Raw genomic sequence first — 43,871 nt, forward strand, 5'->3', positions numbered from 1 at the left:
CCTCGCTCAACGCACCGCTGCGCGGTACCGAAGGCGAAGGCCAGTGGCAGGACTGGCTGTCCGACGATCAGGCCGAGACGCAGGAAGAGGAACTGGTCCAGTCCGACGAGTTCGATACGCGAATGGAATTGCTGCAGATGTCGATGGGCGAGCTCAATGAGCGCGAACAACACATCCTGCAGGAGCGCCGCCTGTCAGAAGACCCCAAGACCCTGGAAGAGCTGGCTGATCACTACGGTGTCAGCCGCGAACGTATCCGCCAGATCGAAGTGCGCGCGTTCGAGAAACTGCAGAAGGCCATGAAGGCCATGGCCCGCGAGAGCGGCCTGCTCAACTAGCCCCTCTCGCCAGGCCTGTCGCGATCAGGAACTGGGCGCTGAAATAGGTGGTCCAGACCACCCAGTCGGCGCCCGGCCAGAGGTCTGTGAACAGCCGGACCGCCAGGACACTGTCGGACACCACGAAGATCAGTGCGCCGGCCACGGCCAGTGCCGGTGTCCGCGCCGTTACCGCCAGCACTGCCATGGTCAGGATGATGACCAGATAGGCCGATGCCGGCCCCCTGAGATCTGCGAAATACGGCTGCAGCCAGACCAGCATGACGATCCCGTAGGCGACCAGCCCGGCCGCTGCCAGCCAGCCCCATACACCGCGACTTCCCAGCGCGTGCCGCCAGCGCCACAACAGGGCGATATAGAGCCCGTGGCCGACGGCGAACGCCGCCATTCCGGCCAGGAGCAGGGGCGGCTCCAGAGCCAGCGCCACATCTCCTGCCGCACCCGCCAGAAGCGCCCATGCCAGCACCGGGTGGCGACGTCCCCAGGCATAGGCGGCCAGCAGGACGATGCCGGCCGCCTTGATGGCCACATCTGCGGGGTAGGGGGCCGAAATACCGAAACTGTCCAACAGATAGGCCAGCCCCAGACCGACGGAGCCAAGCAGAAGAGCGGCTTCGAGCCGGGTCTTGCAGATGGATGTGATGGTGATCATCGCGGCTTCCCCAAACCTCGTCTGCCACGCTAGCCTGTCACCGCAACGGCACAAGGGGGCAGGCAGGTTGAAAGCGGGATTGGTCATCATCGGCGCGCTGGTCGTCGCGTGCCTTGTCGCCACCGGTGCCAGGGCCGCACCGCCCCTTTCCTCGGTGGCCGATCTCGAACAGGAATTGCGCGCACGCCCCCATGCCGAGGATGAGGTGTGGCGCCGCATCACGGCCCGGGGGCTGCCCTTGCTGGACCGTCATCCCGACGATACCGACCTGTCCCGCATCACCTTTCTCTTTCGCGCCCCGCCCGGCACCCGGTCGGTGCGACTCGACAGTGTCGTCAATGCTGTCGAGCGACCCGGCCCGGTGACGGATTATGTCGCCGACTTCACCCTGCCCATGCGGCCCGTCGCGAACAGCTCGATCTTCGCCCTCACGCTCGACGCTCCGCGTGACCTTCAGGCAGCCTATTCCTTCCTGGTCGATGCCGGAGATGGCTGGCAGCGCCATACCGACCCGGCCAATCCCCGGCGCCTCGGCGGCATCGGCTCTGAGGCCGTCCTGGTGCTGGACGCGGCCGAGCCCGACCGGGCCCTGCGGCCGCGTCGGGACAGCGTGGAAAGGCGCGACCTGACGATTGACAGCCAGTCGCTGAAGCGACCTGTCCGGGTCAGGCTTCACCGGGCCGCAGGCGGCCATGAGCACTCTCCCGTCCTGATCCTCTATGACGATTTTCTCTGGGGCGTGCGGGCACCGGCATGGCAGATCGTGGCCAATCTGGCCGAGGCCGGCCGTATTCCGCCAACCCATGTGGTGTTGATCGATCAGCTCGACAGCGCCAGCGCCGGACAGCGTTATGCAGACCAGGCCGCCTTCATCGCCACGGAACTCCTGCCGGGGCTTCGGAGGGAAGCTGGGCTGGAGCCGCCGCGCCGGGCTGTCGTTGTCGGTGGGGCGTCGCGGCGGGGGCTGGCCGGCAGCATCGCGGCGCTCGCTCACCCCGACCGGATCGGCGGCGTGCTGTCGATGTCGGGGTCATTCTACTGGGCACCCGAGGGCGAAGCGCCGGAGTGGCTGCTGCGGGAGCTGGCGTCGCGACCGGCTGCGGACGCAGCCGCGCGGCCGCGTTTCCACCTCGCGGTCGGATCGCTGGAGACGGTCGTGACTGCCACCAATGCCGGCCATGTCATGATGGACGCCAATCGGCGCATGGAGGCGGGCCTGACCGAAGCGGGCTATGAGGCGGCTCTGGCGGTATATGGCGGCGGCCACGACGTCGCCGGATGGCGCCAGGCCCTGGTCGGCGGCCTGGTCGCCCTCATCGGCGACGCCGAATAATCCCTATTTCGGCGGTTTCCCGGGACCGCGCGGGCGCGGGCTCGAATTGCCGATCCGTCCGGCCTGGAAGTCTTCCAGATACGGCAGCCAGCCTTCCGAGCGGGCGGCGATGTAGATCATCGGGCCGCCCGGGTTGGAGCGGAAGTTGGAATCCGTGGCGACCACGAAATACTGGTCGCCTTCGCGGACCATGAAGGGCGAGCCGCTGTCGCCGCGCGTGGTGTCGCAATTATGGGCCATGGTGTTGTCGTCAAAGATCTCGACCATGGTGCAGCCCAGGTTTCCGGACAGGTGGGCGCCGGTATCCCAGCTATAGCCGCCCTGGAACAACTCGGCGGACAGGGCGGCCTCGGGGCCGCCCTCGGCGACCAGTCCGCGCACCCCGACATGCCCGAGCTCGGCGCCGAGGGGCTGGTCGATGCGCAACAGGGCCCAGTCGGTCCCGTCATGGTCGTCGGTCGAGGAGAACAGGTTCTCATCCCATTCCGGAGCGATGAAGAAGTCGATGACGCGGGCTTCCAGCGCGCCGCCGGGACGGTCGAAAGCGGTGCGGAACACGCCTCGCGCATCCGTGCGGCCCTCGTCATTGATGCAGTGCGAGGCCGTGACCAGGACATCCTCGCCGATCAGGGTCGCCGTACAGGCGCCGCCGGCGTCGAAGTCGACCTGTCCGATCACGCTCCACGGGAAGACTGCGGTGTCCATGAAGACCCGGTCGTCGCGGCCGAAATAATGGTCATTGATGCCGAGCGGCCGGTCACGACCGAAACAGTCGGCCCGGTCGGAGCGCTCTTCGCATGTGCCGTCACCCACGCCCGGTTCATTGCACACGCCGTCAAAGGCGGTTTCGCAGCTGTCATTGCGGAAGCGCAGATGAATCACGTCGCCGCAGTCCGACAGGTCGGTGGCCTGGGTGCAGGCGCCGGTGCCGAAACCCGGCTCGTCGCATTCGCCGTCATTGGCCCACTGGCAGGAATCATCTTCCACGCCGGTGACCAGGCGCCAGCAATCGGAATAGTCGGTGCCGGTCTCGCAAGCGCCGGTCCCGATGCCCGGGTCGTCACACTCGCCGTCATTGGCCCACTGGCAGGTGTCGTTGCCGGTATATCCGGCCGCCAGCCCGTCGCCACCACCCGGCTTGGGGGGCTTGGCTCCGGTCTGATGCAGGTAGCGACCAATCTCGCGGCTGCTCAGGCGGTCCTCGAGGGGAGCGCCGGCCAGCCCCGTGGTGTCGGCTTGCGCCCATACGGCACCGCTTGCGGCCAGGCTCGCCGCGATGGCGAGGGTCGCTGTGATCAACTGTCGATGCATGGCGGTCTCCTGTCCCCTGAAGCCCTTGTGCCACGCCCGCGGGCGATCCGCCAAGCGGCCATACAGATAAAGGGTGCGCAAGATGACTGGCGGATGAACACGGTATTCAACGCGGTCTCATGCGCGACCCGCTAGAACCTCGAGCAGATGGCAGGGTCCCCCGACCTGCCCGAGTTGAAGGAAAGAGCCATGATGCCCCTCAAATCTGTTGTGAGCGCGGCGGCCTTGGCGGTAGCCGGCACATTCGTTGTTGCGGGCCCGGCCAGCGCCGGTACCTGGTATGTAGATGCTTCGACCTGCCCCGATCTGCGCGAGGATCTGCGCGATCAGCGTCGCGGCTACGGACGTCAAAGCCTGCACGACCGCCGCGATCGGGCCCAGATCAACTGCCCGACCCGCTCGTGGAGCTATGAGCCGTCGCGCTGGGACGACCGCAGGGATTACCTGCGCGACGGTGCCCATAACGGATCGCCCGGCGTCATTCGGGTTGGTCGCGACGGTCGCTATTACCGCACCGGTCATTACGGCGAGCAGATCGCCGTTGATGTGCGCGTCTACACCTCACGCCCGCATGACCGCTACCGCTATCATCCCCGCGATCGCTATGATCGCTACAGCCGCTACGACCGCTACGATCCGTACGGCCACCACCGCTATCGCAATGGCAGCGGCGCCAGCATCACCTTTACCTTTGGAAACTGATGGGTGCGGGTTATCCGACCTGGAAAGAGCGCGGCTGCCGGCCGCGCTCTTTTCATATCCGGATATGGCCATCCAGATAGCTTCGGGCCAGACCCTTGAGGGTGACCGCGGTATCGTTGCTCTCTACCGAGAGGGCCCCGGGACGCGGGCCGATCTGCCGCGCCCGCAGCGTCGACTTTGCCAGGCGTTCGCTCCAGTACGGCCCGAGTGTGCAATGCGCCGACCCCGTCACCGGGTCCTCATCGACACCGGATGCCGGGGCAAAAAAGCGTGACACGAAATCACTTTCATCCCCGCGTGCGGTCAGTATGACATTGCAGCCAATGCGCCGCAGGGCACTGAAATCCGGCTGCGCCTGACGCACCGTCTTTTCGCCATCGACCACCCACATCTGGTAGTCCGCCCCGTGCAGCCGGTTGACCGTGAAGACGCTTTCCGGGTCGCCCGCGAAGCCCAGCGCTGCCCGCAACTCATCTGAGGGCTGACAGGGTTCATACCCGTTTTTCGGCAATTGCATGGCCAGCCCGTCATGCTCCCGTGTCACCCGCAATTCGCCCGACCGGGTCAGGAAGCGCGCTGTGGCGGAGTCCACTTTCTCCCCTTCGAACAGCACGGCTCCTGCCGCGAATGTCGCATGACCGCACAGGTCGACTTCGACGGACGGGGTGAACCAGCGCAAGTCCCAGCAATCCCCGCCGCGCGCCACGAGAAAGGCCGTTTCCGACAGGTTGTTGGCTTGGGCGATGCCAGCCAGCACAGCGTCTTCCGGAAACGCTTCCAGCAGGCACACGCCGGCGGGATTGCCGGAAAACGGCCGGTCGGGATCCGCAAATGCGTGAATCTCGAAATATGGAATACGGGTCATCGGCGCTTACCAGTGCTCGCTCGTGTGCGGCGTGTATTCGAGGAACAGGTCGGGGTCGCCCGCATCGAGCTCGGCGACCGTTTCGGCACTGATCGGCTCGCCACCGGCGATACTCGCGAGTTCGGCAGCGACGAGGCGGCGGGCCTCGGACTGCAGGCTGGCAATCTCTCGCGGCAGGGCGCGCCGCCAGATCTCGACCTCTGCCTCACGGGCGCCGAAGTCGTCGGGTCGCTCTTCGGCAGGCAGACCCTGCCAGGTGGCGATGTCGCGATAAGCGCGCGCCAGCCGCGTTGCCTCAGCCTCTTCGTAGATCTCGATCTCGACCAGCATGGCCTGATAGACCAGCGAGCTTTCCAGCAGGCCGATGCGCGGCGGGCCGCTCACCGCCCAGCGATCGAACCAGGCCCGCGCTTCCTCGACCGGCCGGGAGGCCGCGGTCGTCCAGTCACTGCGTTCATCCCGGTTGAGCAGGGTTTCCTCGCGCGCATCGATGACCAGCACCGTGGGCGTGGCATAGACTGCCGGCACACCGAAGCGCCGGGCCACGTCCTGGTTCTGGTCGCGCCAGCCGACATCGACATACCGGGTGACAAAATGCTGCTCCAGCGTCGCCGCCAAATGCGGATCGCTGAAGTGGTGCGCCAGGCCCCGGCTGTCATGACACCAGTTGGAGCCGAGGATGAGCAGCAGCCGCTTTTCCTCCGCCCGGGCTTCCTCAAGCGCCTGGTCCACCTCGGCCATGGCGCTGAAATTGCCGTCGAACGGGCGCGGATGCGCGTCATCAGCGAAGGCGGCTGGAGCGAACAGGGCCAGGCAGGCCAGGAGTGTGGTCAGGAAACGCATCAAATCGTCTTTCCGCTAAGCGTCGACAACAAAGCACGCACCTCTCATCGGCGCCACACCCTAGGCGGTGGCGAGTTCAGCCAGCCGCGCATACAGGCCCTGGTCAAGTGCCGAGAGTTCATCGTGTGTGCCCTGTTCGACCAGTCGGCCATTCTCGAACACCAGGATGCGGTCGGCATTGCGGATGGTCGACAGGCGGTGCGCGATCAGGATCGTGGTCCGCCCCGCCATCACTGCTTCCATCGCCGCCTGCACGTCGCGCTCGGTCTCGTTGTCGAGACTCGACGTGGCTTCGTCGAGCACCAGGATGGGTGCGTCGGCGAGAATGGCCCGGGCGATGGCTACGCGCTGCCGCTCGCCGCCCGACAACTTGACGCCCCGCTCGCCCACCAGCGTGTCATAGCCGGCAGGCAGGCGTTCGATGAAGCGATCCGCATGCGCCGCCCGGGCCGCGGCGCGGACATCGTCGAGTGTCGCCTCCGGACTGCCATAGGCGATATTGTCGGCAATCGAGCGGTGGAACAGGGCCGGGTCCTGCGGCACCAGGGCGATATGCCGGCGCAGTGAGGACTGGCTCACCGAGCGCACGTCCTGGCCGTCGATGCGCACAGCGCCGCCGCTCACATCGTACAGCCGTTGCAGCAGTTTCACGAAGGTCGACTTGCCCGAGCCTGTCGGGCCCACGAGGGCGACCTTCTCGCCCGGTTCGATGGCCAGCGAGAACTTGCTGTACAGTGGCCTCGTCTGCCCGGCATAGGTGAAATCGACCTTGTCGAAGCTGATCGCGCCCTCGCCAGGCTGGAAATCCGGTGCCCCCGGGCGGTCCGGCACATTGCGTTCCATCAGGTCGAACACGGCCAGGTCCTGGATCTCGTCCATGCTCTTCTGGACCTGCTGCACCTGTTCGCCGAAGCGTCGCATGTATCCCGACACGATCATGTAGGCGGTCAGTGCCGCCACCACGTCGCCGGCACTGGCGGCGCCGCGCGACCATTGCCAGACCAGCAGGCCGACCAGCGCCGCCTGCATCGACAGGTCGGTGACGATGTTGACCAGCCAGGAATTGACGAAGCGCAGCCAGGTCTTCTTGGCTTCCGCGCGCCAGCGCCAGGCCAGATCGGTGAAACGCTTGTCCTCGCGGGCCTCCGCACCGAAGCTCTTGACCGTGGCGATGCCGCCAATGGCATCCGCCAGGGCGCCACCGATCTCCGAGTCGAGCCGGTTGGAGCGCAGGTTCTGCGGCCGGATGTAGTACCGGCTCAGCGCGAGGCTGGAGGCGATGAAGGCGAACATGATCATCAGCACGACCCCACCGACCAGGGGCCAGCGCACCGCCATCAGGCTGGAGATGCCGAGCATCACTGCCACCGACGGCGCGATGCCGAAGAGCAGATTTATGGTCAACACGTCATAGGCCCACATGCCGCGGGTGATCTTGCGCACGACGGACCCGGCAAAGGTGTTGGCATGCCAGTCCAGCGAGAAGCGCTGGACCTTGGCGAAGGCCTCGCTGGTCAGGTCGGCCATGTTGGCCGAGGAGAACGGCACCTCGCAGCGCGACGCCAACTGGCGCAGGGCGTAATAGCCAATGGCCACGCCCATGTAGAGCGCAAAACTGCCCCACGGACTGCTCTCGGCCGGACCGGCGGCGAGGGCATCGATCAGCCGGCCGGCGGCGAGCGGGATCATCAGCTCGACCGCGGTTGCGGCGGCCATGAAGAAAATCATGCCGGTCAAAAGGGCAGGGCGGCGGCGCCATTGCCGCGCCAGATAGCGCAGAACCTGCCAATTGCTCAGCTCGCGACGGCGCGCCGCCTGTTCATCGGAAATTGCTGTGTCGTTCATGTCGGGCCAAGGATCCCGGTATCGGGATCCATCCTCATGGCGAGTTTCATCGGGGACGGGTCGGCAGTGCGTCGACGGGTCCGTGGGCCGGCCTCGCAGGCGAGGATGGCGGTCACGGCAACGGGTGGCGCACCGGCCACGCGTCTAGATGAAAGTGCTCACAGGTCAGCCCTCCGATGTTTCGGACCGCCCAGCCCTAGTCCTGCGAGCCGCCCGAGGCAAGCAGGCAGGTGCGGGGCCCGGCCGATTGGACCGCGCATCGTGTCCTTCAGGGCACAGCCCGAACAGGCGGTCAGCTCACGAGGTCATGCCCCGCCGCCTGCCAGGCGCCGGTCGATCCGAGATAAACATCGACCTCGTCCAGGCCGGCGCGCTGCAGGGCCGAGGCCGCCAGCGTGGCCCGGGCGCCGCTGGCGCACAGCACGGTGACGGGACCGTCCACTCCGACACTGCCGGGCGACTTGAGAACCTCGCCGACATAGCAGTGCCGGGCCCCCTCGATGTGGCCGCTCTCGAATTCGTCGATCGCGCGCACATCGAGCAGCATCCAGCCGCCCGGCTCGTTGAGCCGCCTGCGGACGCACTCGGTATCCACGGCGGGAAGCGTTGAGAACTCGGCCCCGCTGGCGACCGGGCCGACCACTTCGGTGGCCGCCCCGACGACATGCTCGAACCCGAGGCGGCACAATTGCCGGGCCGCCTGTTCCGCCTCCTGTCCGCTTCCGGCGACCAGCCCGATGCGCGTGTCCTGCTCGAGCATCCACCCCGCGAAGGAGGCGATCATCGGCAGGGGAAGGGACTGGCAGCCGGTCAGATGGCCGCCCTGGAACGCATTGACCGAGCGCAGGTCGAGGATGATGTCCGGCTCGCAGTCCCTGAGCTTGGGCCACGGCATGATCGTCGGCGCCGCGGGATGGGCACAGCGTCCCGGCGGGTCGAGATTGAGATCCTCCATCAGCCGGAAATAGGGTGGCTGGTAGTGGTGCTCGGCCAGCTTGGCCTCGATGAAGGCGTCACGATCACATTGCAGCCGAGGATTGTTGCGGCGCTCGTGCCCGAGCGTCGAGAACTCGCGGTCGGCCATGTCGCCGCCACAGGTCGATCCCGCCCCGTGGGCCGGGCACAGGATGACCTGGTCGCCCAGGGCAAGGATTCTCTGCAAACTGTCCCACAGCTTGCCGGCCACTTCGCGGGCCCGGTCCGGATAGAAGTCCGTGCGTCCGACATCGCCGACAAACAGGGCATCGCCGGTGAACACGGCCACCGCGCCGTCCGCGTAATCACAATCGGTCACGGCGATGGAGATGCTGTCCTCGGTATGGCCCGGCGTCTCCAGCACGCGCAGGACGAGACTGCCGACCTCGCGGCTCTCGCCGTCCTTGATGGTGCGCGCGTGGTGGACCGGTCCGTCGGCATTGGGGCCGTGCCACACCGGAGCACCGGTCGCCTCGGCCAATGCTGCCGCCCCGGTGACGAAGTCCTCATTGCGGTGGGTTTCGAAGATGTGGGTGATACGGGCACCCTTGTCCCGGGCCATCTCCAGGTAGCGTTCGATATCGCGCTGGGGATCGATCACGGCGCATTCGCCGCCGGCGCCAATCATCCAGGAGAAATGCGCCAGTCCGTCGGTCCGGATGCGTTCGAGAAACATGGGGTCCTCCTCTTGATCAGGGATTTGCGTTCACGGCCTCGAGCTGGGCCTTGGTGATGGATTGGCGAACCGCTGCATACTCGGCCCACGGATCGGCCTTGAGCTGGCTCAGGCGACGATCGATGGTGTCGACGGCATAGGCATTGCCACCAGTCATCCGCCCCAGCTCCTCCCAGCCGACCGGAGTGGCCACCGGCGCGCCTTCGCGGGCCCGCGGAGAGAATGGCGCGATCGCGGTGGCACCGTCCTGGTTGCGCAGCCAGTCGATGAAGATCTTGCCCTTGCGTTTGCTTTTGGCCGCCGTGGCGACGAAGCGGTCCGGGTCGGCCTCGGCAAGTTGCCGTGCGACGCCGCGGGCAAAGGCGCGCACATCCTGCCACGGGCGTCGACGTTCCAGCGGCGCCACCACATGGATTCCCTTGCCGCCGGTGAGCAGCGGGAAGGTCTGCAGGCCCAGCGTGTCGAGCACGTCGCGCACATCGCGGGCGGCGGCGCGCACCTCGTCGAAGCCCAGCCCCTCGTCCGGGTCGAGATCGATCACCAGCCGGTCGGGCCGGTCAAGCCGGTCCGCCCGTGCGCCCCAGACATGGAATTCCAGGGCTCCGAACTGGGCCGCCGCGATCAGGCCGGCCCGGTCCTCGATGCACATGAATGGGGCTGTTTTGCCGTCCGACAGCGTGACCTCGACGGACTTGATCGCCTCGGGCATGCCGTCGGTGCGGCGCTTCTGAAAGAAGCACTCGCCGGTGCGCCCTTCCGGACATCTCAGCAGGCTGACCGGTCGCCCCGCCAGATGCTCGAGCAGCCGGTCCGCGTGCGCATCCAGGTAGTCCGCAACCTCGGCCTTGCTCAGCTTGGCATCGGGGAACACGATCCGGTCCGGGTGCGAGATCGCGATGCCGGCAATCACCGGCGTGTCGGAGGGCGAGCTTTCGTCCGCCTCGGCCGCCGGCTCCGGTGTGCGCACTTCGTCCGCCGGCTTGTCGTCGCGCAGGCCGAGAAAGCTGGGATGCCGCAGCACGCCGTCATCGGTGCGCTCGGTATAGGCGATCTGGGCTACCAGTTTCGGGGTCAGCCAAGCCGCATCGGACGCCACCGAGCGCGGCACGTCGGCGAACGGTGCCGTCTTCCTCGCCAGCCGCCGCATGCGCGCCATCAGGCTGTCCAGCATGTCGTCGTCAAACCCGGTGCCGACGCGGCCGCGATAGACCAGTTCACCATCGATGTACTCGCCAAGCAGGAGCGAGGAGAACGGCCGCCCGGCCTTGTCCGAGGGCCGGTAGCCGCCGATGACGAACTCGTCATTGCCGACGCATTTCGACTTGATCCAGTCGCGCCCGCGGCCAGAACGATAGGGAGCGTCGGCGCGTTTCGAGATCACGCCCTCCAGCTGCATCTGGCAGGCATTCTCGATCACCGACTGGCCCTTGCCACGGATATGGTCGGAATAGCGGATACACGCACCGGTCGGCTTGAGGACGCGGGCCAGCGCCCGCTTGCGGCGGGTCAGCGGCTTGGCCCGGAAATCCTCGTCATCTTCCTGCAGCAGGTCGAACGCGAAATAGGCCAGCACCGCCTTGCCGCCCTTGCCGATGCCCTGCAGGGCTCCGAACCGGCTGCGGCCTTCGGAATCCAGCGCCGCCAATTCGCCGTCGATGATGGCCCGGCGCGCCTTGATCGCCTTCAGGCCCTGCGCGATGACCGGAAACCGGTGCGTCCAGTCCTTGCCATTGCGCGTCATGAGGCGAACCGTGCCGTCCTCAATCAGGGCCTGCATGCGATAGCCGTCATACTTGACCTCGTGCAGCCATTCCCGGCCTTGCGGAGGCGCATCCGCCAGCGTCGCCAGTTGCGGTTTGACGAAGCCGAGCTTGGTCCGGGCCATGCTTTCATCCTTCTCGATCGCCTCGAATCCGCGTCCGCTCACCACGCTCTCCGTCCAGGTCTCGATCGGATCAGTGGCCGGGTCGGCGGTGTCGTCCTTCTGCTTGACCAGCAGCCAGTTCTCGCGCTTGCCCGACTGCTTCTTCAAGCGGATGAGCGCGAAGCCGCCCCTCAGGCGTTCGCCGTCCAGGCTGAACTTCAGGTGCCCCTTGTCGAGCCCTTCCTTGGCATCGCCATCGGGCGACCAGGTGCCGCGGTCCCACACCATGACCGTGCCCGCGCCATAGCCCTTGGGAATGACACCCTCGAACGCGTTGTAATCGACCGGGTGGTCCTCGGTCCGCACCGCCAGGCGCTTCTCGGCGGGATCGAGGCTCGGCCCCTTGGTCACCGCCCAGCTCTTCATCACGCCGTCGACCTCCAGGCGCAGGTCATAGTGCAGCCGCGTCGCGTCATGTTTCTGGATGACGAAAGCCTGTCCGGTCGTGCGCGCGCGGCGTCCGCGCGGTTCCGGCGTCTCGTCGAAATTGCGCATTTCATTGTAGCGCTCGAGCAGGTCGCGCTTCTTGGCCAATACTGTCTCCTAGCTGGCTTTCTTCTTGGCAGGCGCGGACCTCGAGCGCGACTTCGCCTTGCCCTTCGAGGACTTCTCGACGCTCTTCTTGAGCGCGGCCATGAGGTCGACGACCTGTCCGCCGCCCGATCCCGCCGGGCGACTGTCGTCGGAGCTGACGCGTCCGGCCTCCCGCTTCTCGTCGATCAGGTCTTTGAGGGCGCTGAAATACTGCGACTGGAAGGCCTCCGGCTCGAACGGCGCGGTCTTGCGGTCGATCAGTTCGGTGGCCAGGCCCAACATGTCCTTGTCCGCCTTGAGCTCGGGGATCTGGGCAAAGATCTGGTCGCTCTCGCGGATTTCGTCGGCATAGCGCAGGGTTTCCAGCAACAGCCCGTCGCCGCAGGGCTTCACGGCGATGATGTGGTCGCGGCCGCGTACCGCCATCTGCCCGAGGCCGACCTTGCCGGCCTTGCGCAAGGCTTCGCGGATGACCGTAAAGCCTTCCGCCGCCACCTCGTCGTCTGCAGGCACCACATAATAGGGCTTGGCGAAATAGCGCGGGTCGATCTCGTGATGTTCGACAAACTGCACGAGCTCGATCGACGACCGGCTCTCCAGCTTGAGGTCGTCCAGCTCGTCAGGCTCGATCAGGACATACTCGTCCTTGTCGATCTCGTAGCCCTTGACGATGTCGTCGCTGTCGATCGGCCCGATACCGGGCGCGGTTTTCTGGTAGCGCACGCGCTTGCCGGACGGTTTGTGAATCTGGTGCAGGCTGAGCCGGCTGGAACTCTGGGTCGCCGAATAGAGCTCGATCCCGATCGCCACCAGGGACAGCCGGAGATACCCCTTCCAGTATGCGCGTGCCATGTCGTGTCCCGCTCTGCTAGCTGGGAGAAAAACCCGCAGCCGGTGCAGAAGGTTCCGAAACTCGCGCTCAGGCGGAGAGGTCGGGGATGCAGCGCGCTTCCAGTTCGGCCCGCAGTTCGTCGCCGACCGGGGCAATGCGGCGGTTGTCCAGATCAAGCGGGGCGGCGACGCCCTCCATGGTCCACCACGGATGGCCTGAGGCCGGGTCGAGCACCCAGTGGACGATATTGCGGACCTTCGGGCCGATCGATTTCAGGCCGGAGCGGACCATGAAGCTGTCGCCCGCACGGGGCCAGCGCGCGGGCCGGATGTGACACTCCAGCAGGGCCGATGCGATGTTGGCCGGGCGACCTTCCCGGTGAGCGCTGAAATCCTCGGGGAAAGCGGCCTCGAAATTGGTCACGCTGTCGGAGATGCGGCCGAGCAGGAACTCGCTGCACAGGACACCGAACCCGTCCATCTCCGCTTGGCTGAAATGGCCCCGTCCGATACGGCTCAGGCCGAGGTCGTCGGCCCGCGCCCGGCTGGCGGTGATCTCTGAATTCGCGAGGCTCAGGCCGCGCGGCCCCGCGTCGGGAAACGCCTCGATCTTCAGCCGCTCGGCCTGGGCGGCAAACCGGTTCGGCCAGGCGAAATCGACGCCCTCATTGGGCTCGGCATGCCCGACGACGATGCGGTACAGGGCCGCGATCCTGTCAGAACCGGAATGACGCATGACCAACTGGATGGTGGCCTGGTCCTCGGCAATGTCGAGGAAGCCGCCGGTGATGTAGAGCGGGGCGCCGGGTCGGGCCTCGGCGACGAACCGGATGTGGATGTCGCGCGGGATGAGGGTCGCCGTGGCGCTGGGGTGGTAGACCCGGCCCAGTCCGGCCTCAGCCGCCAGCCATCCGATCGCCTCGCTGGCCTTGGCCAGGTAGAAGCGCACATTCATGTGGCCCAGCTCGTCGCATTCCCAGGCGTTCACCGATCCGCGCCACAATTCGATCATTGCTCTTCCTCGTTGGAGTCCGGGCCGCCAAGGCCCTCGGGATCGTCAGGTGCTGCAGGCCGCGCACAGGCCGAAATGCTCGACGACCGAGCGCTCGACGGCAAACCCTTCCGGCGGCCGGGTCGACAGGCCGCCGCCATGGCGCTCATGCACATTTCCGCACTGGGTGCAGATGAACAGCTCGGCGGCCCCGGCATCGTGCGTGTGGGCACAGCCGACGAAGGCGCTGAGCGCTTCGACCTTGTGCACCAGGCCAGCCGCGACCAGGAAATCGAGTGCCCTGTAGACCGTGGGCGGCTTGGCCGCTCCCGGGCCGGGCTTGAGCGCCTCCAGCAGGTCATAGGCCTTCACCGGGCCATCCGAACTGAGCACAAGCTCCAACACGCGGCGCCGTACCGGCGTGAGTTTCTCGCCCCGCTTGAGGCAGTGGGTCTCGGCAGCCTCAAGGGCGTGGTTCAGAGAATCAGTCGTCATCTTGCAGATATTTAATCGCTCCCGGCGGCAATTCACACCCGTCACGCATTGCATGGGCCGAAACGTTATAATATTACGGCGTCAAATCGAGGCTATCCTAGGCGATGTGATGACCAATCAATTCCTGCGAGCAACAGCCCTGACAGGCTCCCTGCTGGTCCTTGCCGGCGCGGGTGCGGCCCAGGCGCAGACTGTGGATGCCCAGCCGGAGCGCGACATCGACGTGGTCACGGTGACTTCTTCGGCGCTCCAGGTTGACGCCGACGAGGTCGCGGGTGCCGTGGAAGTCGTCGACCGGCGCCATATCGAGGACAATCTGTCCGGGTCGCTGGCCGACACCATTGCCCATGAACCCGGCGTGTCCACCAGCTTCTTCGGGCCCGCATCCTCCCGGCCGGTCATTCGCGGCCTCGGGTCCGACCGGGTCCGGGTCGTCGTCAATGGCGTCGGCCTGATCGATGCCTCGACCAATTCCCCCGACCATGCCGTGGCCTCCGAAGCGCTGGAAGCGGAAAGCGTCGAGATCCTGCGCGGTCCCGCGGCCATCGCCTACGGCGGCGGAGCCATTGGCGGTGTGGTCAATGTGATCGACGGCCGTATCCCCTCGGAGCGAGCCAATGAGGGCGGTGAGCGTCCGCTGGAAGGCCGCGCCATGGTGCAGGGCACGACAGTCGATGAGGGGCGCACCGCTGCCGGCCGTATCCGCTTCAATGCCGGCTCACTGGTGTTCAACATCGAGGCCCTGACACGGAGTGCTCAGCCCTACGACATTCCCGGTTATGCCGAGTCCGAGGCGTTTCGCCTGCGCGAGGAAGCCGAGGAGGGCGGCCATGACGACGACCATGGGGAGGGCGACGACCATCCCTTCGGCATGGTGGAGAATTCGCAACTCGATTTCGATGCTGCCTCGTTCGGTGTGTCCTGGGTCGGCGAGAGCGGCTTCATCGGCGTTGCCGTCAAGCGCTCGAACGCGCTCTACGGCATTCCCGGTGGCCATGCTCACGGTGAGGAGCACGAAGACCACGGCCACGCCGGCGACGACCACGCTGGCGACGAGCACGCAGAAGACGAGCACGGCGAGGACAGTGTCCGTATCGACCTGGAGCAGACCCGCTATGATCTGCGGGGCGAGTGGCGTGACCTCGGTGACCATGTCGAGCGGGTGAAATTCTCCTTCGGGACGGGCGACTACCGGCATGTCGAGCTGGAAGGCGCGGAAACCGGGACCATCTTCAACAATGAGGGCTGGGAAGGCCGGCTCGAGGTCCGCCATCGCGACGTCGAACTGGGTAACGGTATCTGGGAAGGGGCAGGCGGACTGCAGGCCTTCTCGCGCGATTTTGCCGCCATCGGCGAGGAAGCTTTCGTGCCGGCCTCGCAGACCCGTGACTGGGGCGCCTTCCTCGTCGAGCGCTGGGACACCGGCGTGTGGGGTGTCGAGGGCGGCCTGCGTGTCGAGACGCGGGAAATCGACACCGCCTCCCAGGGCCGCGATTTCGATACCCAGAGCCTGTCCGGCTCGGTCTTCTACCGCCCGGTCGATGGCACTTTCCTCGCGCTGACCGCCTCCCGCTCCGAGCGGGCACCAACCGATGTCGAGCTGTTCGCGGACGGGCCCCACCTGGCGACCCGGTCGTATGAGCGCGGCGCCGCCGATCTGAGCGTCGAAGCCGCGACCTCGTTCGAACTGACGCTGCGGACACAGCTGGACGCCTGGGATCTGGAAGCCGCGGTCTTCCGGGCCGATTATGACGGCTTCATCACCCAGTTTGCCACCGGCACCGAGGAGGACGGGCTGCCCGTCTTCGTCTATCGTCAGGAAGATGCCAACCTGACCGGCTTCGAGACCCGGCTGACCGGTCCGCTCGGTCGCTGGCAGGGCTGGGACCTGTCCGGCGAAGTGGTCGCGGAATATGTCAGCGGCGAGCTCGATTCCGGTGCCAACCTGCCGCGCATCCCGCCGCTCTCGGCGACCATTGGAGTGACGGCCGAAACGGCGCGTCAGACCCTGCACGTGGAAGCGGAATGGGCCGACGTCCAGGACGAGATCGCCGACTACGAGCTGAAGACCGGCGGCTACATCCTGGTCAATGCCCGCTGGTCGGTTGAGCCGTTCGAGGATCGCGGGCTTCGTCTGCTGTTCGAGGGACGCAATCTCGGCGACGAAGAGGCCCGGTTGCACACCTCATTCCTCAAGGACCAGCTGCCGCTGCCGGGCCGCAATTTCCGCGCCGCCCTGATCCTCGACTTCTAGCCCGCGGCATTGCGGGCCGGCCGACGGCACCCACGGTTTACCATGTCCCTGCGTGCCCGCGTTGCTGCCCCCGGGCTTATCCGCTATCTAGCCAGTCGAAGAATTGAAGGGGTAATTCACCATGGCTGACACCGCCGCCACCGAGCCGCGCCTGACCGGTTCCGTTCCGCTCTACCGGGATGTCGAACCGCTCAATCGCCAAAAGCACAAGACCTATGGCGTCAACACCATCGACTCGCCGTTCAACTTCCTGAAGGAATGGCACTTTGTTCCGGCGATCAGCCCGGAATTCGCGTTTGCCTGCGGCAGCTATCCGATCATCTTCTTGGGTGACAAGAAGATGCCGGTCCTGGTCATGGGCCTGCGCCAGGGCAGCAACCTCTTCGTCAATGACGAAGGCCAGTTCGACCACGAGCACTACATTCCGGCCTATGTGCGCCGCTATCCGTTCGTCAGCGCCACCAGCGGCACCGACCAGAACTCCACCGTCTGCATCGACATGGCGGCCGAATTCGTCGTCTCTGAGAACCCGGAGCGTCCCTTCTTCGACGCCAATGGCGAGCCGACCGAATACACCCAGCAGGCCATCGACTTCGTGTCGGCCTTCGAGAACGACGCCAAGTCGACCGAAGCCTTCGTCGAGCGCCTGACCGCGCTGGACCTGCTGGAAAAGAAAGACGTCAAGGTCGCCAATCCGCAGGATCCGGAAAACCCGGTCACCGTGGCGGAATACTGGGGCGTGTCGAACGAGAAGTTCACCAACCTTTCCGCCGACCAGCTCAAGAAGCTGCACGACAGCGGCGACCTGGTGGCGATCACCGCTCACCTGATCTCGCTGCAGCGCTGGGATCGCATCCTGCGTCGCACCTCGCTGCAGGCGGCCCCGAAACAGGGCTGATTGTCGGCGAGGATCACTGCAACGGCCGTACCCCAGGGTGCGGCCGTTTTGCATTTCGGGATCACCTTTCCGGGAGGACGCTTTCGACAGCGGGCGAATTCCGCCTATATCCCCGGTGTGCCGTACCGGTCCCGCCACTGACATGAGGTTCTTGATGCGTTCAGTCCTTGCCTTTCTGGTTGCGCTTATTGCGGTGACCGGCCCCGTCCAGGCCATGCAGGTGCCGGGGAGCTGGTCGCCGAGCGACCAGATCATTGATGCCCAGCTGGTGGCGGATCGCGATGTCGTGGCTCCGGGCGAGGACTTTCTCATCGGCCTGCACCAGGTGATGCCTGACGGCTGGCACACCTATTGGCGCAATCCGGGCGATAACGGCCTGCCCGTCGAGATCGACTGGACCGTGCCCGACGGGGTCACTGTCGGCGACATCCTGTGGCCAACCCCGGTCGAATTGCCGCTCAGCGACATCATCATGGATTACGGCTATCGCGGCGAGGTGGTGTTGCCCATGCCGGTCACGGTCGATGCCGGGTATGCCGGCACCCGTATCGACATCCGGGCCGACGCCGTGTGGCTGGTCTGCGAAGAGATCTGCGTGCCCGAGGAGCGGACACTGAGCCTCAGCCTGCCGGTCGGTCCGGAACCGGTTCAGAGCGAAGCGGGCTACTGGTACATCCGCGGCGCGCTCGACGCCTTGCCGACCCCGCGCGACGACATAGACGCCTCGTTCAGCCTTTCGGACGGCTATCTCGTTCTGGCCCTGGCCGGCGGCCCGTTCACCGGTGGCGAGACCGAAATCCGCGATCTCAAGCTCTTCCCGGCCGAGTCTGGCCTGATCGAGCATGCCCGGCCCCAGACCATCGAGCAGCGGCCCGACGAGACCCTGGTCATCGCCCATCCCGGCTACCAGCTGGAAAACGGGCTCGACGGCGACTACCTGGCGGTCCTGACCTATGACGTGCAGGTCGGCGACAGCTGGCAGAGCCAGTCGATCGAGATCACCGTGCCTGCGGCTGACCGTGAGTTCGGCCTGGCATCCGAAGCCGCGGCGGACCCTGCCGTCAGCATCAATCTCCTCGTCATGTTCATCGCCGCCCTGGCCGGCGGACTGATCCTCAACCTGATGCCGTGCGTCTTCCCCATCCTGTCGATCAAGGTGCTCAAATTCGTCCAGTCGGCGCACGGGCACCCGGAAGTCGTGCGGATCCAGGGTCTCGTCTTCCTGGCCGGCGTCCTGGTCAGCTTTGTGGGCCTGGCCGGGCTGCTCGTCATCCTGCGCGAGATCGGCATGCCCGTCGGCTGGGGATTCCAGCTGCAGGTGCCGCTGGTGGTCGCCATCCTCTCCCTGCTGCTGTTCGCCATCGGCCTCAACCTGATGGGCGCGTTCGAGGTCGGCTCGCGACTGATGGGCGTGGGCGCCGGACTGGCCGACAAGCCGGGCAAGCGCGGGGCCTTCTTCACCGGCGTTCTGGCCGTGGTCGTCGCCGCGCCCTGTGTTGGCCCGCTGGCCGCCGGAGCGCTCGGACTCGCCCTGACCCAGCCGGCCCCGGTGGTGCTGCTGATCGCCGCCGCTCTGGGCCTCGGTCTGGCCGCGCCCTTCGTCCTGCTTAGCTTCTTCCCGGCCTTGCTCGAGCGCCTGCCTCGTCCCGGGCCATGGATGGTGACCTTCCGCCAGGTGCTCGCCTTCCCGATGTTCGGCTCGGCCCTGTGGCTGATGTGGGTGCTCGCCATCCAGACCGGCGCCAATGGCGTGCTGCTGCTCGGCATCGCCATGCTCGCCCTGGCCTTTGCCGTCTGGGCCCATGGCCAGCGCGGACTGGTGTGGCGGCTGATGACCGTGCTCGGCCTGGTGCTGATCGTGGTCTCCACCGCCTTCGTGGCGCGCCTGCCGGACACGTCGGCGACCATTGCGGCCTCGAGCACCACCGAGCCGTGGTCCCGCGAGCGCGTCTCGGCACTGCGCAGCGAGGGGCGGGCGGTGTTTGTCGACGTCACCGCGGCCTGGTGCGTGACCTGCCAGGTCAACAAGATGCGCGTGCTCAACGATGCCGATGTCCGTACCGCGTTCGCCGAATTCGACGTGGCCTTCCTGCAGGCCGACTGGACCAATCGCAACGAGGACATCGCGGCGCTGATCTCCGAGCACGACCAGGCCGGCGTGCCGCTTTACCTGTTATATCCCGCCGATGGCGGCCCGGCCCGCGTGCTGCCGACCGTGCTCAGCCGTGACGGCGTGATCTCGGCGCTTCAGGGGGCGGTCGGCCGCTGACCCTGCGGCGCATCCCGTTCAGTCCAGGCCGGCCTCGTGGTCGGCGGCAGGGGCGAGCTGTACGGCCTGTCCCATCAGCGTGACGATCGCGTCGTAGGCGCGTGCCTCGGCGGCTCCGTCCTCGGCGTCGGACACGGCCCGGAGGCGGGCATCGGCGTCCGCTGCCATGCCGCGGAAGATGCAGCCCAAGTCCTCGGGGCCGCCGGCATCGTCGACGGCGCGTCCGAGCAGGACCGCTTGCACCGTGAACTGCTCCAGCTGCGCCACCAGCGGGTCACCCGGCGCCATCTCCGGTGCCGGGGCTGCAGGGCGGGCCCGGGCCTGCGCGGCGCGTCCCTGGGCCTCCTGTTCGATGTCGGCCGCAAGATCGGCCAGCTCTTGGCCGGGTCCGGCCAGGGCTGGCGCGGTCAGGGCAGCGGCCAGGGCGAGGCTTGTCAGTAGTCTGGACATCGGAGACTCCGCGACGGTTTCGTTTGCGCCCAGCTTGCAACTAAGGCCTTGATTTCCGGTGAATGGCGGGCATTACGGGCGCAGCGGGTGCCAAAGCGGGTTCACAGATGCCCCGCGCCCGTGGAAAACACCGACTTCGCGAGCCGTCCCGCCCGCCGCCGACACAGCCGGAGAAACCGATGAGCGCCAAGAAGCCCTTCCGACCCAAGGCCCGCCGCCCGCGCGGTTTCGAGGACCGCAGCGGATCCGTGCTGCGCGTCGAGCGCCATCTCGTCGATACCGCCAGCCGCATCTACGACAAATGGGGGTTCGAGCCGCTGCAGACTCCGGCCTTCGAGTTCGCCGACGCCCTCGGCAAGTTCCTGCCGGATGAGGAGCGGCCCAATGAAGGCGTGTTCGCGCTCGAGGATGATGACGGCCAGTGGCTGTCCATGCGCTACGATCACACGGCTCCGCTGGCGCGCTATGTGGCCGAGAACTTCCAGGATCTCAACAAGCCCTACCGGCGCTACCAGGCCGGTGACGTGTGGCGCAACGAGAAGCCCGGTCCGGGCCGTTTTCGCCAGTTCGTGCAGTGCGACGCCGACACGGTCGGTGCAGCCGGCGCGGCCGCCGACGCCGAGATGATCGCCCTGGCGGCCGACGTCATGCGTGCGGTGGGCCTGGCCGACGGCGATTATGTGGTGCGGGTCAATGACCGGCGGGTCTTGGACGGCGTGCTGGAAAGCATCGGTGCCGCCGAGCCGGAACGCCGCATGCGCGTGCTGCGCGCCGCCGACAAGCTGGACCGGCTGGGACGCGACGGCGTCGCCGCGCTCTTGGGCGAAGGCCGCAAGGACGACAGCGGTGATTTCACCGAGGGTGCCGGGCTCGACAGCAAAGGGGTTGATACCGTTCTCGCCTTCCTCGACGCCGGTGGGGGCAGCCGTGACGACGTCATCGGGCGCCTCGAGCCGCTGATCGGTGCGTCCGAAAAGGGCCAGGCCGGTCTCAAGGCGCTGGCGGAGATCCACGCTGTTCTCAAGGCCATCAAGGTCGATGAGAGCCGCGCCGTGTTCGATCCGTCCGTGGTCCGTGGCCTGGGCTATTATACCGGCCCGGTGTTCGAGGCCGAGCTGCTGGCCGAGGCCACCTACGAGGACGGCAGCCCGATCCAGTTCGGTTCGGTCGGCGGTGGCGGGCGCTATGACGACCTCGTGGCGCGCTTCACCGGCCAGGCCGTTCCGGCCACCGGCTTTTCCTTTGGTGTCAGCCGCTTTGCTGCGGCACTGCGGGCCCTCGACCTGACCGGAGGCAGCACGGGCGACGACCTCGTCATCGTGGTCGCCGCCGACAAGTCGGCCTCGGCCGAATACCTCGCCATGGCCGCCGAATTGCGCGCCGCGGGTTTCCGCGCCGAGGCTTTCGTCGGCAGCGGCAATATGGGCAAGCAGATGAAGTATGCCGACCGCCGCGACGCTCTGGCCGCCATCATTGTCGGTTCCAACGAGCGCGAGGCCGGTGAGGTGACGATCAAGGATCTGCGCCTCGGTCGCGAACTGGCCGCCGGAATCACCGACAACCGCCAGTGGCGCGAAGAGCAGCCGGCCCAGCAGACCGTCAGTCGGACCAATTGGGTCGCCGCGGTCCACGAGCTCGCGGCCCGCTACAAGGATCAGGATTAATTTAAGCGCTTGGCCACCTTATCCGCGAAACTTCGCTGGAGCGGGCTTGACGCAGGCAGGGCGGTGCGTCAACGTCGGGACATGGATCGGGCCTGACCGTCCGTCCTTTCGGCGTTTCGGGGAGGAGACGCCTTCTATCGACCAACCGTTATCTAGGGGCTGGCCTTTGCCAGCCCTTTTTTTTTGGCGTTCCGCCCTGCCGGAACTTTCACTCCTGGCTCCGGCAAGGCCGAGTGCGGAATCAATTCGGCTCGTCGAGGGCGTCGCCGTCGCGGTCCTCGATGTGGATGCGGGTGACGCCGTCCTCGCTGTCCTGCTGGCGCAGCTGAACGACCCTGCGCCCGCGAGTGTCATTGCCGCCGAGCAGGCGGGATGATTCAAGGCGATTGAGCCACTCGACCATCTCGTCTCCGGTCTTTTCCTCGCCATCGACCCAGATGCGCTGGCGGCCATCCTCGTCGCGTTCCAGGCGCAGGTCTTCTGCAGGTCCCAGGAGTTCGCTCAGTTCTTCGCGCCGTTCGTCCAGTTCCATGTCACGCATGGCGCGGACCCGGTCCCGTTCGGCACGCGCCTCGTCGCGGTGCACGCGACGCATCTCCAACCGCATCTCACGATGGGCTTCGGCCATTTCCCGTTCGGCATGGCGCATTTCTCGCCCGGCATGCCCCATTTCGGCCTGGACCTCACGCATGGCCTCGCGGATTTCCTCGCGAGCCTCTGCCAACTCGGCCCGGACTTCTGCCTTCTCTTCCTCGGACAATTCCTCCCAGTCACCCGTGTAGATCCGGTGTTCACTGTCCAGACCGGCGAGAGCGCTCTGCAACGACCCCATGATCTCTTCGTGCAGGCCGTCGAACTCGAAGTCGAAGTCCATGCCCTCCAGCATATCCGCCATCGCTTCGGCGTGATGCTCCCAGTCACCGCGCTCGACATGGATGCGGCGTCGCATGTGATCGCCGTGGCGTGTGCCATCGATCACCTGGATGGTGTCACCCTCTATGATGATGGTGCTGTCCGGGCCGGCCTCGATGCGTTCGCCGTCGACCGTAATCACGCCATCGCGGATCTCGATGTGCTGGCCGCCAACCGAAATGATGCTGGCCGGTCCGTCGTGGTGATCGCTCTTGCCCTGGTCGAGGGCAAAGGCGCCGGCGGCGATGGTGCACATGGCCGCTCCGGCCAGAAGAATGCGTTTCATGTCTAGTCCCCTTGCAAATATCTCATCGCCACCCTGCCGCCCCTGGCATTACGGGGCGGCTGCGCGGGCCTGAACTATTTGTCACTCGGGCGAGACGCCTCCGGCGCTTGCCAGGTGGGTATCGAGGAAACGCACAAAGGCTTCCGAAGCGGCAATCCTGTTGTCCCGCCGCCGGAAGCCGTGTCCTTCATCGGGGAACAGCACGTACTCCACCGGAACACCATTGGCTTCCACGGCCGCGACCAGTTCATCGCTTTCCACCTGCAGAACGCGCGGGTCATTGGCCCCCTGGACGACCAGCATCGGCTTGGTGATCTGGTCGGCGTGGAACAGCGGAGATATCGCACGGTGGCGCTCGCCATCGGTCGCCGGATCGCCCATCTCGTCATACAGCGCCTCGCGGAAGGCCTCCCACCAGGGCGGGATCGATTCCAGGGTGCGCACCCAGTTGGTCACGCCGAAGATGTTGATGCCAACCTCGAAGGCATCGGGATGGAAGGCGAGGGCGGCGGCCGTCATGTAGCCGCCGTAGGAGCCGCCGATGACCCCGACTTGCCCGCCATCGACCCAGTCCTGCTCGCGCAGCCAGTCGCCGGCCGCCACGATATCGCGCAGGTCTTCCTCGCCGTGCCGCCGGTCATCCATGTGGAAGAAGGTCTTGCCGTATCCCGACGAGCCGCGATTGTTGGCCGCGTAGACCGCATAGCCGTGATTGACCAGGTGCTGGATGGTGGCCGAGTAGCCGACCCGGCTCTGCCCGCCGGGCCCGCCATGCACCCAGACGAGTGCGGGCACCGGAGTGTCCGCCGAGGCCTGGTGCGGCCGGTAGAGGATGCCGGGAATTTCGACGCCGTCAAAGCTCTCGAACCGAACCACTTCCGCGTCCACCAGCTGGTCTTGCGAAATCGCCGGGTTGAGGGCATCGGTCAGCTGGCGGTGGTCACCACTGTCCAGGTCCACGACATGGACATTCGACGGTGAGGTGGCGCTGTCGATCAGGAAGGCGATGCGGCGTTCGTCACGCGAGAACCGCACGGACCCGAGATCCCCCGCCGGCAGGTCGGGCAGGCTGACCGGTTCACCAGTCCGCGTATCGAGCACCGTGACCGAGGTCCGACCGTCCTCATTGATGCCCGAGACCCGGAAATCCCCGCTCGGCGAGAAGGTCACGAACTGGACGTCCCAATCGGCGGTCACCAGCGGGGCCCGCTCACCGCTGGCCAGGTTGTAGGTCCAGGCCTGGTTGAATTCGCCGTGCTCGTCGGTGGCGTAGACCAGGGCAGAGCTGTCAGGGGTGAAGGTGTAGACCCCGTGCGAGATATTGCCTTCGTGCTCTGTGATCAGCTCCGCCACCGGCTCGTCCTGCGCCAGGTCGACCAGCAGGATGTCGCTGTCCGCCGAGGTCTGGTTGCGTACCAGCGCCAGCCACCGCCCGTCCGGGCTGATATCGCCCAGCTGCAGGGCGTCGCTATTCTCGAACACCATCTCGGCGCTGTAATCGGCAAGGTTGATCTCGTAGACGTCGAACGCGGAAGCATCGCGGGCATTGGTGGTCACCCACACCGCGTCCCCACCCGGTGCCCAGCCGGCGAAGTCCGCCTTCAGGTTCTCGCCGGGCGTCAGGTCGGTCAGGCTGCCGTCCGTTTCGCGCACATAGACATGGTTCAGTTCGTCGCCACCAGTGTCGGCGGTGACCAGCACCCGGTCATCGTTCGGGAACCAGCTGACGGCGTAGGTCGCATTGCTGCCGGACTCGGTCAGCGGCGTGCGCTCGCCGCTTTGCGGGTCCATGCGATAGACGTTGAACACCCCGGTTTCGTCGGACGACACGAGGAGGTCCCCGGTCTCCGCCGAGAAGGCATGGCCCGACGACCGCGCCATGCCGAAACTGGTGGTCATGTGGAAGGTCGCCGCGTCGTGTTCCGGCGGTACCTCTTGGGCCAGGGCCGGGGCGGTCAGAAGTGCTCCGGCGGTCAGTGTAAGCATGCAGGCAATGCGAGACATGATGCGTCCTCCCCGATCAGGCGAAAAACGTTAACGCACATCACGCTGCGCGCAAGCCATGCGCGACGAAAGTCGGCGCTGCGGCGCGCGTGGATCTAGGGTCAGCCGATGTCGCGCTGCCGGACACCTTGTGGGCTACAGTCTCGATAATTCCATGAATTTCCTTGATAGTCCGCGATATTCACCTGTCATTCCCGCGGGGAATACCAAAGACTTTGCTCGTCGGCCCGCCTCCAGGGTGGGCGTGAGTGAGTGAAAGAGCGACAAGATGAAGTTTGGCGATCACCTGCGGTTGCAACGTGAACGGGCCGCCTGGACCCAGCCGGAAGCGGCGGCCCGGGCCGGCATTGAACAGTCCTACCTGTCCAAGCTTGAGACCGGGAAATCCTATCCCTCCGACGAAGTGTTCGGACGCTTGGTTCAGGCTTACGGGATTGATGTGAAAGCCTTGGTCAGTGATCTCGACCCGGACGAAATTGACGCCTTGCCGAACGTGGCCAGCGTTCGCGCAACCCGAATGACCCTGCAGCGGACCGCCCGGAACCTGTCGCGGGGCTGGATGCTGGCCGGGTTGGCTTGTCTTCTGGTCGGTGGCGCTTCGGCGGGCGCGGCCCTGACCGCCTCAGACACGAGCCACGTCGAATATATCTACCTGTCCCGCGGCGTGATCTTGCCGGGTGAACCCCTCGACGTGTTTGCCCTTGTAGATGCTGGTTTTGGGGGGACTCCTGACAGAGTAGCAGAGATGAGAGCGCAGCAGATCGCGCTGCAGGAGCGCCTCGATGAAGAAGTTCGCGTTCAGCGCATCATGCAGGGCGAGGGCTTTGTCGAGACCGTGGATAACGGGCGCCGCTATTTTCGCGCACTCGACAGCCAGACCGTAGTGGAACGGTCGCCATTGCGCTGGTTCTGGATACCGGGCCTGATGAGCCTGTTCGGGGCGCTGGGCTGCTTCATCATCAGCTTGCGCTGGAAATAGGCATTCATACCCGGGTCGGGTTCGCCGGCCCCTGAGCATAAACAATCTGGAGACTATCATGTCGCAGCTTCGCATCCTTGCGGGTGCCGTGGCCGGGGCACTCGTGTGCCTTATGCCAGCCACCACGTCCGCCCAGTCCACCGGCAGCGATCCGGTCCTCACGGAACGCATCGACCGCTTCGTGCGCCAGAGCCAGGCCAATGGCGTGGTACCCGGCGCGATCGGGGTCTGGGTTGAAGGAGAGGCGGTCTATCAGGGCTTCTTCGGAGAGGCCGACCGGCGCACGGGTCGCGGTTTTGACACCGACACCCTGTTCGACATCGGCTCCCTGACCAAGCAGTTTACCGCGGCAGCTATCCTGGTTCTCGCCGAACAGGAGCAGCTCTCCCTGCAAGACAGGCTGGCCGATCACTTCGAGGATGTCCCAGCCGACAAGGCGGACATCACGATCGACCAACTGCTCAGCCATTCGTCGGGTTTGTCGGATGATACCGGCGGCTTCCAGGGACATGATGCCGATCCCTTCGTGTCGGAGGCGGAGTTCATGGCGGCCCTGTTCGCCAGCCCGCTCACATCGGTGCCGGGCACGCGGCACGAATACACCAATGCGGGATATTCGGTGCTGGCCTCGATCATCGAACGGGTGTCGGGGCAGGACTATGAAGCCTTCCTGCGCGCAACGCTGTTCGAGCCAGCGGGCATGCACCACACCGGCTATCGGCTGATGGACTGGCACGAGGACCAGGCGGCGCGCGGCTATAATTACCGCCAGCCCGATCCGGCACGGGCCGATACCGGCTGGTTCTTCCTGGAGCGCTGGCGCGAAGAGGCGGTTACCTGGCATTTGCGGGGCAATGGCGGGCTGCATTCCACGATGGCGGATCTGGAGCGCTGGCACCGCGCCTTCCAGGATGACCGCATTCTCTCGGCAGGGAGCCGCGCGCGCATGGGAGCGCCCCATATCCCCAGCGGTTTCGATATGCCGGGTTTCACGCATTACGGCTATGGCTGGGCCGTTGGGACCAGTCCCCACGGGACGCCGGTGCTGAGCCATAATGGCGGCAATGCCATCTTCTTCGCGTCGATCCACCGCTATCCGGAAGAGGATATCCTGGTCCTGCATCTCACCAATGAGGCCAGCCGGGAGATGGAACGCATGGGGTATGCGATCCGCCACATGCTGTTCGATGCCGACTACGAACCCGTCCCGATCGCGCCCTATGCAATCCGTCTGGTGGAGGACTTCACGACGCACAATTCGCCCGTAGCCGTGAGCCAATTGCCGGCTCTGCTGGAAGCCCGCGGGGCGGGACCAATCGAGGAGGCGTGGGTCTTCAATCGGCTCGGATTTCATTTACTGGAGGAGGGCCGGACGGAATGGGCCATCGCGCTCATGCGATGGAATACGCGGATCTTTCCAGGCGACGGCAATCTGCAGGATTCTTTGGCCACGGCCTATGCCCGTTCCGGACAGGTGGACTTGGCCTTGCGGCATTACCGCCTGTCCCTGGAGATGGATCCGGGCGACGGAAATTGCCACTGGTGCGATCACGCGCGGCGGCAGATCGAACGGCTGGAAGGGGAATAGATGGCACCTTGGCGTCGCTGTTCCGGTGGCGCCGGGGAGACGGATATTCTCACAAAAGAAAAGGCCCGCTCAATCGAGCGGGCCTTTCCCTGTTCGGTCAGTGGACCGGCATGATTACATCATGCCGCCCATTCCGCCCATGCCGCCCATGTCGGGCATGCCGGCGCCTTCGCCCTCTTTCTTCGGAGCGTCGGCAATGGCGGCTTCCGTGGTGATCAGCAGGGAGGCGACGGATGCCGCGTCCTGCAGAGCCGTACGGACCACCTTGGCCGGGTCGATGACGCCGAACTCGAGCATGTCGCCATACTCTTCGGTCTGCGCGTTGAAGCCGAAGGTCGGGCTGTCATTCTCGATCACCTTGCCGACGACGATCGAACCTTCGACACCGGAGTTCTCCGAGATCTGACGGATCGGCGCCTGCAGGGCGCGGGCGATGATCTGGATGCCGCGGGTCTGGTCGGCATTGTCGCCTTCCTGGCCACGCAGCTTCAGCGAGGCGCGCAGCAGGGCTACGCCGCCGCCCGGCACGATGCCTTCTTCCACGGCCGCACGGGTCGCGTTGAGGGCGTCGTCGACGCGGTCCTTCTTCTCTTTCACTTCGATCTCGGTGGCACCGCCGACCTTGATCACGGCCACACCGCCGGCCAGCTTGGCGAGGCGTTCCTGCAGCTTTTCGCGGTCATAGTCCGAGGTCGACTCTTCGGCCTGGCGACGGATCTGGCTGACGCGGGCTTCGATCTGGTTCTTGTCGCCCACACCGTCGACGATCGTGGTGTCGTCCTTGGTGATGGTGACGCGCTTGGCCGAGCCGAGCATGTCGAGGGTGACGGTCTCCAGCTTGATGCCGAGGTCTTCGGACACCACCTGGCCACCGGTCAGGATGGCGATGTCTTCCAGCATGGCCTTGCGCCGGTCACCGAAGCCCGGCGCCTTGACGGCGGCGATCTTCAGGCCACCGCGCAGCTTGTTGACCACCAGGGTGGCCAGCGCTTCGCCTTCGACGTCTTCCGCGATGATCAGCAGCGGACGGCCCGACTGCACGACGCTTTCCAGGATCGGCAGCATCGGCTGCAGGGAGGTCAGCTTCTTCTCGAACAGCAGGATGTAGGGCTCTTCCAGCTCGGCCTGCATCTTGTCGGCGTCGGTGATGAAGTACGGCGACAGGTAGCCGCGGTCGAACTGCATGCCTTCGACGACTTCCAGCTCGGTTTCCAGCGACTTGGCCTCTTCGACCGTGATCACGCCTTCATTGCCGACCTTGGCCATGGCCTTGGCGATCATGTCGCCGATTTCCTTTTCGCCGTTCGACGAAATGGTGCCGACCTGGGCGATCTCGTCGGAACCCTTGATCGGGGTCGAGATCGAGCGGATTTCCTCGACGACGAGCTGGACGGCCTTGTCGATGCCGCGCTTCAGGTCCATCGGGTTCATGCCGGCGGCAACCGACTTCATGCCTTCGCGCACGATGGACTGGCCGAGAACCGTGGCCGTCGTGGTGCCGTCACCGGCTTCGTCATTGGTGCGCGACGCGACTTCGCGCAGCATCTGGGCGCCCATGTTCTCGAACTTGTCGGCCAGTTCGATTTCCTTGGCGACCGAGACGCCGTCCTTCGTGGTGCGCGGGGCACCGAAGGATTTCTCGATGACCACGTTGCGGCCTTTCGGGCCCAGCGTGACCTTGACGGCGTTGGCGAGGATGTCGACGCCGCGCAGCATGCGCTCGCGGGCGTCGGAGGAGAAGTGAACTTCTTTGGCAGCCATGAGATTGCTTCCGTTTATCTAGGGATTGAATCTGAAAGGGATGGAGCGGCCGATCAGGCGCTCATCACACCGAGGATGTCGGATTCTTTCATGATGAGGAGGTCTTCGCCGTTCAGCGTCACTTCCGTACCGGACCATTTGCCGAACAGGATGCGATCGCCTTCCTTGACGTCGAGCGGACGGACCGAGCCGTCTTCCTTGATGGCACCGCCGCCGACAGCGACGATTTCGCCTTCCTGCGGCTTTTCCTTCGCCGTGTCGGGAATGATGATCCCGCCCTTGGTCGTGGATTCTTCTTCGACGCGCTTCACCAGCACTCGGTCGTGCAGAGGACGAAAAGTCATCTTGGTTATTCTCCAGCAAGAGACAATGGTTTTTCCGAGCCAGCCGGGGTGTGGTTAGCACTCACCCCGCCCGACTGCTAACAGCGGGCAGATAGGGGGTGGCCGGGGCACCGTCAAGAGGTCGGCACCGACATTTTTGCGCCGTGTTGTGAGTCCAAGTACAGAGCCGCGGGAACGAAGTCAGTCAGCCCGCGTTCATCTGGGAAGTGATCATGTTTGCATGATTATGCCAGTCACAGCCCGGCCTTGTGTCCCGGTTGCCTAGCGAAGAGGGAAGATTCATGAAATTGCGCATTGCTGCGGTCGCCCTGACCGCCGTTTCCATGGCCGCTTGCACCACCACCGACCCGTATACCGGCGAAGTGCGTCGCAACAATACCGGCACCGGGGTCCTGCTGGGCGCCGCGGCCGGAGCCGCTCTCGGCTATCTGACCAATACCTCCGACAGCGAGGAAGGACGCACCAATGCCCTGATCGGCGCCGGCGTCGGCGCCCTGGCTGGTGGTGCCGTCGGCAATTACATGGATCGTCAGGAAGCGGCCATGCGCGAAGCCCTGTCCGACACGGGTGTCGGCGTCCGTCGCGAAGGCGACGAGCTGCGCATGATCATGCCGGGCGATGTCACCTTCGCCACCAATTCTTCCGAGATCGCGCCGCAGTTCTACGGCATCCTCAATGACGTCTCGAACGTGCTGAACCGCTATCCGGCCACGTATGTCGATGTGGTCGGCCATGCCGATTCCACCGGCGAGGCGGAGTATAATCAGCGCCTGTCCGAGCGCCGCGCCTCCTCCGTGGCCACCTATCTGATGTCCCAGGGCGTCATGCGCGACCGCTTCTATGTGGCCGGCATGGGCGAACGCTCGCCGATCGCCAGCAATGACACGCCGGCCGGTCGGGCCCAGAACCGCCGGGTCGAGATCGTCCTGCGCCCGCACACGACCTCCTGACGCGCTGCATCTGCAGTCGTCACGACCAGGTAGAGCGGCCCGCCATCGGCGGGCCGCTTTATTTTATGCCTAGGCGGCGCGCTGCAGTTGTGGGAAAGCGGAGGCTCGGTTTACCTTCGTTAACCGAAATACAACACGACGCGGCAAGGCTTGATGACAAGTCCGCGTGACGATTCGTTTTTGCCAGAAGGCCCGCCATGCAACGCGCCTCCAACATGCTCATCCTGCTCACCTACGTGATGATTGCCGTCGTGGCAGCCATCGGGTTCGAGTTCTTCGGCCTGATGCCGACCATGACCGCCTGGATGATGGGCGCCATCGTGTTCATCGTTGCCAGCCTGGCCCACTCCGCCGCGGCCCGCGCCCAGGAGCGGCGTTCCCTCGAGGACGAGATCCACAATCTCAAGGCCGCCAACCTGGAACTGGCCGAGGAGTTCGAGGCGGCCCAGAAGCGTTTCGATGCCATCGCCGACGAGTTGCGAGCCGAAGCGATCGAGCGCGACAACGCCCTGGTCCACGACATGCGCATCCTGGAAGACATGGTGCGGCGCGGCGATCACGGCGAGTTCGACCATGAAGACGCATTGCCCGCGTCGGAATCGCATATCGGTGTCGCCATGGTGCGCGAGGCGCTCGAGGCCAATCGCATCGACCTTTACCTCCAGCCCATCGTCACCCTGCCGCAGCGCCGTGTGGCCTATTACGAGAGTTTCTCGCGCCTGCGCGACGAGACCGGGCGTGTTCTTGCCCCGGCCGCCTTCATCGATGCCGCCGAACAGGCCGGGCTGATGACGGAAGTCGACAACCTCCTTCTATTCCGCTGTGTCCAGATCGTGCGCCGGCTGACCGGGCAGGACCGCCGCGTCGGCATCTTCTGCAACATTTCGCTCAACGCCCTGTCGGACGAGACCTTCTTCCCGGAATTCCTGGACTATGTGCGCCAGAACCAGGACCTGGCCAGCTCGCTGATCTTCGAGATCACCCAGCAAGCCTTCTTCGAGCGCGATGCGCGCGCCGCGCGCAACATGGCGCGTATGGCTGATTTCGGTTTCCGTTTCTCGGTCGACCAGGTCTCAAATGTGACCATGGATCTCGACGAGATGGAGCGGGCCGGGGTCCGCTTCGTCAAGATCAGCGGCCACCGCCTGCTCCGGGCCCTGCGTGACGGCGAGTCGATTGCCGGCTACGAGCCCGGCGCCATTGCCGTCGAGGATGTGGCCGGCATGTTTGCCCGTCACGGACTGGAGCTGATCGTCGACAAGGTCGAGGAAGAATCCACCGTGGTCGAGGTGCTCGAGCTCGATGTGGCGTATGGCCAGGGGCATCTGTTCGGGGAGCCGAAGGCGGTGCGTGGCGACGCGCTCGACATCCCGCATCCGGATGTGAAGCCCGAGGCGGTTACGCTGGCCGGCTAGCGGATCCCCGCGAAGGCTTGCCGAGCGGCGCGATTGACGCGACCCGTCGGCCCTGCTTCAAGCGGCCTCATGACCGATTATCCTACGCTTGGCAGCCTGCGCTCCCGCTACGATGCCCTCTATTGTGACGTCTGGGGCGTGATCCGCGACGGCGCGGCACTCCTGCCCGAAGCCGTCGAGGCCCTGCGCGAATGGCGCCGGTCGGGCGGTGCCGTGTGCCTGGTGTCCAATTCACCCAAGCCGCGCAGCGACCTGCAGGCGATGCTGCGCCAGATGGGCCTGCCGGACGATGCCGTCGACGCGATGGTCACGTCCGGTGATGCCATCCATGCCGAGCTGGCCGCGCGCACGCCGGGCCGTGCCTTTCGCATCGGGCCGCAGCGCGACGATCCGCTCTATGTCGGTCTCGACATCGAGTTCACCGATATCGGGCAGGCGGACTTCATCAGCTGTACCGGACCGGATGACGAGGTGAACGGCCATCCGGAAGACTATGACAGCGTCCTTCGTGAGGCGCTGGCCCGCAAGCTCGACCTCGTCTGTGCCAACCCCGATATCGTTGTCCAGTCCGGTGAGGGGCTGGTCTATTGCGCCGGTGCCATTGCCCGGCACTACCGCCAGATGGGCGGGCGCAGCATCGTCGCCGGCAAACCGCACCGGCCAATCTACGAGCTCGCAGCGCGGGCGCTGGCGGGTATCGGCCGGGACACGCCGCTCGAGCGGGTCCTGGCCATTGGTGACGGCCCGGAAACAGACATCGAGGGCGCATCGCGCATCGGTGTCGACGCGCTGTTCATTGCGGACGGCATTCTCGGAGCCGAAATGGAAAACGCCTCCTTCGATCCGGACCGGGTCGAGGAGGCGTTGTCGGAGTATGGCGTTTCAGCGCGCTATGCAGCGCCGAAACTGGTCTGGTAGGCGCGTCCTAGTCGAACAGCGAGTCGATCGAGGACTGGTCGAGCGGTGAGGCTTCGCCAGCGCTGTCGGCAAACATCGCATCGATGTCGTCCTGGCTGGTTTCCGGGCCACCGATCGCCGGACCGTTGAGCAGCAGCTCGCGCTTGCGCCGTTCCTCTTCGGTTTCCTCGGCCGGGTGATCGGCATCGCGAACACCCATCACCTCGGCAAAGCGGGCGACCCGGTTTTCCACGTGGCGCAGAGAGCCCACGACCTTGGAGACGCGCTGGCCGGCCAGGTCCTGGAAGCTGCAAGCCTCGATGATGGTCATCATCGCCGCTTCGACATTGGCCTTGTACTCGTCATAGTCCGCCGAGTCGTCGCACAGGACTGCCTCAGCCGCACTCATGATGGTCTCGGTGGCCTTTTCCGTGTCACCCACAACGGCTTCCAGTTCGACCCCGGCAGTCGGGATGCGCTCGGACTTGATGTCGTTGGGCCGAAGGGCGGAAATCTCGTCGCGGGTGCGGGAGATGTAATCGGCGATGTAATTGAATTCTTGGCAGATCGACTGGTCGAGGGAGCTGAAGAACAACTTCATCGTATCCGTCAGCTGGTGGGCCAGCTTCAGGACTTCCATGATCTGGGCGTCTTGCAGATCACTGGCCTTCAATTCGGCGAGCGAACTACGGACTTGCGCAGCGACATTGGCGGCGGGCATGGGCCCCTCCCTAGTTCGAAGACTCAGTTGGCGTAACGACGGACACTTCTTAGAAGTCGCCCAGAACGGCTGCCATCTTCGACTTGAGGGTGCCGGCATTGAACGGCTTCACGATGTAATTGTTCACACCGGCCCGTTTTGCGGCAACCACGTTTTCGGTCTTCGATTCGGCGGTCACCATGATGAAGGGCGTGGCCTTCATGCTGTCGTCACCGCGAACTTTCTGCAGGAGTTCGTAGCCGGTCATCGGCTCCATGTTCCAGTCAGAGATGACCAGCCCATACTTGTTCTTCTGCATTTTCTCGTAGGCTTCCTGCCCATCGGCAGCTTCGTCAACATTCTCAAAGCCAATCTGCTTGAGCAGGTTGCGAATGATACGGATCATGGTCTTGTAATCGTCCACAACCAGGATCGGCATAGTCATTTCGACAGCCATGCGTAGTCTCCATCCACTCGACGCGTTTCCATCCGGACGGCTTGTTCCGCCGTCTTCAGTTGGGACCCTAGACATTCGCGGATAAAAATCGGTTAAAGCAGGCGCAACAAGGAGATTTCAATGTCGGACAGTCCAGGCATCGCCCTCGAGGAAATGGAAATTGGCCAGTTCGCAGAAGCGGTTAGGACAGTTACCGAAGAAGATCTGGACATGTTTGCCAAGGTCTCCGGCGATTATAATCCGGTGCACATGGACGAAGAATTCGCACGCCGGACACCGTTTCGGGGCCGAATTGCACACGGCGCGCTCGTGGCGTCCTTCATTTCCGGCGTGCTCGGCAATCAACTGCCTGGACCGGGGGCCATCTTCCTCGGTCTGAACATGCGCTTTTTCCAGCCGACACGAATTGGCGACGTCGTGACCACCCGCGTCACCGTCAAGGAAGTCGACCTGAAATCCCGCAAGGCGGTGATGGATTGCGAGTGCCGAGTGGGCGACACCCTGACCATGAAAGCCGAAGCTGAAGTCATGGTGCGCAAGCGGCGGCGCAAGGCGGTCGACTGATCCCATGCAGGTGCTGCGCGGACATACGGGCCTGTCGCCCTCGGACCGCGGCAGCGTCGTGGCGCTTGGCAATTTCGACGGTGTTCATCTGGGGCACCGCCGGGTCCTGAGCGAGGCCGCAAGCCTTGCCGAGGACTGCCAGGCCGAGCTGGCGGTGGCCGTCTTCGATCCGCACCCTCGTCGTTATTTCGCGCCGGACACGCCGCCCTTCCGCCTGATGAGCGAGGGGCGCCGCAACCAGGTACTGTCCGATCTCGGGGTCAAGCGGCTTCACGTGCTGCCATTCGACGCCAGTCTGGTTGCCATGACCCCGGACGCTTTCGTGGCCCGGGTTCTGGTCGACGGGCTGGGCATGAAGGGCGTGGTGACTGGCGCCGATTTCCGGTTCGGGGCGGGCCGGGCCGGTTCGGTCGAGGATCTGCAGCGGTTGAGTGAAGCGCATGGGGCCGTGGCCCGGTTCGCCGCCCTTCATGATGCCGGTCAGGAAAAAATCTCGTCCACGCGCATTCGCGATGCCATCAGTGCCGGCAATCTCGCCGCAGCCGGCGCCTGGATGGGCGGGCCCTGGATCATTGACGGCCGGGTGGCGCGCGGCGACCAGGTTGGTCGGACAATCGGATTCCCGACGGCAAACATCGATCTGGGGGAGTATGTCCGTCCGGCCAGCGGCGTTTACGCGGTACGCGTGGGTTTGCCGGGGGAGGGGATCCTCCGTCCCGGTGTCGCCAATTTCGGTCGCCGCCCGACGGTGGACGGCACGCGCGAATGGCTGGAAGTCCATCTGTTCGACTTCGGGGGTGACCTCTATGACCGCGAGATCGCCGTGGAAATGGTCGAACACTTGCGGCCCGAGCGTCGCTTCGACGGCCTCGACGCCCTGAAGGCCGCCATTGCCGCCGATGCCGATCAGGCGCGCGCCGTGCTGAATGGCGTGTCTGGACCGTCCTGACAGGCTCTGTTAAACGCGAACCATGGTCCGTTTCTGCCTGATCACGCGCGGTTCCCGAAACCGCATCGCGCCGCCGGCGGGTCGAATTACCCGCCCGGGCCGCCGGATGTAAACCGCGCGGTTCCGGGAGACATGTGCTGCCTCGAACCTCAACCGATTCAGACTGCAAGGACCCGATCCGATGACGGATACGCCCTCCGATACCGGTAAAGACACCTCCGGTGACGCCGACGCCTCGCGCGACTACCGCCAGACCCTGTTCCTGCCCAAGACCGATTTCCCGATGCGCGCCGGCCTGCCCAAGCAGGAACCGGAATGGCTCAAGCGCTGGGACTCGCTCGGCCTCTATGACCGCCTGCGCGAGCAGTCCGCCGGCCGCAAGCGCTTCGTGCTGCACGATGGTCCGCCCTACGCCAATGGCCATATCCACATCGGTACGGGGATGAACAAGATCCTCAAGGACTTCGTTGTCCGCTCGCGCCAGATGGCCGGTCTCGACGCCCCCTACCGGCCGGGCTGGGACTGCCACGGCCTGCCGATCGAGTGGAAGGTCGAACAGAATTTCCGCGCCAAGGGGCGTGACAAGGACGATATCCCGGTCACCGAATTCCGTGAGGAGTGTCGCAAGTACGCCGCCGAGTGGGTCGGCGTGCAGAGCGAGGAATTCCAGCGCCTCGGCGTGTGCGGCAACTGGGCCGATCCCTACACCACGATGGCGTTTGACGCCGAGGCGACGATCGTGCGTGAATTCCTCACCTTCGTCGAACAGGGCCTGGTGTATTCCGGCTCCGCCCCGGTGATGTGGTCGCCGGTCGAGCAGACCGCCCTGGCCGAGGCCGAGGTGGAGTACCAGGACAAGGTGTCGACCACGATCCATGTCCGCTTCCCGGTGCGCGGCGTGCGCAAGGATGGTACCGCCATCCCGAAATCCTGCATCGGCGCCCACGTGGTCATCTGGACGACCACGCCGTGGACCATTCCCGGCAACCGGGCGATCTGCTACTCGCCGAGCATCAGCTATGGCCTGTACAAGGTCACCGGCGTCGAGGAGAGCGAGTTCCGGCCCTGGGCCATGCCGGGCGACCTGCTGATTGTCGCCGATGCGCTGTGGGACGAGACGGCCAAGGCCGCCAAGATCGGCAATTGGGAACGCGTCGATACCGTCGACCCGACCGGTTTCGTGTGTTCGCACCCGCTGCTCGAACTCGACCGGTTCTGGAACTATCCGGTGCCGCTGCTGCCCGGCGACCACGTCACCGACGAGGCCGGCACCGGCTTTGTGCACACCGCGCCGAGCCATGGCGCCGAGGACTATGTCGCCTGGATGGCCTTCCCGGAATGGCATGACCGCGAACAGGCGGTGCCGCACATGGTCGGCCCGGACGGTGCCTATTACGACCAGATCCCGGTCTTCGCCGGTCTCAAGATCATCCGCACCGAAGGCAAGAAGCAGGGCCAGGAAGGCCCGGCCAACAAGGCGGTCATCGACGAGCTGGTGAAAGCCAGCCGCCTGCTGGCCCGCGGCCGCCTCGAGCATTCCTACCCGCACTCCTGGCGCTCCAAGGCGCCGGTCATCTTCCGCAACACGCTGCAATGGTTCGTCGCCATCGACCGGCCGATGAAGTCCGGCGGTACGCTGCGCGAGAAGGCCCTGGCCGCCATCTCCGATACCGAGTGGACACCGAAGATCGCGGAAAACCGCATCCGCGCCATGGTCGAGCAGCGCCCGGACTGGCTGGTCTCGCGCCAGCGTGCCTGGGGCGTGCCGATCACCCTCTTCGTCGAGAAGGGCACCGGCCGCGTGCTCAATGACAAGGCCGTGCACCAGCGCATCATTGCCGCCGTCCGGGACGAGGGCGGCGATGCCTGGTTCACCCGCCCGGCCGCCGATTTCCTCGGCGACGACTATGATGCCGAACAGTGGGAAAAGGTCACCGACATCCTCGATGTATGGTTCGATAGCGGCTGCACCCACGCCTTCGCGCTGGAGCCGCGCAGCGATCTGAAATGGCCGGCCGATCTCTATGTGGAAGGCTCCGACCAGCACCGCGGCTGGTTCCAGTCCTCGCTTCTGGAAAGCTGCGGCACGCGTGGCCGGGCGCCCTATGACGGAGTCATCACGCACGGCTTCGTGATGGATGGCGAAGGCCGCAAGATGTCGAAATCGCTTGGCAATGTCGTCGCTCCCAACGAGATCGCCAAGAAGTATGGCGTCGAGATCCTGCGTCTCTGGGCCGCCGCCCAGGACTATACCGACGATCTGCGCATCTCCGAGGAGATCCTCCAGACTTCGGTCGATGCCTATCGCAAGATGCGCAACACCACGCGCTACCTGATCGGTGCCCTGCACGGCTTCGACGAGGCCACAGAGCGCCTGCCGGTCGAGCGCATGCCGTCGCTTGAGCGCTGGGTGCTGCACCGGCTGCACGAACTCGATGGCGTGGTGCGCGAGGGCTATGCCGCCTACGACTTCAAGAAGGTCTACTCGGCGCTGTTCAATTTCTGCGTCGTCGACCTGTCCGCCTTCTATCTCGATGTGCGCAAGGACAGCCTGTACTGCGACCGGCCGACCTCCGACCGCCGCCGCGCCGTGCGCACGGTGATGCACGAGATCTTCATGCGCCTGACCGTGTGGCTGGCGCCGATCATGCCCTTCACCATGGAAGAGGTGTGGCTGGCCCGTTTCCCGTCCGACGATGACAGCGTGCACCTGCGCACCTTCCCGGCCACGCCTGCCGACTGGCATGATGGCGGGCGGGCGGAGAACTGGCGCACCATCCGCCGCCTGCGGCGTGTGGTGACCGGGGCGCTGGAAGTGGAACGCCGCGAGAAGCGCATCGGCTCGAGCCTCGAGGCAGCGCCGCACGTGCACGTCACCGACCCGGTCTATCGTCAGGCCCTGCAGGCCGAGACCGACGGTCCGGTCGAGGACTTCCTCGCCGAGATCGCCATCACCAGCCAGGCCCATCTGCACGACGAGCCGGCACCCGAGGGCGCCTTCCGCCAGGACGATGTCGCCGACATCGCCGTGGTGCCCGGCCGGGCCGAAGGCCGCAAGTGCGCCCGTTCGTGGAAGTATTCCACCGAGATCGGCTCCGACCCGCGCTTCCCCGACCTGACACCGCGCGACGCCGAGGCGGTGGCCGAGTGGGACCGCACGCATGGGTGACGCCGACCTCGTCATGCCGCAACCGGTGCCGCGCCGCGAACTGGCGCGCACCGGGCTCGGGCTCGCCGGCATCATCTTCGTGCTCGACCAGGCAACCAAGTACTGGGTACTCGACCGGCTCGGCTTTTCGCCCGAGGGCTGCCTCGACTATCAGCGCGCCAGTGATGCCGATCGCCTGTCGCTGACCAATACGTGCGGCCATATCGAGATTTCCCCGGTCTTCGATCTGACCATGGTGTGGAACAAGGGCGTCAGCTTCGGCCTGTTCGGCGCCGACGGCGTGGTCGGTCGGTCCATCCTGGTGGTGTTCTCCGTGGTCGTTGCGGCGGTGCTTGCTGCCGGCCTCCTGGGGCGCGGGCCGTTGAAGGCGATTCGGCGCCTGCAGGCGATCGGTTTCGGCCTGATCATCGGCGGTGCCCTCGGCAATGCGATCGACCGCGTGATCTACGGGGCCGTCGCCGATTTCCTGAATTTCTCCGATATCGGCTTTCCCTGGGTCTTCAATGTCGCCGATGTTGGTATTAATCTCGGGGTCATGGCGATCCTCGCCGATGTCTTTCTGCACGACACCGGACCGCGCCGCCGCAAATGAGTGTGGCATGCGGGCTGGGAAAGCGCGCCTGACTTCGTTAGAAGTGGGGCAACATGAATTGGAGCTTTGTCGACATGCGTATGCGTTCCGCTCTCTTGGTCGCCGCCGCGGCCTCACTTGCCCTGACCGGTTGCAGCGGCGTGTCGCGCGCGCTCGGTGCGGAAAAGGTCACGCCGGACGAGTTCCGCACCGTGACCATCGCCCCGCTGACCGTGCCGCCTGAGTACAATCTGCGTCCGCCGCGTCCCGGCGAGCCGCGCCCGGAAGAGATCTATCCCGACCAGCAGGCCCGCCTGGCCCTGCTCGGTTCCTCGGCCGCTTTCGAGGGCTCCGATGCCGAGGCCCTGCTGGTGGCCCGCGCCGGTGGCGGCGAGGCCGACCCGTTCATCCGTTCGATCATTGACGGCGAGACCGCCGGCGTGGTGCGCAAGTCGCGCAGCTTCGCCGACCAGGTCCTGTTCTGGCGCGACGGGGCCTACCGGCCGGTCGGCGACGCCACCCCGCTCGATGCGAGCGAGGAAGCCGAACGCCAGGAACGCATCATCGGCGTGACCGGTGGTGGCGAGGTCGAGATCGAGCGTGATCGTCGCCTTCTGCCGAAACTGCCGGGTCTCTGAGAGACCCGTGTGACCGGGCTGACTTGACCGACTCAGGGCCAGCCGAAAGGCTGGCCCTATGTCGTTAAGCACCCCTGCTCCGGACTCCCGAACGCCCGTGATCCGTCGCCTGCCGCCGGAGACCGTCAACCGTATTGCCGCCGGTGAGGTCGTCGAGCGCCCAGGCTCGGTGATCAAGGAACTGGCGGAAAACGCCCTCGACGCCGGGGCCACGCGCATCGAGATCACCGCCGAGGGCGGCGGCCTGGTCCGCCTCGTCGTCGACGATAACGGCAAGGGCATGGACGAGGCCGAGCTCGGCCTGTGCATCGAGCGCCACGCGACGTCGAAGCTGCCTGTCGGCTCGGACGGCCGCGACGACCTGCTGAACATCTCCACCATGGGCTTTCGCGGCGAGGCGCTGCCCTCGATCGGCTCGATCGCCCGCCTGTCGATCACCAGCCAGGCCCGCGGCTCCGGCGATGCCTGGACCATCCTGGTCGAGGGCGGTGACACCGGCGGTGTACGCCCGGCCTCGCCCCTGGGCCGACCCGGCACCCGCATTGAGGTGCGCGACCTGTTCTACGCCACCCCGGCGCGCCTGAAATTCCTCAAGTCCGAGCGGGCCGAGAACACCGCCATCACCGATGTCGTCAAGCGCCTCGCCATGTCGCGCCCGGATGTCGGCTTCTTCCTCACCCTGGACGGGCGCAAGCGTTTTGCCGTGGCTGCCGAGCGCGGCGAGGGGAGTGCTGCCCGCAAGGCGCGTTTGCAGGCCATGCTCGGCGCCGATTTCGGCGAGAATGCGCTGGAAGTCGACCAGACCCGCGAGGGCGTGCGCGTCTACGGCTTTGCCAGCCTGCCGACCTTCTCGCGCGGTTCGACCCAGCACCAATACCTGTTCGTCAACGGAAGACCGGTCCTCGACCGCCTGCTGCACGGCGCCATCCGCGGCGCCTACCAGGATTTCCTGGCCCGCGACCGCCACCCGGTGGTGGCGCTCAATGTCGACCTGCCGACCGACCTCGTTGACGTCAATGTCCATCCCGCCAAGGCCGAGGTGCGTTTCCGCGATGCCGGCCTGGTACGTGGCCTCATTGTTGGCTCGCTGCGCCATGCCCTGGCCGCTGCTGGCCACCGCGCCTCGACCACCGTCGCCGGCTTTGCCCTCGGTCGGGCCCGTCCGGAAGGCATGGGCGAGGGTGGGGCCATGCCCTACCACTCCACCGCCGGCCAGCTCGCCGGCTGGGGCCGCGTCCCGCCGTCCGCTGCGCCGCAGCAGGACCCGGTCTTCAATCCCGGCATGTCCGCCCGGGCGGAGCCGGACAGCGACTATGCCGGGCCCTTGCCGGAGCCGGGTGCAGACGGTCAATCCGCGACGCCGTCCGCGCCGCCGCCGGACTGGCCGCTTGGCGTGGCCCGGGCCCAGCTGCACGAGACCTATGTCGTCGCCCAGACCGCCGACGGCATCGTCATCGTCGATCAGCACGCCGCCCATGAACGCCTCGTCTACGAGCGCATGAAGGCCATGATCGCCGAGGCCGGGGTGCAGCGGCAACGCCTCCTGGTCCCGGAAATCGTCGACCTCGACGAGGCGGAGGCGCGCCGCGTGCTCGACCGCGCCGATGAACTCGCCGAGCTCGGCCTCGTGGTCGAACCCTTCGGCGCCGGCGCCATCGCCGTCAGCGAAACCCCGGCCCTGCTGAAGAAGCTCGATGTGCAGGGCCTGATCCGCGACCTCGCTGATGATTTCGCCGAGTACGAGCAGGCCCTCTCGCTCAAGGAAAAGCTCGAACACGTCGTCGGCACCATGGCCTGCCACGGCTCGGTCCGCTCCGGCCGCCGCCTCACCGGCGAGGAAATGAACGCCCTCCTGCGCGAAATGGAAGCGACGCCCCATTCCGGCCAGTGCAATCACGGCCGCCCGACCTATGTGGAGCTCAAGCTGGCGGACATCGAACGCCTCTTCGGACGGCGGTAGAGGCGGGAGACGGGGCAATGGCGGGACCATCACGCTCGGCATCATTGTGGGTCGCGGCGCGCTTGCTGATCCTGCTGGCCGGTCTGGTCGCCTTTGGCGCCGCGTTCTACGCTCTCGCGAACCAGCGCGTGCCGGACGACCCCGTCGTCGAGGGGATGGCCGTGGGATACGCCATGCTGATTTGCCTGCCTTTCAGCCTGGGTGCGCTGATCGGCTTCGCATTGGATCCGAGCGGAAAGAAGACAGCCTTTCCAGGCCTGCTGGCAGGCGCTCTCGCCGTTCTCGCCGTCCTGTTTCTGGTCGGCTGTCTGATGGCGGAGGGATTGATCTGCATGGTCATGCTCGCCCCGCTTTGGGTCTTTAGCGCCTGGGCCGGGAGTTTTGCTGTCTGGCTCCTGCATGAGCGGTTTCGCAACCGGGTCGCGCGCAACTGCCTTGGCCTGCTGGCGCTTCCTGTTCTTGCCCTGTTTCTGGACCCGGGTCTTCCATCCCCGTCCCAGACTTTCGAGGTCCGCCGCGCCATCGAAATCAATGCGGCGCCGAGCGAAATCTGGCCCCACTTGCTGAAGCTCGATGATCTTTCGGAAGACGAAGGCGTGTGGAATGTGGCCCAGGAGTGGCTGCGCATTCCGCGGCCCCGCTCGGCGGTCATTTCCGGCGAGGGCGTCGGGGCTGTTCGCGAGGCCCGCTGGGGCGATGACATCCGGTTTGAGGAAGTCGTTTCCACTTGGGTTCCCGCGCAGTATCTGGCTTGGCGCTTCCGTTTCCCCGACAACTCGCTTGCCGAACACACTGACGCGCACATCGGCCCGCGCAGCCAATATCTGTCAATTGAATCCGGAGGCTACGAAATCGAACCGCTCCCGGACGGTCGCAGCCGCCTGATCCTCAACACCCGCTATATAGCCACCAGCCCGGTCAACCATTACAGCGCGCTGTGGGGTGAACTATTCCTCGGGGACATCCAGCGCAATATCCTGCACATCATCCGCGACCGGGCCGAAGCCCATCCGGTCCCTCCAGCCATTCCAAGCTGAAACAGCGCGAATATTCCTCCCCGCCTCGGCGGGGAGGGGGACCCGCGAAGCGGGGGAGGGGTCGACTGGTGCCAGCCTGTCGAAGCCGGGAGCTCTGTGCCCTCGCGGCTTCCCGGCCGCGACCCCTTCGACCCGTCGCTTCGCGCCGGCCCACTTCCCCGCAACCGGGGAAGAAAGCGATGCGCTTCAGGCGGCACCACCGAGGTCCTCCCCCTTGATGGGGGAGGTGGATCGCCGCCTTGGCGGCGAGACGGAGCGGGTGAATCCCGGTGCTGGACGCGTCTGGCCCCTTTCCTCCTCGCCCGGCGGGGAGGGGGACCCGCGAAGCCGGGGAGGTGCCGACCCCGGCCTTGTGCCGGGGGATGGCGGAGGGGGTAAGTCACGGCCCCACACGCCCCCCTCAGGCGGGCTGGCGCCGCCAGCTCCCCCGCTCGCGGGGGAGCGATCCGCGGTCATAAAATTTTTATCTCCGCACTTTTCGCGACCGTCCGTGGCAGTTTCCTCAATGAAATCATAGGGCGTCACTTTTTTCCGCCCGTTTTCATCCCCACCCCCTCCGGCCCATGGGACACTCCCCCCGGCTTCACGGCACGGGAGGCACAGGCCTGGTCATCTGTGGTCGTGGAGCGGGCGGAGCCCGTCCGGGTGCCGGTCTGACCGGCCGGAACGCTGGCGGGGCTACCGGAAGGTCGCGGCGACACTAATCATGGATCGCCGCTACCGACCGGTCTGGAATCCGGTGCCGCGAGGCCTGGCCCAAATCTCCGCGAACGGGGTGGCGTGATGGACCCTTGTTTAGAAATTTCGGCAGGTTCGTCCCGCCGCCCCGTTCCCTCCCGT

36 protein-coding genes (1 of these 36 running past the window's edge) are annotated in these 43,871 nt (G+C 65.7%); 19 read left to right on the forward strand and 17 right to left on the reverse strand.

Annotated features, from left to right (window positions below):
• Positions 1–338, forward strand: partial view of an RNA polymerase sigma factor RpoH gene (rpoH, locus tag ACXYMR_RS10800; RefSeq protein WP_458942869.1) — the 3' end only. Its footprint begins 550 nt before the window's first position; the window shows 338 of its 888 coding nt (coding positions 551–888); the start codon falls outside the window, past its left edge; its stop codon occupies positions 336–338.
• Here the strand turns inward: rpoH and ACXYMR_RS10805 are convergent.
• Positions 331–990, reverse strand: a complete 660-nt coding sequence (locus ACXYMR_RS10805) for a lysoplasmalogenase (RefSeq protein WP_458942870.1) — start codon at positions 988–990, stop codon at positions 331–333. The genes rpoH and ACXYMR_RS10805 overlap by 8 nt on opposite strands.
• Positions 991–1,057: 67 nt before the next feature.
• On the opposite strand from ACXYMR_RS10805, the gene ACXYMR_RS10810 reads away from it, so the two are divergent.
• Positions 1,058–2,323, forward strand: coding sequence for an alpha/beta hydrolase (locus ACXYMR_RS10810; protein ID WP_458942871.1), 1,266 nt, complete (start codon positions 1,058–1,060; stop codon positions 2,321–2,323).
• A gap of 3 nt (positions 2,324–2,326) precedes the next feature.
• Here the strand turns inward: ACXYMR_RS10810 and ACXYMR_RS10815 are convergent, their stop codons facing one another.
• On the reverse strand, positions 2,327–3,634 hold the full coding sequence (locus tag ACXYMR_RS10815) for a trypsin-like serine peptidase (RefSeq protein ID WP_458942872.1): 1,308 nt from the start codon (positions 3,632–3,634) through the stop codon (positions 2,327–2,329).
• A gap of 189 nt (positions 3,635–3,823) precedes the next feature.
• Between ACXYMR_RS10815 and ACXYMR_RS10820 the strand changes: the two genes are divergently transcribed.
• A complete protein-coding gene (locus tag ACXYMR_RS10820; RefSeq protein ID WP_458942873.1) occupies positions 3,824–4,336 on the forward strand; it encodes a hypothetical protein in 513 nt (170 codons plus the stop codon).
• 52 nt (positions 4,337–4,388) lie between these two features.
• Here ACXYMR_RS10820 and ACXYMR_RS10825 read toward each other — a convergent pair whose 3' ends face one another.
• The 8 genes from ACXYMR_RS10825 to ACXYMR_RS10860 form a co-directional block, all read right to left on the reverse strand.
• The gene (locus ACXYMR_RS10825) at positions 4,389–5,201 is read right to left on the reverse strand and encodes a PhzF family phenazine biosynthesis protein (RefSeq protein WP_458942874.1); all 813 of its coding nucleotides are present in this window, start codon (positions 5,199–5,201) and stop codon (positions 4,389–4,391) included.
• 6 nt (positions 5,202–5,207) lie between these two features.
• Positions 5,208–6,044: a thioredoxin family protein gene (locus ACXYMR_RS10830; protein WP_458942875.1), complete on the reverse strand. Its 837-nt coding sequence runs from the start codon at positions 6,042–6,044 to the stop codon at positions 5,208–5,210.
• 60 nt (positions 6,045–6,104) lie between these two features.
• On the reverse strand, positions 6,105–7,889 hold the full coding sequence (locus ACXYMR_RS10835) for an ABC transporter ATP-binding protein (protein WP_458942876.1): 1,785 nt from the start codon (positions 7,887–7,889) through the stop codon (positions 6,105–6,107).
• Between the two features lie 292 nt (positions 7,890–8,181).
• The gene (locus tag ACXYMR_RS10840) at positions 8,182–9,540 is read right to left on the reverse strand and encodes an MBL fold metallo-hydrolase (protein ID WP_458942877.1); all 1,359 of its coding nucleotides are present in this window, start codon (positions 9,538–9,540) and stop codon (positions 8,182–8,184) included.
• Between the two features lie 16 nt (positions 9,541–9,556).
• On the reverse strand, positions 9,557–11,998 hold the full coding sequence (ligD, locus tag ACXYMR_RS10845) for a DNA ligase D (protein WP_458942878.1): 2,442 nt from the start codon (positions 11,996–11,998) through the stop codon (positions 9,557–9,559).
• A gap of 9 nt (positions 11,999–12,007) precedes the next feature.
• Positions 12,008–12,850, reverse strand: a complete 843-nt coding sequence (gene ku, locus ACXYMR_RS10850; protein ID WP_458942879.1) for a non-homologous end joining protein Ku — start codon at positions 12,848–12,850, stop codon at positions 12,008–12,010.
• Positions 12,851–12,917: 67 nt separating this feature from the next.
• On the reverse strand, positions 12,918–13,841 hold the full coding sequence (locus tag ACXYMR_RS10855) for a thioesterase family protein (protein WP_458942880.1): 924 nt from the start codon (positions 13,839–13,841) through the stop codon (positions 12,918–12,920).
• Between the two features lie 45 nt (positions 13,842–13,886).
• Entirely contained in the window at positions 13,887–14,315 is a 429-nt protein-coding gene (locus ACXYMR_RS10860; RefSeq protein WP_458942881.1) for a transcriptional repressor, read from the reverse strand.
• Positions 14,316–14,424: 109 nt separating this feature from the next.
• Here ACXYMR_RS10860 and ACXYMR_RS10865 point away from each other — a divergent pair, with 109 nt between their 5' ends.
• From ACXYMR_RS10865 to ACXYMR_RS10875, 3 genes are all read left to right on the forward strand, one after another.
• A complete protein-coding gene (locus ACXYMR_RS10865; RefSeq protein WP_458942882.1) occupies positions 14,425–16,569 on the forward strand; it encodes a TonB-dependent receptor in 2,145 nt (714 codons plus the stop codon).
• A 121-nt stretch (positions 16,570–16,690) separates the two neighbouring features.
• Positions 16,691–17,467, forward strand: coding sequence for a SapC family protein (locus tag ACXYMR_RS10870; protein WP_458942883.1), 777 nt, complete (start codon positions 16,691–16,693; stop codon positions 17,465–17,467).
• A 154-nt stretch (positions 17,468–17,621) separates the two neighbouring features.
• A complete protein-coding gene (locus tag ACXYMR_RS10875; RefSeq protein WP_458942884.1) occupies positions 17,622–19,736 on the forward strand; it encodes a protein-disulfide reductase DsbD family protein in 2,115 nt (704 codons plus the stop codon).
• Positions 19,737–19,754: 18 nt separating this feature from the next.
• On the opposite strand, the gene ACXYMR_RS10880 is transcribed toward ACXYMR_RS10875, so the two are convergent.
• A complete protein-coding gene (locus ACXYMR_RS10880) occupies positions 19,755–20,186 on the reverse strand; it encodes a hypothetical protein (protein ID WP_458942885.1) in 432 nt (143 codons plus the stop codon).
• 179 nt (positions 20,187–20,365) lie between these two features.
• On the opposite strand from ACXYMR_RS10880, the gene hisS reads away from it, so the two are divergent.
• A complete protein-coding gene (gene hisS / locus ACXYMR_RS10885; RefSeq protein ID WP_458942886.1) occupies positions 20,366–21,850 on the forward strand; it encodes a histidine--tRNA ligase in 1,485 nt (494 codons plus the stop codon).
• A gap of 241 nt (positions 21,851–22,091) precedes the next feature.
• On the opposite strand, the gene ACXYMR_RS10890 is transcribed toward hisS, so the two are convergent.
• Together ACXYMR_RS10890 and ACXYMR_RS10895 are read right to left on the reverse strand one after the other, a co-directional pair.
• Positions 22,092–23,048 carry a hypothetical protein gene (locus ACXYMR_RS10890; protein WP_458942887.1) on the reverse strand — a complete coding sequence of 319 codons (957 nt, stop codon included), beginning with the start codon at positions 23,046–23,048 and terminating at the stop codon, positions 22,092–22,094.
• Between the two features lie 81 nt (positions 23,049–23,129).
• A complete protein-coding gene (locus tag ACXYMR_RS10895) occupies positions 23,130–25,052 on the reverse strand; it encodes a S9 family peptidase (protein ID WP_458942888.1) in 1,923 nt (640 codons plus the stop codon).
• 268 nt (positions 25,053–25,320) lie between these two features.
• Between ACXYMR_RS10895 and ACXYMR_RS10900 the strand changes: the two genes are divergently transcribed.
• Together ACXYMR_RS10900 and ACXYMR_RS10905 are read left to right on the forward strand one after the other, a co-directional pair.
• Positions 25,321–26,031 (forward strand): helix-turn-helix domain-containing protein, encoded by a 711-nt coding sequence (locus tag ACXYMR_RS10900; RefSeq protein WP_458942889.1) that lies wholly within the window; start codon positions 25,321–25,323, stop codon positions 26,029–26,031.
• Positions 26,032–26,089: 58 nt separating this feature from the next.
• Positions 26,090–27,619 (forward strand): serine hydrolase, encoded by a 1,530-nt coding sequence (locus ACXYMR_RS10905; protein ID WP_458942890.1) that lies wholly within the window; start codon positions 26,090–26,092, stop codon positions 27,617–27,619.
• 114 nt (positions 27,620–27,733) lie between these two features.
• Here ACXYMR_RS10905 and groL read toward each other — a convergent pair whose 3' ends face one another.
• Both groL and groES read right to left on the reverse strand, forming a co-directional pair.
• On the reverse strand, positions 27,734–29,380 hold the full coding sequence (gene groL, locus ACXYMR_RS10910) for a chaperonin GroEL (protein ID WP_458942891.1): 1,647 nt from the start codon (positions 29,378–29,380) through the stop codon (positions 27,734–27,736).
• Positions 29,381–29,433: 53 nt separating this feature from the next.
• Positions 29,434–29,724: a co-chaperone GroES gene (gene groES, locus ACXYMR_RS10915; RefSeq protein WP_458942892.1), complete on the reverse strand. Its 291-nt coding sequence runs from the start codon at positions 29,722–29,724 to the stop codon at positions 29,434–29,436.
• A 281-nt stretch (positions 29,725–30,005) separates the two neighbouring features.
• On the opposite strand from groES, the gene ACXYMR_RS10920 reads away from it, so the two are divergent.
• The 3 genes from ACXYMR_RS10920 to ACXYMR_RS10930 all read left to right on the forward strand — a co-directional run bounded on the left by ACXYMR_RS10920 (position 30,006) and on the right by ACXYMR_RS10930 (position 33,007).
• Positions 30,006–30,674 (forward strand): OmpA family protein, encoded by a 669-nt coding sequence (locus ACXYMR_RS10920; protein WP_458942893.1) that lies wholly within the window; start codon positions 30,006–30,008, stop codon positions 30,672–30,674.
• A gap of 197 nt (positions 30,675–30,871) precedes the next feature.
• On the forward strand, positions 30,872–32,089 hold the full coding sequence (locus tag ACXYMR_RS10925; RefSeq protein ID WP_458942894.1) for an EAL domain-containing protein: 1,218 nt from the start codon (positions 30,872–30,874) through the stop codon (positions 32,087–32,089).
• Positions 32,090–32,158: 69 nt separating this feature from the next.
• Positions 32,159–33,007: a TIGR01459 family HAD-type hydrolase gene (locus ACXYMR_RS10930; RefSeq protein ID WP_458942895.1), complete on the forward strand. Its 849-nt coding sequence runs from the start codon at positions 32,159–32,161 to the stop codon at positions 33,005–33,007.
• Between the two features lie 7 nt (positions 33,008–33,014).
• Here the strand turns inward: ACXYMR_RS10930 and ACXYMR_RS10935 are convergent, their stop codons facing one another.
• Entirely contained in the window at positions 33,015–33,707 is a 693-nt protein-coding gene (locus tag ACXYMR_RS10935; protein WP_458942896.1) for a protein phosphatase CheZ, read from the reverse strand.
• Positions 33,708–33,756: 49 nt separating this feature from the next.
• Entirely contained in the window at positions 33,757–34,143 is a 387-nt protein-coding gene (locus ACXYMR_RS10940; protein ID WP_458942897.1) for a response regulator, read from the reverse strand.
• 120 nt (positions 34,144–34,263) lie between these two features.
• On the opposite strand from ACXYMR_RS10940, the gene ACXYMR_RS10945 reads away from it, so the two are divergent.
• From ACXYMR_RS10945 to ACXYMR_RS10975, 7 genes are all read left to right on the forward strand, one after another.
• The gene (locus ACXYMR_RS10945) at positions 34,264–34,707 is read left to right on the forward strand and encodes a MaoC family dehydratase (protein ID WP_458942898.1); all 444 of its coding nucleotides are present in this window, start codon (positions 34,264–34,266) and stop codon (positions 34,705–34,707) included.
• A gap of 4 nt (positions 34,708–34,711) precedes the next feature.
• Complete coding sequence (locus ACXYMR_RS10950) at positions 34,712–35,656, forward strand: bifunctional riboflavin kinase/FAD synthetase (protein ID WP_458942899.1); 945 nt, start codon at positions 34,712–34,714, stop codon at positions 35,654–35,656.
• A gap of 181 nt (positions 35,657–35,837) precedes the next feature.
• Positions 35,838–38,825 carry an isoleucine--tRNA ligase gene (gene ileS, locus ACXYMR_RS10955; protein WP_458942900.1) on the forward strand — a complete coding sequence of 996 codons (2,988 nt, stop codon included), beginning with the start codon at positions 35,838–35,840 and terminating at the stop codon, positions 38,823–38,825.
• On the forward strand, positions 38,818–39,417 hold the full coding sequence (gene lspA, locus ACXYMR_RS10960) for a signal peptidase II (RefSeq protein WP_458942901.1): 600 nt from the start codon (positions 38,818–38,820) through the stop codon (positions 39,415–39,417). The genes ileS and lspA overlap by 8 nt, the downstream gene beginning before the upstream one ends.
• Positions 39,418–39,491: 74 nt before the next feature.
• On the forward strand, positions 39,492–40,034 hold the full coding sequence (locus ACXYMR_RS10965; protein WP_458942902.1) for a DUF3035 domain-containing protein: 543 nt from the start codon (positions 39,492–39,494) through the stop codon (positions 40,032–40,034).
• A gap of 58 nt (positions 40,035–40,092) precedes the next feature.
• Positions 40,093–41,994: a DNA mismatch repair endonuclease MutL gene (mutL, locus tag ACXYMR_RS10970; RefSeq protein ID WP_458942903.1), complete on the forward strand. Its 1,902-nt coding sequence runs from the start codon at positions 40,093–40,095 to the stop codon at positions 41,992–41,994.
• A 17-nt stretch (positions 41,995–42,011) separates the two neighbouring features.
• A complete protein-coding gene (locus tag ACXYMR_RS10975; RefSeq protein ID WP_458942904.1) occupies positions 42,012–43,031 on the forward strand; it encodes an SRPBCC family protein in 1,020 nt (339 codons plus the stop codon).
• Positions 43,032–43,871 lie beyond the last annotated feature (840 nt).

The organism is Maricaulis sp. CAU 1757 (assembly GCF_054482675.1).

Bases quoted from the DNA above. Each gene is read 5' to 3' on its own strand.
- ACXYMR_RS10835 (WP_458942876.1), bottom strand. From the start codon at position 7,889: ATGAACGACACAGCAATTTCCGATGAACAGGCGGCGCGCCGTCGCGAG.
- ACXYMR_RS10925 (WP_458942894.1), top strand. From the start codon at position 30,872: ATGCAACGCGCCTCCAACATGCTCATCCTGCTCACCTACGTGATGATT.
- ACXYMR_RS10965 (WP_458942902.1), top strand. From the start codon at position 39,492: ATGCGTATGCGTTCCGCTCTCTTGGTCGCCGCCGCGGCCTCACTTGCC.
- ACXYMR_RS10820 (WP_458942873.1), top strand. From the start codon at position 3,824: ATGATGCCCCTCAAATCTGTTGTGAGCGCGGCGGCCTTGGCGGTAGCC.
- ACXYMR_RS10880 (WP_458942885.1), bottom strand. From the start codon at position 20,186: ATGTCCAGACTACTGACAAGCCTCGCCCTGGCCGCTGCCCTGACCGCG.
- ACXYMR_RS10840 (WP_458942877.1), bottom strand. From the start codon at position 9,540: ATGTTTCTCGAACGCATCCGGACCGACGGACTGGCGCATTTCTCCTGG.
- ACXYMR_RS10940 (WP_458942897.1), bottom strand. From the start codon at position 34,143: ATGGCTGTCGAAATGACTATGCCGATCCTGGTTGTGGACGATTACAAG.
- ACXYMR_RS10890 (WP_458942887.1), bottom strand. From the start codon at position 23,048: ATGAAACGCATTCTTCTGGCCGGAGCGGCCATGTGCACCATCGCCGCC.
- ACXYMR_RS10935 (WP_458942896.1), bottom strand. From the start codon at position 33,707: ATGCCCGCCGCCAATGTCGCTGCGCAAGTCCGTAGTTCGCTCGCCGAA.
- ACXYMR_RS10860 (WP_458942881.1), bottom strand. From the start codon at position 14,315: ATGACGACTGATTCTCTGAACCACGCCCTTGAGGCTGCCGAGACCCAC.
- ACXYMR_RS10930 (WP_458942895.1), top strand. From the start codon at position 32,159: ATGACCGATTATCCTACGCTTGGCAGCCTGCGCTCCCGCTACGATGCC.
- ACXYMR_RS10900 (WP_458942889.1), top strand. From the start codon at position 25,321: ATGAAGTTTGGCGATCACCTGCGGTTGCAACGTGAACGGGCCGCCTGG.
- ACXYMR_RS10865 (WP_458942882.1), top strand. From the start codon at position 14,425: ATGACCAATCAATTCCTGCGAGCAACAGCCCTGACAGGCTCCCTGCTG.
- ACXYMR_RS10905 (WP_458942890.1), top strand. From the start codon at position 26,090: ATGTCGCAGCTTCGCATCCTTGCGGGTGCCGTGGCCGGGGCACTCGTG.
- ACXYMR_RS10815 (WP_458942872.1), bottom strand. From the start codon at position 3,634: ATGCATCGACAGTTGATCACAGCGACCCTCGCCATCGCGGCGAGCCTG.
- ACXYMR_RS10870 (WP_458942883.1), top strand. From the start codon at position 16,691: ATGGCTGACACCGCCGCCACCGAGCCGCGCCTGACCGGTTCCGTTCCG.
- lspA (WP_458942901.1), top strand. From the start codon at position 38,818: ATGGGTGACGCCGACCTCGTCATGCCGCAACCGGTGCCGCGCCGCGAA.
- groL (WP_458942891.1), bottom strand. From the start codon at position 29,380: ATGGCTGCCAAAGAAGTTCACTTCTCCTCCGACGCCCGCGAGCGCATG.
- mutL (WP_458942903.1), top strand. From the start codon at position 40,093: ATGTCGTTAAGCACCCCTGCTCCGGACTCCCGAACGCCCGTGATCCGT.
- ACXYMR_RS10950 (WP_458942899.1), top strand. From the start codon at position 34,712: ATGCAGGTGCTGCGCGGACATACGGGCCTGTCGCCCTCGGACCGCGGC.
- ACXYMR_RS10855 (WP_458942880.1), bottom strand. From the start codon at position 13,841: ATGATCGAATTGTGGCGCGGATCGGTGAACGCCTGGGAATGCGACGAG.
- groES (WP_458942892.1), bottom strand. From the start codon at position 29,724: ATGACTTTTCGTCCTCTGCACGACCGAGTGCTGGTGAAGCGCGTCGAA.
- ACXYMR_RS10805 (WP_458942870.1), bottom strand. From the start codon at position 990: ATGATCACCATCACATCCATCTGCAAGACCCGGCTCGAAGCCGCTCTT.
- ileS (WP_458942900.1), top strand. From the start codon at position 35,838: ATGACGGATACGCCCTCCGATACCGGTAAAGACACCTCCGGTGACGCC.
- hisS (WP_458942886.1), top strand. From the start codon at position 20,366: ATGAGCGCCAAGAAGCCCTTCCGACCCAAGGCCCGCCGCCCGCGCGGT.
- ku (WP_458942879.1), bottom strand. From the start codon at position 12,850: ATGGCACGCGCATACTGGAAGGGGTATCTCCGGCTGTCCCTGGTGGCG.
- ACXYMR_RS10825 (WP_458942874.1), bottom strand. From the start codon at position 5,201: ATGACCCGTATTCCATATTTCGAGATTCACGCATTTGCGGATCCCGAC.
- ACXYMR_RS10830 (WP_458942875.1), bottom strand. From the start codon at position 6,044: ATGCGTTTCCTGACCACACTCCTGGCCTGCCTGGCCCTGTTCGCTCCA.
- ACXYMR_RS10875 (WP_458942884.1), top strand. From the start codon at position 17,622: ATGCGTTCAGTCCTTGCCTTTCTGGTTGCGCTTATTGCGGTGACCGGC.
- ACXYMR_RS10920 (WP_458942893.1), top strand. From the start codon at position 30,006: ATGAAATTGCGCATTGCTGCGGTCGCCCTGACCGCCGTTTCCATGGCC.
- ACXYMR_RS10895 (WP_458942888.1), bottom strand. From the start codon at position 25,052: ATGTCTCGCATTGCCTGCATGCTTACACTGACCGCCGGAGCACTTCTG.
- ACXYMR_RS10975 (WP_458942904.1), top strand. From the start codon at position 42,012: ATGGCGGGACCATCACGCTCGGCATCATTGTGGGTCGCGGCGCGCTTG.
- ACXYMR_RS10945 (WP_458942898.1), top strand. From the start codon at position 34,264: ATGTCGGACAGTCCAGGCATCGCCCTCGAGGAAATGGAAATTGGCCAG.